Here is a 50,521-nt window from a genome sequence, read left to right as displayed (position 1 = left end):
CAGGCGACATGGCATGATGACGAGGACAAGTCCGCCACATGAACTAGATGCCCGTAATCGCTATCACCACGAGCAGCGCGCCGCAGAAAATCGCGATGCGCGAGAAATTCAATGGCGACCCTTCATCGAAGCGCGATTTCGATGAACCTTTGCAAGTTTTTCCCGACCCATGGTGAACAGGTTAACAAGGCCTCCGTGGCTGAAAATTAGCCACCGTGGGCTCGACGAGGCTTGGCTCGGCAGGCGCCGTGTGCCGCTGAGTGATCCTCCGGATGTTTACGTATGCCGTTTGCCAGGGGCTGCGAAATTCATCCATACGAGGTCGCAGCTCCTCCCTTAACTTGGGCCGATTTGTTATCGGATGATGGATTAACGTCGATGTTCCGTTATCTGTTTGCCCTCGCGCTGATGGCATGGACCGGCGCCGTGCTCGCGCACGATCACAATCGACCCGATCTATCGGAGTGGTTTGAAAGGCTTCGTGACCGAAGGGGAGATCGGTGCTGTGACGGTAGCGAAGCGATGCATTTGTCCGAGGTAGATTGGGAGATTACCGGCAGCCACTACCGTGTCCGCGTGCCAACAACGCCTTGGGGCTTCAGGCTCGCGATGGCCGGCGCGACGAACGTGGAAACCGAGTGGGTTTACGTTCCCGACGCGGCCGTCATCGACGAGCCGAACAGAGCTAACGTAACTCTCGTCTGGCCTCTGTACGGCCCCACGGGTGTAAGCGTTCGCTGCTTCATACCGGGGACGATGACGTGAAGCACCGCAGTGTGTATTGGATCGCGTGATCCTATTTCGACGCCAAGCTGTGGTCCGCTTCGAGTCCACAAGCGGTAATGCTCTGATCGATCAAAACAATTCCGCATTGACCCAGGAAGCAGACCTAGCTCGCCGAACGCTCCAACACGTTGAATGCCTCCTGCGGCCGCGCCCATCCTTCATATTTTCGCGCCCGCTCCTCGGCGCGCTGGCGCACATCCGGGCCATGGCGACGGTCGATCTTGCCCTGCTCAAGATCGTCGAGCAGTTCCAGTTTACCGACCATCCACCGGCCCGCGAACTTGATGCCAAGCGGGCGGCTCGTTTCGGCACTCAGCTCGCAGTGCTTGCGGAGTTTTTCATCAGAGCACTCGGCAACATCGGCTGCCTGATCCAGGTTCAGCAGCTCACCGCGTAGGATACGGGCTATCACGCTGCCTTCGTTTTCGCGTTGCCGCACCCGATCAGCGAGGCGCCGCGCGCCGTCGGCAATGCGCTCAAGCTCGGTGGCGAGCGTGTTCTGATCATCAGTCATGGCAAGTTCTCGCTTGTCGACGTTCGTCACTGCCTCGCCCACGTGTGTCGGAAATGGGCCTGTTCGACCTCTTCCAGCGCCTCCCAGCATTCGTCCCGCAGAACCAACTCGACCTCGGCACGGGAGCGCATCTCACAGACGGCCGCGAGCTTGCCAGGGATCGACAAGACGCGCTCGCGGAACGTCGCGAAGATGATCTCTACCTGTCGCTGGACGGCCGATAGCGGCGCATATTCACGACGCGTGACGGCGTTCTTCATCCGCAGTGCAGCCGTCTGCTCGCGTGCCAGCGCCGCACGGGCCTGGGATAAGGCGAGCTTGGACGCATAATCACCGTGACCGCCCTTGATGGCCTGACCATCCTTGATCAGCGCGCGAGCGACCTCCTGAATGTCATAGCGGCCGCGCGGCTTCACCGTCACGACGCCCCGATTAAGCGCGCGGTAGAACGTCGGCCGACTGATGCCGCACCATCTACAGACCTCGGAGATCGTGGACACTGCTGTGTAACCCCCTTAGAAAATGCTGGCCCTAGTTACCCCTAGCGCGCGGGTGCGACCCGCATTGCCGGGTGGTCAGGAAGGACCCAGATGGGCGGGAACTGATCGCGCCGCGCTACCATGGCTACGATCTGCTACCCATCTGGGCTCCTCATTTCAGATTTGTCGTCCTACCCCCCTCTGACAGTTTCTGATCTCAGCGCGCAGGACCGTAGCGAATGGTAGCCATGGTAGCCTCGCTCATTTGCGACCCACCTCCTCAAGCCACCACTGGGCGGCGTGCCCCTTGGTCTTCTCGTTGACGAAGCGCATGCCTTCAACGACACGCCCCTTCCGCCCGCGGAGCCACACGCCGAGACCGGCGGCATCGACATCCTGGCCGGACCTCTTGCCCGAAGCGGTCACCAGCGCATCGCGCAACTCGGGGTTCTCAAAGCTGCCGGACTGCGAGTAGTCGGCCAGCGTGATCACCTGGGCCAGCGTGCGACGAACGCCAAATCCAATCGCTTCCTTCCAAGCGAGCATCATGGTCAGGAGCAAGACACGATCCGGGTCTTCGGCCCGTGCTGTTTCGAATGACTCGACGGGATCTGCTTGGCCCAACCATATCAGCGGCGAGCGCACCGTATCCGACCACCCTTCGAAGGAAGCCAACGGAGGCGCCTTGTTCGGCGAGCCAGCCGCCTTATACGCGCGACAGATGATCAGGCACGCAGCGACGTACTTGCCGCGATCCGCAAGTACCATTTCGACCGGGTTCTTGCTGAAGCGCCGGGTCTCAGGACGTTCCATTTCCGAATCAAGACAGGTAATGAGAGTACGGCGCGTCAGGTCACCATAGATCGCAACGTTGTTGCCAGTGCCGAAGATCGTGAGGCCGCGCGTCTCGACGCTGACACGTTCGCTCTTGCCGAGAATTCGCACATCGACGATCTGTCGCTCGATCAACTGGCAAAGGAGATCGGAACGCAGATCGCCGGAGACGTTGTCGATGGACAACAACGGTTGTCCAGCAAGCGCCGCTGCCACTAGCCGCTTTTCCAGCTCTTCTTCAGTCTGCGCCGCTGACATCACCGGCATCGGCTTGCCAATGGAGATTGCCGCTGAATTATCCCACAGAAAGCTCTTGCCGGTTCCTGCCACAGGAGCAAGGGCGACGTGCATAGGCGCGACAGGGAAGGCGCCCCGGACGACCGGCGTTATCAGGCCGCTAAGGGCAACCGAGCGGTCAACGTTACCCACGAACGGGAACTCAGAGCTTAAGTCCAACAACAGCTCCAGCGCGGCGATGGCGTCGTCGCGGGTGGGATGCTCAGGGATCGGCGGCATCGGCGGCGGCGCCATCAGCAGAAGACGTGTCGCCTCGTCGTAGCCAGGGGTCAGCAGCAGCGAGCCATCAGGGCGCATAGTCGGAGTGGTGATCACACCAGCAATACTCAGAAACGTCCAGTGGCCGAGCTGGCTCAAAATAACATGCGCGATATCAGCTGGAGCACCAGTCCGCACATTCTTCTTCGAGCGCGCATCGTACTTCACCCACACAGCGACCTTGTCGAGTTCGTTGCGCAGATAGATGGGCTTGATTTCAATGAGGCGCGCGACCTTGGTCCGACGACCACGTGACGCATCCGCTTCCTCGATGATCGGACGAACCAGCGTGCCGCCGCGCTGATACAACGGGACATCGCTGTTCAGCAGAATTTCCTCCGCCGTCTGAGCGATGGCCGGCTTCGCGTGCGGCGTCAAGAAGATGACTGGCTTGTCGCCGCCGTCGCGCTCTTCTCCGATGTGCGCGGCATCGGCGCCCACACCAGGGCCATCATCGCGCACATCGTTGTAGTCGAGCCATTCGGAAATTCTTTCCGCGATCTTCTCACCGAACAGCTCCTTCAACGCGGGATAACCGCGCGCGCGTTGGCCCTTCTGATGAGCAATCGCAGCATCTTGCGCGGCACGAACGCGATCACGCCATTCTTCGTCGTTAGCCGCGCGCGCAATCCACTCCGCGTACAGCTTGATGTGCGGCGAGTCGAAGCCGCACCGGGCCAGTACGCCGCCGATGGTCAGGGCCGCGTCGTGACGGCCGCCGCTCGACGGCCAATGGCGAGCGAGCAAGCTGAGCGCGGCCAGCAGTTTGCCGCGCCGCAACAGGTCGTCGTCTTCAGCCTGCGCGGGCTCGCCCTCCTGCTCCCACTTGATCAGCTCACCACTCTCGTGAACTGAACCGGGGAACACAGTTTGCGCGCCCATGTCGCCGCCGCCGATACGGATCTCCAGCAGCATGCCCTTGCTGATCGGATCCTTGAATTGCAATGCAGCTTGGTCGAGCTTCGACGCGAGCGAGGTGTTGTACAAGTAATGGCTGTCGCGCTTCGAGGAGCGACCGAAGCGCGCGGGTGTCTTCGGCAACAGCGCGGGCGCAATCGTGATGGCCTCCTGGCAATCGAGATCGACATCAGTCAAGCCGCCCGACTTCCGGCCGAGCTGCACACCGATGTTCTGCGACTTGTCGCCGAAGAAGCGCTCGACCTTGCTGCCGGTGATGACGCGGTGCTGCCACTCGCTCTCGGTGGGCGCCTTCTGCCGGAACGGGATCGGGACGGTGTTCCAGTCGCGCATCGCGTAACCGAGCGCGATAGCAGCGGGCGTGCCCGGCGACGGGCGCCATTCGTCCGGCTCATAAACGTTGGAGCCAGCGTAAGTGGCGAGGAATTCTGCGTACTGCTCGAAGGGACATTTTGCGTTGATATCGGTATCTGTGCTATTGATCATGTGTGTACCTTTCCAGAGGTCACAAGCATCCGCTCCCCTAGCGGCCTGTAGCGAGGCCCTAGGGGTTTTGCTTGGGTTGAGATATGGTTGATCGCGGCTACGTGTATCAGCCGTTTGCCGCCGCGCTTTGATGCGACGGTTTTTTCATTCTGAGGCTGAGTCGCGCCAAAGCACAGGAAAAGCGGCGGCCAGTTTTTTGTCCGCCGTTTAGCGTTTGATTTTAGGTGCGCTGGCGCTGCCTTCTAAGTCTCTGGCAATTGCGTTGATACCAGCATCGGTAAGCCGGAACTTCTTTTGGATCCCAATCCAGTCGAAGAGCGCATCAAATATCCGTTTGCGCGGGCGCTGCTTACGACTGGTAGTGATCCCGCGCTCGGCCATTAGTCGCAGAAACGGTTCTACCACAAGTTTTCGCACGACGCGCTTCCTGTAATGGTCGCCACTGATCTTGAGCCAGTGGTCGATATCCAATCCGTGCGCCGTTAACACAGCAACCTCATGGTCCCGCTCGCGACCGTGTTCCGCCATCAGCGCGTGCAGCGTGCTGTCATCCGCATCGGGGTTGCGCCGGGACCAACCTGCCTTTTCAATTTCGTGACGAAAGAAGTCAGGCCCGATTGCTGCATGACGTTCCAGCAACTTCTTGATAGCAGTCCGATAGCGGTGCACCTGCTTGCGATCTGGTTGTCGACCCGACACTGCGACCGCGCGCGCGTAGTCGTTTTTAATCGGTTCAAGATCCAGTGCCAATGTATAGCGACTTAATGGTTCATCCTCGCTGATACCCATAGCGGCTAGCAGCTTCTCGAATTGCTGCTGCTCACGCCCTTCTGTCTTGTTCGGGGACGGCCTGTGCTTGGTCATGCGGGCTGGCGGCACATTGAAACGCTATTCGGCAGCACGAAAGAGCGCCACCGGTTTTCCTTCACAGGGTAGCGATGCTGCGTCAATTTGCAGCCAAGAGCAAGGCGGCACAGAACTTACCATAACCCGCTTGTGCAGCCGCCTGCCGCAGTTGCCTGAGACCTCCGGTGAAGCACAAGCAAGATCAGCCTCAGCCGTTGACGCCAGAGCGCCTGTTGCGGGCGCCAGCCGCGGTTACGTCTGACGAGGCCAAGAATCCTATAATACCATCGTGTCAGCCCGACGAGGCCGTTCTTCGCTATGTGCGGGAGCTTGCCAAACGGCTCGCGCGTGAGGATCATGAGGCTGAGATCGCGGCCCGCCAAGCAGCCCAAGTTGCGAGGAGCGAAGACACATGATCCGCGCTGCCATTTACGCCCGCTTCTCATCCGACCGCCAGAAGGATCGCTCTATCGACGATCAGATTGCACTCTGTCGCGATCTTTGCGCACGCGAGGGCATGGCCGTGATCTCGACGTTCGAGGACCGCGCGATATCCGGCTCGGCCGCCGTCAACCGCCCCGGCTTTCAAGCCCTGATGCAGGCGGCCGAGAACAGTTTGTTTGATGTAGTTGTTGCTGAGGATATGGATCGCATTTTCCGCGATCAAGCCGACTATCATAACGCCCGCAAGCGGCTCGACTTTCTCGGCATTACCCTGCACACCGCGAGCGGCAAGGTCGGTACGATTGACGGTGCCTTGCGCGCGCTCATGAGCGAGCAGTTCATTGAAAACCTGCGAGTGCATACCCGGCGCGGTCTTGAAGGTGTCTTGCGCGACCGGCGGCACGCTGGAGGGCGCGCGTACGGCTACCGCGCTGTTAAGGACAAGCCCGGTGAGTTGGAGATCGTAGAGGAAGAGGCCGAGATCGTTCGCCAAATTTTCGCGGATTACATCGCCGGTAAAACGCCGCGCCAAATCGCGCACGACCTCAACAAGCGCAGTGTGCGCCCGCCTCGCGGCAGGCTCTGGAATGGCTCGACCATCAACGGCCACGTCGCGCGCGGCGGCGGCATGCTCCTCAACGATCTCTATGCCGGTCGCATCGTCTGGAACAAGGTCAGGATGGTGAAGGACCCGACGACCGGCAAGCGCCTGTCGCGGCCCAATCCGAGAGAGCAGTACAAGATTGTCGAGGTGCCGCACTTGCGCATTGTCGACGACGACACGTTCAAGACCGCGCAACTCATCAAGATCGAGCGCCGCCGCGATGCGACGCCAGCAACAGCGCAGAAGGCGCGCGCGCCGAAGCGGGTGTTCTCCGGATTGATCCGCTGCGGCTCGTGCGGCGGGGGGATGTGTTCCGTCGGCAGTGACCGCAAGGGCTTGCGATTACAATGTTCGGCGTACCGGGAGAGCGGATCGTGCGACAACGGCCGACGCATCTATCTCAACGACATCGAGGCGCTGGCGATCAAGGGACTGCGTCAACACCTCGCCCATCCCGCCGTGATCACCGAATTTGTCGATGCCTACAACGCCGAGCGCAAGCGGCTCAAGAAAGAGGCGACTACCGAACGCGCCCGGCTGGAACGGCGGCTCGGCGAGATCGGGCGCGAGATGAAGCGGATTGTTGACTGCATTGTCATCACGGGCATGCCGCCAGAGCAGTTCGTCGGCCGGATGCAGGAGCTTGAGGCCGAAAAGGCCAAGGTCACGGCCGGGCTCGACAGCGCCAAGGAAAGCGACAACGTCATCGCCCTGCACCCCAAGGCGCTCGACCGCTACAAGCGCGCCGTTGTGGAATTATCCGATCACTTGAAGCGCGGTACACCGATGGAGTTCGCAACAATCCGCGAACTGGTGACGGCGATTATCGTGCACGCCAGCCCGAGCCGACCGGGCGGGGCCGGAACCAAGGCAAATACCGAAGATGATCGGACTGTCCGGATCGACATCAAGGGCCGCCTTGCTGCGCTATGCGGCAATCCGGCCCTGTTTCCGAACATGGCTATGTCGGGGGGATCGTTGGTAGCGGGGGAGGGACTCGAACCCCCGACCCCAGGATTATGATTCCCGGGCTCAGACCAGTGCTCCCACCTTTTCCAGCTCCGACCGGAAAGTAATCGAATCCTTGGCTTCACAGAAAGAGCGGCCGGCTTATTGCGCAAGGGTATCGGTTGCGCATCTGCGTGACCCACGCGTGACCCGGGCAAGATCGTGGGCTCAAACGTTGGAAGCCGCTTCGTAAACTATTGAAGTCTTGTGGTGGGCGCACCAGGGCTCGAACCTGGGACCCGCTGATTAAGAGTCTGCGGGTCTACCGGAAATCAGCTCCTCGCCGAAGGATTAGTGGGAAGCTAAGCTCTCAAGAATGTTTCCGATATCTCAAGGAATTAACCCTGAATCGCGCGGCCGCTGAACACCGGCGGGCCTTCGTTGACTCGTTGGCGCCATTTCGCGACTTTGCCCCCGGATCGCCCCCAATTTCCGGCGGGGGCGAGGGGGTAGCAGTGGCCGACATCATCACGCAAAAGACCATAACGAAGGCGTTCTCAGACCAGAATAAGGGCATCAGCCGCGACATCACCGACGGCCGTGTCGCCGGCCTCGAGCTGCGGGTCAGGCCGCGCAGCGTGAGATGGTCGATGAGGACGGCGCTACACGGCAAGCGGACGCGATACGACCTCGGGCCCGCGGTCGAGGGATCCGACGACGTGGGGGGCCTTTCCGTCGACGGCGCGCGCTCCCTCGCCAACCAGGTCGCCACCATGTGCCGCAAGGGGCACAACCCGGCGACATTCCTCTCCGCTCTGGCCTCCGGCGTCTCGATGGAGACCCAGCTTCGCGTCGAGGCGGCCCGGCCAAAGGTCAGCTGGTCGTGGGAGAAGGCGAAGCTGGAATTCCTGGCCGACGTGAAGCGGGCCCGTCGACCCGACACCCACCGGGACTACAAGGGCAAGCTGCAGGCCGCGGAGCTTGACCTGTTCGCCGGTCGCTTCGTCAATACGATCACGCGCAACGAGATGGCCGCCGCAATCGCCGCGGTCCACAGGCGGCAGAAGGAGGTGATGGCCGAGGGCATGGTGAGGGTGATCCGTCGAATGTGGAATTGGCTCGCCGAGGCCGCCCGCCAGGATCAAACCTCCGTGGCAGAGGGCGTCATGACCGGCCTGAAGGCGCCGGACCGGACGCGAAAGGAGAAGGGAGAGCCGACCAAGGTTCCGCAGCCGGCGACGAAGCTCGCCCCAGACGATCCGGCGGCGTGGATCGGTGATGCTCCGCCGGCGATCGAGATCGGTCGCGTGCTCGCCGTCGCCCGCCTGGGGTGCCTCCCTCCCCGCATCGGACTGGGACTTGAGCTGCTGATCGGCACCGCGCAGCGTCGGCGCACCATCGTCGGCATCAACAGCGAGAATTTCCACGATCAGTCCGACGGAGAGGTGCTCTGGAGCATCCCGCCCTATTTCAGGAAGAGCGGGACGGCCCGGGGAGAGCGCTGCCATGCCGTGCCTTGCGTAGGCTTCGCGGCCACCGCCGCCAAGCGCCTCGAGCAGCTTGCGAACGCCGACGACACGAACTGGCTGTTCCCCGCCGGCACGTCGTCTCGCACCGACGTCGGACACGCCGAATCCGGCCTGTTCAACGATTGGCTCGCCGCGATCCCTGGCGTGACGTGGTCGCCGCACGACGTCAGGTACGCCTTCGCGACCTATGGCGAGCGCGATCTTGGCTTCAAGCCTGGCGAGGCCGGCGTCATTCTCGACCACCTGGAAGGGACCGAGCCCGACAACGTCACCAGCCAATTCTACAGCAGCGACCCGCAGATGCGGCGCAAGCGGGAGATGTCGTACGCGTGGACGGCATGGTGCGTGAGATGGACAAAGGAAGCCATCAAGCGCGACAAGAGCCTTCGCGACGCCGAGCCGATGTACCGCGCGATAAGGAACGAGCGCTACAAGTTCAAGAAGAAGAAAGCCGCCTGATATTACAAACTCGGGGCAAGAACGCGATCGTGCCCCAAGTTTGTAACATGTCGGCCCGCAGGCCCAAACGAAAGCCCCCAGACTCGCGTCCAGGGGCCATTCTTGGATAAGCAAGCATTCGGTCTACCCGCCTGTCGGCGGAGGGTCTTTGAATTCGACGACGACGATGCCGCTGTCGTCGCGCAGCCACTTGGTCGGGTACCGCTTGACGTGCGTCCATTGCGTACCGGGGCCAGCCCAATGATACGGGCGGAAGTTCAGAACGGCCCCCTGCTCGTCCTCGACGGTAATGACAATCTGCTTCGGGTTGGTGCTGACCACCTTCGCCGTGCGCGTCGCGCCGTCGCGCTCGCGCAACGCGGCTCCGCTCCCGATCGCCGGATACTTATGATAGGACATCGTCACTTCTCCAGTCCTGCTATCATCTTGCCGGCCAACAGGCCGAGTTTCTCCGACGCCGTGATGAGCCGCTCCGAATCGCCGAACAGCGAGTCGGCGATTTTGCGATAGACTTCATCCGACACCGTGCGTTCGCCGCGCACGATGAACGACAGTAGTTGCTGCGAGATGCCGGACGCCTCCGCGAGCTGCGAGATGCCCCGCTTGCCGTAGGCCGCCTCGGCGGCGGCTTTGATCTTGCTGGCGCGGCGCGAGAGCCTAGCCATCGGTGATCGCCTGCCATTTCTCGGACGCGGCGCTCCACTGGTGCGTCTGCTTCCAGCCGTCATAGCGGGCCTGCTGCGCTGCGATCTCGTCGCGTACTCCGGCGATCTTGCGGTCGCGGTAGTGCAGGTCGCCGGCCTTCAGCTTGTCGAAGTCGACGAGGCCCAGGCTATGCTCGGCGTTGACGGCGTCGAATGTCTCGCGGGTGACGTTGACCGACTTGCGCGCCTTGTGCTCGGACGGCGCGGTATCGTCCCTGTATGTCACGGTCACCGGGATCCGCTCGGCCTCAATCTCGCCCCGGACAAAGGCGGCGTCCGCCTCCCAATCCTTCAGGCGGGTGATTATGGCGCCGAGCACGGCACGGGAGACCTCGAACGGCAGTTTCTTGGCGCCGTCGCAGCTCGCGGTCTGCCAGCCGTCGCCGGGGCGCGTGTAGCCATGATGCGCCATAGTGCCGAGGTTGGCCAGGAAGCGTCTGCCGCAGCACTGGCAGGTCATCTGCGCCGCCTCGCGCGCGATCTGCTCCGCGGTTTTGCGCTCCGGCGGGTGGCCGGCCTCACCCTTCTTTTTCACCATCGGCTTCGCGGCGTGCAGCAGGGCGTGCAGCGGCAGCAGCGCGGTCTCGATGAAAGCGGCATAGGCGTTGATGCCGTGTTCGCGTGCGCGGCGCAGGGCGACCGGGATCTCATGGGCGCCGTGGATGAATGCCTCGGCGGCGTAGACGTAGCCCCACCAGTCCGACCGGCCGCGACCCAGGTGGTGCGGGCCGGTGTCCAGGAAGGAGGCGGCGGCCTCCTCGACGGCGCGGTTGATGATCTCCTTGGCCTGGACGTAATCGCGGTTGCGGACGACGCCGGCGGCGATCGCCGGCTCGAGCATGCAGACGGCGGCGGCGAGCGCCTCGCGCCGGCGCGACATCTCGGGGGCGAGGTGCTTGTTGATGGCGGAAAGATCCACGGCGTCCTCCTCAGGCGGTCGGCGCCGCGAGCGCGGCCTTGGCGGCTTCGACCTCATCGGCGGTCTTCGGCTTCATGATGCCCTCGATGTCGAGGCTGGCGCGGATGCCGGCCAGGATCTTCTCGGCCTCCGTCGCGCGGACCTTGCCGCCGTAGGTACCGAGCAGGCCGACGCGGTGCTCCCGGAGGTCGTACCTAGGCACCGAGACGAACAGCAGCAGCTCGGGGCCGTATAACGAGCTGTGCATGCGGAGTTCTACATATTCGTGCGCCTGCTCGGCGCGGGCGACGAAGTCGGACAGCGCGATCTTGCGGACAGACTTCTCCGTAAACCAGTGCGGGGCACTTTTGCTGGCGGTCATTTTTGTCTCATTGATCAGGACGAATATCCGTGGTCGGCCTCGCGGTTGACGATCATCGACGCGTGCCGCCACGCGGCGATCTACGCGCGGCGGATCGTGGAGCGTGGCGACGTCACCGGCGAACCAGCTTTACGCGTGGGCGTTATGCCCTGCCTGAATGTCGGCCCACACCTGGCGTTCGACAATGGCGAAGTCACCATCCGGACCAGTCACCATCAGCTCATCAGCATCCCACGACCAGACTTCGTTCGTGTCGTTCGGCTTTTCGCCGCCGAACGTCGGCAGGGCCGACATCGACACGTAGTCGTCGAGATCGCCGAGGTCTTGCTGCCCCAGGAAGTCATAGGCATCCACAACCGCGCTGCGCAATTCGCGAAGCGAGGTGGCAAACTCGATGTTGCTGATGTAGTCGCGAAGTTCAGGCATCTTGGTCTCCTTGTTGACTTGTTGGGCCTCGTCAGCGCCGGCATCCACCGACAGACCATTGGCAGCCCGCAAGCCGCCTAGGTTTCGGCCTCAGGCGAGAGCGGCAAGCGCCGCGTCGTCCTCTGCTGAAAGGACAGGAGGGGCTTCGACGCGTTTCGGCTCCTCGAACAACGCGGTGGCGACAGGCTTCCACGTCGGCTGCCTAGGCAAGGCCAAGCCCGCATCGGCCAAGACTTTGTGCGCGCGCGCCCGCGCGGCCCATGCCGAGCGCGACCAACGCGCGCGCGGCTCTTCGGTGTTGGAGCTACAGACCACCCACCGCGTATTGTCAGACCACGTTCGGCCGGAGCACGGCCTCATGCGGCTGCCCTTGACCACGGCGCCGACGTAGTCGTAGGCGGCCTTAGTGTCGATCCCGAGGGCGGCACGATACGCGGCGACGTCGTCCCGCTTGCCGCGGCCTAAAGCAATTTCGGAACACACAAATGACCGCCAAACGATATATCCGGCTACGTCACTGAGCGCGATCCGATAGTTACCGTCAGGCTCCGCGGGCCAGGCCGCGATGACGGCGGCAATCGCCGCAGGGCTATTCTCGCGCGACACACGTCCCAAGCCAGCCAGCACCAGGCGGTCGGTGCCATGCGCCGTAAGGCCTGCGACAAGAGCCGCTTTGAATTCTCGACTTACAGAGAAGATGACCATCGCGCTCAGCCTTAACGTGAGTAAGACTGGGCGAACTTCGCCGCGGACCGTCGCTCAAGATGGTCCTGCAGGCGGGCGCGACAACATCCGCGAACGCCCGCGGCATGGCCAGGCCGACGCGGCGCGTTTAAGAGACTGATGTTGAAATGCATAGAGCTCTCCGTAGTTGGCTTGAAGCAAGGGTGATCGAGCCGCCGTGAGAAGGTCACGGCAGCGCCTGCCACTCGGGCAATAGTGCCCAAGCTCGGGGCCGCTAAAGAGCGGAGAAATGGCAGACCCGCGAGAGCGCGGAAAAAGACCACCGCCAAGAGACGGAGCCACGCCGGAAAACAATCCAGCTGCACATGAATGTGTGCGCCTCCCGCCCGGAAATCAAGCCCAAACGCGGGTATGGTTAACGTAAGCAGGAGCGCAATACGGCACATGTCGCCAGCGTTAACGCGGGAGACAGATTGCAGTGCGACGGCCCGCATTGTGCGAGACTTAGCGCGGCGCAGATATGTTCAGCGGTGATGTGGAAACCTAGCTGGATCCGTTCCCAGGGGTTGGCGTTGCCAACATTAGAGCTTCCGCGCTGAATTGGTTATGCACTCTGAGATGATCTATACGACCACCCGTCGAGGCTGATGCCGCTGAAAAGCCAGATCAGTGGATCTGGTCATTCGGCCAATTGACACATTCCGGTCCAGCTGCAGGTTATGTCCTCTGCAAGCGCATTCCCCTCAGAAACCAAGGACCCAGATTTCCTAGAAAGATGCGTCGCACACGGCGCAAAACCTTTGCTTGTTTACGGTTTGCGGGGCTAAACTGAGCGTCGGCTGGGGGGAATAATGGTCGCGGAAGTTGCGCATCTTTTGGCGCGAGACGCGGCGCCTGAAAGAATTCGGGCGCTCATTCGAACCACCATTTCCGAAATCGAGACGGCGTTCGCCCCGATTGATCATCTGCAAGCGCGTACCCGTCTTGCCCTCACTCTATCGCTGTTGGAAGGCAGTCCTCAGGAGCCGTCCCTTCGATATAGCAGAGTGACTGCAGCGCTTCGCGCCGAGATGAACAAGCTCGATGTGGACGACCGTCACTACTGGATTAGCACCTTCTACACCTTGCTCATGAGCACGTCCTCCAGGCGTGAAAAAGCCACCTATTTCACACCGCCGGCCATCGTTCGCCACCTCATCAGCCAAGCCGAGAAAGCCGACTTGGATCTTACGACTGCGCGGGTCGTCGATCCGGCTGCGGGAGGCGCTGCGTTCGTATCGAGCCTGGCTGGCCGCATGACGGAACTCGGCTGCGTTGCGGGCGACATTAAGACCAGAATTTCGGGCATCGAAATCGATCCCCATCTTGCCCTTTTGGGCGAGGCTCTGGTGAAAGACCGGCTCGGATCTCAGCGCAGCAAAAGCAGACTAATTCGCACCGGGGACTCCCTGATCGTTGGCGAGATCGCAAAATACGATGGGGTCTTCGTGAATCCGCCCTACGGCCGGATTCTTGGTCTAGGCAACGAGATTCCTGTCGAATGGCGCGACTTCTGCGCACCCGGCCACGTCAATCGCTATGCGCTATTCATTGACCTGGCTTTCCGGATGGCGAAGCCGGGCGGCCTTGTCGCAACCGTGACGCCGTCGAGCTTTATTTCAGGCCCGTTGTTCGAGAAGCTGCGTAAGAACATCCGTACGCGTGCAGACGTGCTGCGCGTCGACGTACTCGAACGCAAAGATGTCTTCCACGACGTCCAGCAGGACGCATGTGTTTCGATCTTCCGGATCAAGGGGAATTCGCGCGCGGCGACCAAGCCGTTTGCCCCGAACGTCGGGCGAATTGACCGGAATTGGAAGTTCGCGGAAGACGGAGTCGTGACGACGAACGACGCGGCTCTGACGGCTCCATGGATCCTGCCGGGAGCAGACACCGGCTTCGAGGCCTGCCTCGGTCGCCTCAAGGACTACGGTGTCACACCGAAAGCCGGATCCTTCGTTTGGAATCGCGAGACCGAGCGTCTACAGCGCGGGAAGAAGGTAGGGAAAGCGTTCCCGCTGTTCTGGGGCACGAACATAAAACCCGGAAAGGCTTGTCTGCCACGCAGCAAAGACGATGAAGGCACAGATTTTGTCGTCTGCGAAAAGGAGAACTCCGGAATAATTCGCAAACCGTCCGTCCTGCTGCAGCGCACGACAAACAGTCGACAGCCGCGTCGACTTGTGGCCGCCGCCGTTCCCCGCAAGGTTCTAAAGAAGCACAAGGGGTTCGTTTGCGAAAACCACACCATTGCGTTGGTTCCGGATGGCCGCGCCAACCTCTCGCTGCTGGTCAGGCTGCTGAACACCGATGCAGTCGACAAGCGTTTCCGAAGGGTGGGCGGCACGTCGAGCGTTTCCATCGCTGCGCTGCGCAATCTGCCGCTGCCGAGCCCCAAACATCTGCGAAGCGCCATCAAGAAGACGAACGACTTCGAGACCGCGGTCGAGCTCGCCTACTCGATGACCCAGAGCCCTGCATCAAGTCGTAGGGCGGCATGAAAGCCAGAAACCACAACGACAGGTTCGGGCGCTCCAACCGGGACCTCAACCCGCTCGCCAGGCAGGAACAGGCGCGCGCACAAGCCGAGCGCGCCCGCGTTCTGCTGCAATCCGCTCGCGCACCCGCCCCGGCCACGCAGCTGCTGCGACCTGGCGTTTCTACAGCCACGCCCGTCAGGTACTCCACGACGGCCGACCCGACCAACTGGATGTCGATAGATGCCGGCAGACCGCTCATCGAGGCCGCTTTCGAGACTATTAAGGACGCGGCGGACAGAGCGATCATTGCATGGCCTTCGAGGCCCGGTGGCGGCTTCGTGCCGGCCTGCATTTTCCTCAGGGAGGCGCGCACATCGGGGCGCCTGGCCCATGCCACGGTAGGTTACTGGCCTTGGCGCGAGGGAGCCCTCCGTGCAGCGCGCTCGATACTGGTTTCCCCGGACGACATCGGCCGCGCATCGCTCGCCGCCTACAACGACCCGAAAAAGGGCGACTGGCAGGCTGGTACGCTTGCGCACCAGTCGCTCTGCTTGCTCGAGATGCGCCTCAAGGATCTGGTGAAGAGCCGCCCCAGCGCTGCTCGAGTTGCAAGCATCAAATCCATTGTAGTCCGGAGCCCGACGCTCCTGGAAACCACGTCAGTCTTCGCTCCTGACCGGAAAAAGGGCGCCAGCGCATATCAGGTGACTCCCGATCAAGTCCTACGTCGCGTGCGAAAGTACACGTCGATGGGCGAACCGAATGCAGGTTTGGTCGAGCACGTCGGCGCCATCGGAGACCCGACCCGCACGCCCTTCGCGCTGCTAGGTCTGCCTCCGGTGCAGGCAGCGGAGGGATTGACGCGCTATCTCGGGTCTGAACGCATCCGCCGGCATGGACTGGACCTGATCGTCGCCGACCTGACGCGCATCGGACGGTCGGAAATCGAGGACGATTGGGAACGGAGACTCGACGCCCTATTGACCGCCCTTGACGGCGTCGAAGGCAGGAGGCCCGGGGTCCTCGTCCTGGCGGAGGAGTCGTTCATCCATCGGCGGGCCTTCCGGCTGCTAAAGAGTCATGCGGAGATGCGACGGCCGAAGGTGAAGGCCCTGCAGATGGGACTGTACCTGGAAAGCCCGACGTTGCTCGGGGAAGCGCCCGATATGCCGACCGAGCTGCCTCCGATCTCGTTCCAGGCCGACATCAAGGATGCCTCTCTCGCGCCTCTGCGGAAGGAACTTGTCGCTCTCGGACGCCGGATGCGGGACGAAGGAGCGCCGCGTGCCGCCGAGTCAGTTTCTCGCGTGCTCGCCTTCGTCAGGCGCTGCGCTTCCCTTCCGCTCGGGTTGACGGACGCCAGGGACATCGCCGACATCATCTACGACGAAGACGGCGAGTTCGATGCGGCGCTGCGGGCTCTGTTCCGCCCCAAGATGGTCCTTTCGGACCTGATCGCCGCCGGCGATCTGCATCCGGTCTTCGCCGGCGACATCAAGAAAGCCGTCCAGAAGATCGAGGCTAAGGTAGCGGATTGGGAGAAGGACACTCCTGTGGCTGCCAAGTTGGCGGAATTGCTCGCCAACCCCGAGATGGACTCGCCGAGAACGACAGTATCGCTCGCCGACCGTCGCGTCGCCGAGGTGTTCATGGCGTCCGACCGCGCCGTCGGCTACCGCTGTACGGTCGTCGATCACCGAAGCCTGGCAACCCACTTGGCGGTGGTCTCTCCGGAGCGCCTGATCGTGGTAGGGCCGACGTCGGAAGCTGTGCAAGCGCTTCTTACGACAAAGAGCTGGCTGAAGACTTGCTACCTTATCGGCGACGCCGCCGGCAGCGCGCTGCTCTCGGCGGAGTTGTCGTCGATCGAGTCCATATCCGCCTTCCAGTCCTTCGCGGCTCGAGCAAAGCTGCTCGTCTCCGCCTTGAAGCGGGGCGGATCCGACGAGTCGCTGGATCATGCCGAAGCCGAGTTCAGCGTGGCGAGCGTGATCAAGGAGCGCGAAGTCGATCTCACCCAGGCCGATGAGGCCTATCGCGGCGAGGTGATCCAGCTCACCATGCAGAGCGGTCTGCGTCTGGACTATCGTCCCGGCGGCGAAATTCTGCTTCTCTCGCCGGGTGAGCTCCGTCCCTTCGAGCGGATACAGGCTCGAGAAGTGCAACCCGGCCAGCGAATCCTGGTGCTGGACGCCTCCATCCGCGAGCCGTTGCGTCTGGCGATCGCCGGTTCGAGGAAGAGCCAACAGCAGCTCGCGGCGTATCACAGCCATATCGCGGACATCTATGCGAAGACGCCGGGCGATTCTACGACCAGCAAGGCGCGCAACGTGCTTGCCAAGATGCACGCCATTGACCCGTCGACCGGAGACGAGATCAACAACATCAAGCGCTGGCTGAAGGCGGATGTCGCCCGGACGACAGTGGAGGGCAGCCGTGCACCGGGGGCCGCACGCGATTGGCCTAGGTTTCGCCTTTTCATGGAGGCCGTCGGCGTCGAGGAGAGCCTGTCGTCGCTCTATTGGAGATTCGCCGTGCTTCCCGCCCGTTCGTATCGGGCTCAGGAAGGCCATCTGTTCAATCAGCGCGTCGTTCAGTTCGTGCTGGATCCGGAATCCGCAGGCATCTGGAAGTCGATGCAAGGGCTGTGGCAGCAGGTCATGGAGGCGGTCGACGTGGTCGAGGACGTCAACAAGGTAGTGTGCGAGGGCGACAATGGCTGAACCGACCGCTGTGGCCGGCATGTCTGCCGACGACCGACAAGAGCTGAAGGAGGCGGTCTGCGACGCGGTGTTGGAGCGCACGCGTCAAGCCGTCAGCGGCGACGGCGAATTCGGCAGGATCGTCGTAGGCGACCGCCCCGCGCGAAAGCTTTCGAGTGGTTTTATTCTGCCCCGACTCGACGAGAACGGCGACGACGAATCCAGCGACATCCGGATCGCTACGCACGGGCTCGACTTCCGGATTCTACCAGGCACCACCGGCGCTCTCGTCATCCACCCGGTTTTTAGCTGCTATGTGCGCGCGTTGCCAACGACCAACGAACTCTTCGCGCGAAACGGATGGCTCATACCGCCGCCCGGCTTCAATCAGGCCGCCAAGACGCAGATCAGGGATCAAATCCGCCAAAGGGCGCAGGCCGAGATTCCCCAAGGCGCCTCTTCCAGCGAGCGCTTTCGCATTCGATCGCAGATATCTCGCGAGGTCCATTTGGCGTTGGGCGTCGCGCTGCCTCGCGAGGCTCCCCCTCCCCCAATCGGCGACAATCCGGAGATCGACGACGCACAGCCTGATACCGGGGTCACCGACCCTCTCGCTCCGACGGGCGCGGAACGACTTCGGATTCCGAGCGCAGTGTCACAGCGCTATGACGTGCCGCAGAAGTGGATCAGATTGGCGGTACCACTGGAACCACTGATGCTCCCGCTGCCGTGCGACCCGCCGGCCTGGACCACCGCTTCGTTGGCGTACAAGCAGGTGCTCGAGACCGCGATCAAGGCTTCCTATCGAAGCTGGCTGGCAACGGAGGAAGGCAAGGCAAACGCCTGGCGGAAATTGAATCCTCCATCCGAGGCGTTCTGGTCGCAGGAGAACTGGGAGCGCTTCCTTTCCGATGCGCGCGCGCGACCTACGTCCGAGGCCGACCTCTTACCGGATTTCGATATCCAGGTACTCGCTCAGGCTCTGCCAGACCCGCTGGTCGATGGAGCTTTCTCCGTGCGGATCGCGCTGGAGAACCTGCAGGAGAACGACTCCGCGCAGGAGTCCGGGCTTTTCGGCGTTGCTCTCGCGGTCGACATTCCGGTCGACGCCTTGGGTCCGATGCGCCTAGAGCGCGTCCGCCGCAGTTATCATCTGGCCGGCTTCATGACGATGCCGGCGATCGGCGTCAATGGAGGTGTCGAAGATCGCGGCACCTTCGATGGACACCGTAGGCTTCGTACCACCTGGATGCCGCGCTTCGTGTTGCCGCGCACCAAGGCGACCGAGATTTCGAACGTTGTCACTCAATACGAGGCCCTCTCCTCCGCCGACACCGAAATCGGTTCGCTCGAGGCGCTCTCAGCCGAGATGGATCGTTGGATCGATCGGGTGGCAAGAACCACTGCCATCACTCAACCGGGCGAGCAGGGGACGGAAGCGGACGAGGCTGCGCAACGGACGAGGTTCGAAGACGACCTGCAGGCCTGGCGCCGCGAGGCGGATCGGATCAGAAAAGGGATCCGCCTCGTCGCTCGATCGCAGCAGGCCTGGCGCAGCGACGCAGGGTCTCCAGCTGCGATCCCGTACCGAGCTTGGCTACTCCTCAACCGGACCTTCGCGAGAGCAAACCCGGCGTCGCGGGATCAGAGGCCCGGCTGGCGTCTATTCCAGCTCGCATTCGTGCTCGCCCACGTGCCGACCTTCGCCTCGCGCGTTCCTGCATACGCGGACGAGTTCGATGCTGCCTTCGATGAAGATGCCGCGAGCCTTCTCTACATGGCCACCGGCGGCGGCAAGACCGAGGCTTTCTTCGGCGTGCTCGTCTTCGCGCTCTTCATCGATCGCCTGCGCGGAAAGACGCGCGGCGTCACGGCCATGATGCACTATCCGCTACGCCTTTTGACCGTGCAGCAGGCTCAGCGCCTCGCCCGGCTGCTGGCGAAGGCGGAGACGGTTCGGCGTCGCGAAGGAGTGGGCGGCGCACCGTTCGAAGTTGGCTTCTGGGTAGGCAGCGGAAATACGCCGAATGCGACCGAAACGAGATCGGGCACCTTGTCGGACGAGATGAGGTGCATTCCCGTCGTCGACAGTCCGCGCGCCCGAGACGAACAGGCGATCCTCGACGGACAGGAAAAGGCGGACCGGGAATACGTCACAGCAAACGCGGCCTGGAACAAGCTGCCCCGCTGTCCATTCTGCAACTCGGCGCGCGACACAGGCTTGCGGCTCTACCCAGAGCGGCACAATCGACTGGGCATCGTCTGCTTCAACACCCGGTGCGAATGGAATGTGGAGACAACGGACCGGCAGGGCCAAGCCGAGCCGCTCCCGTTCCTGATGATCGACACGGACATCTACCGGGCCGCACCATCCGTGCTGCTCGGCACGATCGACAAGCTGGCCCTCCTCGGCCAGAACGTCAGCACCATCGATAAAGTTGCCGGCATGTTCGGCATGGCCCGGCACGTGCAGGGTGGCCCCTTGGGGCTGCTGCACATGATTGGCAGTCCCCAACCGAACGAGACGCCGTCGGACTACAGACGAGTGGCACCTTCGTTTCGGTCCGGTGAAGAAGTTTTCTTCGATCCGTTTCCGAGCCTGATCGTCCAGGACGAGATGCACCTTCTCGAGGAGAGCCTCGGCACGTTCGGCGGCATCTTCGAGACGGCACTCTTTCAATGGTTGACGCGCTTGGCGCCCTTGTTGGGAAATCGCGTGGTGGAGGTGCCATCCGCGCCGGGCCGGCCCCGCCTTCCTCACGTCGTCGGCGCGACGGCCACGGCGGCCGACGTCGCCAAGCACACGCGCGCACTTTACCAGCGCAGGGTCGTCCAGTTTCCGCATCCCGGTCCGGCCCTTCACGAAGGCTTCTACACCCGAATGGCGGCTTTCGAGCCTGAGGGCGACGCAGCAGGAGCGAGGGCTGCTTCTGGGATCACACCTCGCGGCTTGGAGCTCGCTGCACCTTGGGGCCGCATCTATGCGAGCCTCATGACCAACGGTCGGCTTCACACCGTCACGACATTGTCCGTTCTGGCGGCGCATGCGGCGACGATAACGAGATGGCAGCGCGACCTGAGCGCGACCGACCCGGCGCGGCAAATCAGGGCGGCGGAAGAGATGATATCCAGCGTCTCGACAGCGCCGTGGTCGGAGCGGCGGGTTGCGGCTCTCCGGTCGGCCGCGCAGGACGGCCGATACGACCGGCTGGCGCAACTGGTCGATCTGCACCGCATCGAGCTCACGTATGTAACCAACAAGAAAGGTGGCGATCAGATCCTCTCGGCGCTGGAAACCGAGGTGCGAGAAGTCCATGCCGCCATGGGCGAGCAGTACGCCCTCACCGACTTCTCCATGGAGCTGATCTCGGGCGGCGTGGACATCGCCGACATTCAGGGCGTCATCCGCAAAGCGGAGTCGAGGTTCGATCCAATGGCCGACGATATCTCCACGGCGCTGCGTGGAATTGTGGCCACATCGGCGATCTCGCACGGCGTGGACGTGGAATTCTTTAACGCGATGGCCTTCGCCGGCATGCCGTCGGACATCGCCGAGTACATCCAGGCATCGTCCCGCGTCGGGCGCACGCACGTCGGCTTTTCGTTGCTGATTCCCATTCCGCAGACCCGGCGAGACCGGTTCATCGTGGAGGTCCATGAATCTTTCCATCGACTTCTTGAGCGGATGATTTCTCCGCCCGCAGTCGAACGATGGGCTGATCGCGCCATCAAGCGGACCATCCCTTCGATGGTGCAGACCTGGCTCGCCGGCGTGAGGCACAACGAACGCTTCCTTCCCGCGCCCGACGATCAGAAGGGCCCGGTGGCGCTTCCCTCCACGGTGGAGGCCGCGGCCAGGCTGCTGCGTTCCCGTCAGGAGTTCGACGATTGCGTCCGCTTCGTCGGCGCCGCCATCGGCATCGGAGCTCCGATCGGATCGCCCACCAATCCAGAATATTACGGCAATCTCGCCCGTTCCGAGGTTGAGCGCATTCGGCAGGTGCTCGACAGCAAGAACTACACCGGCAGCCTCAACGATTTCTGGAAGGCCACCAACACCGACCTTATGCGACCGATGACTAGCCTCCGGGACGTGGACGTTCAGGGACGGATCGAGGGCAGCCGCCGTTCGCAGACCAACAAAGCGATCACGGAAGAACAGTTGACCGACGCCATCTCGATGATCCGCAACCGCGGCGTCGCGCTCGGAAGGCGTGGCGCCTACAGCGAACTCGACAGCGGTGCAGACACGGGACAAAACTCATGAGCAAGCCCGATACGATGCAGAGGTCGCGTGGACAGCTTGCGACCGCCTATGCGCCGCATAGCCTCTTTACGTTCGAGGGCGGATCCGGAGCATGCTTTGCGCTGCCGAGCCCCGGCAATAGGACGGCTGGAGACGAGCTGCGCCCCAACACCCAGCGCATGATCTCCGAGCAGATTCAGGAATATTTCGAGGCTTGGGCAACGAGGGCCAGGCGAGGCACGAACCTCCGGCATGCCGTCCCGTTGAACCTGGCGGTGGACGGACGCGTCATTAGCGACGACGCTGTTCGAGTACGCTTCGGGGATCTCGCGTTCCAGGTGCCGGATAGGGTTGGCTACGTCCCCTTCCCTCTATCGTTCGTCTGCACTCGTTGCAAACTGCACCGGCACAGCGACCGGGTCGAGCGGCTCGCCGATGAAGCTGCCCGGTTCAGGAATGCATGCCCCTCCGGCGCCGACAGTTGCGCCAACGACTGGCAACAGCTGGATGTCGTCTACGCGCACTGGTCCGGAAACGTGGAGCCGATCACGCCGAACTATCGGTCGTGGTATGAAGGTGAGGTGCGCGACCTGGACCGCTGCACGTCGTGCGGCTCCGATCGCTTCTTGCTTCACCGCCCTCCGGGGCGGCTCGGCAACTGGGAATTCCAGTGCGTAAACTGCAAGCTGCCCAGGCCCATGCAGCAGAGAGACCTGACGACTCTCGAGGAGCTCGGCCCTCTGCTTGCCCAAAATCAAGCGCTGCCAGCCGAGATCAATATGGAGCCCGTCTCCTACCGGGCCTCGGCCGCCTACTACGTCCACGGCGACAGGCTCCTCGTGTTCGATCAGGAGCGGTACATCCAACTGCTGGGATCGGCGCAAACGACGCTCCTGAGTGCATTTCTGTCGACCGAGTACGGCTATCCCCCGACCAACCTCGACGACACCGAAAAGGAAGCGCTGCTACAGGCGGCCGGACAGTCCGCCCAATGGGACACGTATCGGCGCGTGAGAAATCTCATAGCGACCCTCGAGCGAATGCCCCAGATCGAGCCTGCGGCCATCGCCGCGCAAAGGGAAATGATCGCTCGACAGGAAGCCGAGTGGAACGAGACGGTCTTCGCCGGACAGTTCGAGGCCGTGGAAGGCATCGACACAGCCTGCCGCGAACGGGGCGACTATGTGCGGCGGTTCGATCCAGTCCGCATGGCTCTCGAACACAAGACCCTTACCGAGGAGCGTCTCCAAGGGCGCCAAATGCCTGACGGCAAGAGCGCCTCGGTCGACGTGACGATCCTCGACGACTTCCTGTTTCCGGACGATCTGGATGCTGACGCACGCGCACGACTGCTGGATCAGGTGCGCCTCCGTAGAGACCTGCTGGGCATCGAGGAAATGCGGCTCGTCCGCGACGTGCGGGTCTGCGAATACACTTTCGGCTACACACGGACCAGCTCGTCCCCCGTCGTCATGAGAGACAAGGCCGGATCGGCCGAAATGCCCGTGCGACTGCGCTTGTTCGACAAGGTCCCGGTCGGGGATCGAGCTCTTCATCCCGTGCTCTGCCTCATCCAATCCAATGAGGGCTTGTACGTCCGCCTGAACGAGGCCTGCCTGCTCGATTGGCTCGAAGCGAATCAGATCCAGTTGCCGGCAGCCGATGCCGGCGTGCGTCTGGGAGGTCGCCTCATCGAGCAGTTTGCACGGATGGCCAACGACCAGGACGTTCGCTTTTCGCGTTTCCTCGACGAGTATCGCCGAGAACGCAGCGTTCCCAGGCTGGCATACCCCTATGTCTACACGCTGCTACACACGATGGCCCACCATCTGCTGGGAATTTCTGCGTCGATGTCCGGATTGGACTTAGGATCGTTCGGGGAGCACATCTTTGTCCCAGACCTTGCCTTCCTAGTCTATCGTCGCGGCATGACGATGGACCTGGGCAACCTGTCATCGATGTGGCGCGATCGGGGTGACCCCGCGTACGGCAACGAGGTGCTGGACCGGATGGTCGATCCCGCTAGTCTACGCTGCGGATCTGAAAGCGTGTGCAATCACCGAGGCGGAGCCTGCCCCGATTGCCTGCTCATCCCGGAGACCGCCTGCCTCACCCGAAACGAACTGCTTTCCCGCTCCGTGCTCATCGGCCGCGGTTTCCCACGCTGGGACGCCGAAGGACGCGAGCTCACGGGCTACTATGAAGTGGCGCGGCGGCGAACGCGGGCGGACGCCACGCCATGAACGCGACGATCGGAAGCTCGCTGTCGAGATCGCTGGTCAGCGAACTGGGCGACGACTGCGCGGCAGCCGCCCAGTTGGCCGCAGCCATCGCCGATCGTCCGGCCGGCACCATAGATAACGCCAGCTTGGGATTTATGCCGAGATCCACGCTGTCTCGCGTCGCTGCCGACTTCGTCAGACGCGGTTGGCTGACGCCATCCGATTCCGGATGGAGGACCGGACCGGCCCCTCTACCGCGTGCCGTCGTCTCCTTCTTGGAAGGAGCGGCCGCGATGCGATCCCACGATGCCTTCCGTGAAACGGCCACCGCCATCGTGACCATGCCGCCGCCCCCGAGCGCCATCGCCGCGGCCCTTGGGCAGACAGGAATGGCCTACGCTTCACTCGTTTCTACCAACGAAGCACTGCAAACGATCGCAGGCAAGGCCATCGACACCTTTACGATCATGACGCCGTTTCTGAACCAGGAAGGACTTGAGTTCGCGCAGCAGCTTTTCGCCATGACTAGAGCGCCGACGAGAAGGCTCATCGTCCGCACACCTGGTGACGCGACGCGCGTAGTCCTCAACAACGCGGCGACCCTGGCAAGGCTCGGCATCGAAGCGTTTGACTACACAATCGAAGCCGCAGAAGGCTATGAAACCTTCCACGCAAAGGTTGCGCTGGCGGACAATGAACTTGCCTACGCCGGTAGCGCGAACATAACCGTCTTCGCTAGACATTCAATGGATCTTGGATTTTTGGTTGAAGGCCGGTCAGCAAGAGTGGTCGCAAACGTAGTGCGTGCCGTCATCAAAATCGCTTCGCGCGTACCGCTCGGCTGACTTAAGGCGGCTTCCTGCGCCGCTTCAGAAACTCCTTCGCGGCCTGCTCCATTGCGTCCTAGGCAGCCCTGCGGCAAGGCGACATGCTCGAGCTCCATCTGGAATCCACACGCTGTCGAGACCGACGGCCGGTGCCCTTCAAGTTCAGTCAGATCGAGGAAAGTTAGTCCCTGGGACGGCGCTCTCTCGCCGGAGGCCGACGCTTACGTCTAGAGTAGTAGCCATCGGCCTGGCGGAAGCGCGCAACGCGACGAGCTACGAGCTCTGCGCGAGTCCATCATGACGGGCGGGGCAAACGACCCGCTGCGAGGCTCATGCCATGCGCCTCATGCCGGTCCAGGTTATTGCGCGACGACCAGCACACCGGCGATTTCGACCGAGGAAATCATCGACCAGTGCGACTCTCCTTTCGCCTGATTCAGCATGCTCAGATGTTCATCGTCAACGACTGGCGCGGCCCGATCTCGACGACGAGCGTCGGATCGAAATCGGGGTTCTCGCGCATGCCGTTCGCTAAGGCATATCCGCGCGGATTGCAGACCACGCGTGTACAACCTCCGATTGAGTAGTCAAGCGACTTGTGAACGTGGCCGTGCAACCAAAAGCTCGGCGCGTTCGGGCCCATCATCAAGGTTTCGATATCCTTGGAGCCATACAACCACGCGTGCATTCCAGGCTCGATCGACGATGCTGGGCCCATGTGCGATACGCAGACCGTCTCGCCGTCGTATGGTGTTTCAAGCACACGCGAGAAAAAGCGAAAAGATTCATCGTGCAGCTTGAGCCACTGCGACGGCGTGAAGCGATGGTCGCTGTTGCCGGCGCCCATGCGGATCTCCATAAAGTCGTTATGCTTGTCCCTGAGTGACCAGCGGTCGTCGCGCAGGCGCCCGTTCTGCGAAAAGTACATCGCCATCTTCCGCGACCAGCCGGGCGGCAGCAAGCTGAAGTCGGACCAAAACGTCGCGCCGGCGATGCGGATGCCCATATCATCCAGATGCAGCACATCGTTCTGCAGGAGATCGATGCCGACGGTCCCCGCGATCTCGCGTCCGCGCTCCATCTGATCTTCGTAAAATGTGTTCTCCTCGCCAGAGCCCGGCGGACCACGGTAAAAGCAATGATTGCCCGGCACGTAGACGCAGCGCCGCACACGATCGCAGAGGTTTTCCGCAATCCAGCGCAGCGAGCGCGTCATCGCATTCGTTGTGTCGCCGATCACGACCAACACGTCGGCCTCGATCGGCGGCGGCTTCAGATAGCCGTTGCACTCTTGGTCGATGTGCAGGTCTGACTGGACCGCGAGCAGCGTCAACCGAACCTCCACTTCGGTCCAGAGTCGCCCTCGGCACAATCGGGCAGGTCCTCGCCCGGGGAAAGTACCTTCGAAAAAAGCAGCAACCACTGCTGCAGCGGCTGCACGGAGCGGACACCGTCGATGCGGCCTCCGGAGACGACGCCGGCGATTAGCTTGATAATCGCCGCCGAGCTCGCCCGCAACAGGTGGCCCAGCTCGTCGACGTTGAGACCCGCGAGTGAGTTCATGATGCCCATGGACATGCGCGGCGCGCCGGGGCTCGCTACCTGACGACGCGCCCAGACGCCGACCTGCCGCGCTCTCCGGCGCTCGTCGAGATCGAGAGCACGCTGACGCTCGCGGGGACCCAGCGGGTTGTCTGTGTCGGCTGTCCCGACGCTCACGGCTTCACTCCATCGTTCTCGAAGTCGTTGCCGCCCTCGGGATCGAGCAGCGGCGGCAGCTGCGCCAGGCGTTGCTTGATCTGGTTGAGCCTCACTGGCGCCAAGCCCATCACGTCGACGCCGATGTCCATGCTCTGGCTGTTGCCGGGCAGGCGGCCGTGGTGGTGACCATAGAGCATCCAGGCGCCCCGGCGGATGCCGGGCCAGCTACGCAGCGCGTAATGGCACAAGACCACGCGCTGGCTGTCGATCGACAAGAAGGCCATCTGGTTGATCGTCTTCCACGGCAACGCGAGCGTGTCAGGGCCGTCATGGTTGCCCACGATGAGGTGCTTCTCGCCGGGCAACGAATCGAACAGCCGCTTCAGCTCCTTCGGATCATCCGCGCGGTGCGCAAAGTCGCCGACCACGATTACCTCGTCATTCGGCTTGACGACCTTGCGCCAGGCCGACGCCATGGCGTCATTCATCTCGGAAATGTTCGCGTAGGGACGCGTATCCGGGCAGAACTTCAACATGGCGCCGTGGAAGAAATGGCAATCGGCAGTCAAGAACGTGCTCACTGCACCCTCCGCTTGACCTCAAACCACATCGCCTTAGCCCCCGCGAAGTCGGCGGGGTTGACGTGCGTGTCGGTGTCGTCGTCGCCCTCCCCGGGTTCGTAGATCAGCTCCGCGAGCCCTCCACTCGACCTTGGCGACGTCGGTCTTCGAAGCGTCCTCGACGCCTTCGATCTCGGCCTTCGCCTTGGCCTCACCCTCGGCGAAGTGCTGCTCCACGTACTGGAGCGCCGAGCGCAACGCGCTCTTCGCGTCGACGAGCCAGTGGCTGGCGGTCTCGATAATGTGCAGGTCGATGCGCGCCTCGATCTCGTAGGCCATCGCGGTGATGTGGGAAACGTGCAGCGCGCCGTCGGTCGCCGACAGATCGATGCCGCCGGACATCGCGCCGGCGGCAAGGTTCTCGTCAGTCATGGTTGCTCTCCCGTCTGGTAAATCGACCGATCGTTAAAGAATTGGACCGGCGATTAACGAATCCTAAGATGAATGTGACATAATGTCTACTAACGTCGGACAAATCTTGTCCCGGCGCGACAATCGTAAGGAGCCCTCGGTGAGCCACACGAACTTCAACCCCAGCACCTTCACCGCCGGCGCCGTCGGCGGATCCTTGACCCTCGCTGGCGCGTTCGTCGGTGCGGTGCAGTCCGCCGCCGAGCGCAACACCGCGAACCAGTGGGCGCGCTACAACCGCGATCAGGTCGAGAAGTTCTTGAACGTCTCGGAGCTGCTGCGCGAGCACGCGGTGCGCCGCGCCGAGCGCGCCGAGGCCGAGCTCGACGCGCTCAATCGCCTCGCGCTCAAGCGGGCCGGCGTGCTGGTTCGCAGGTAGCGTCGACGGCGAAGACCGGAGCCGGCTCGCGATGGGCCGGCGACCACTCCTTCACCGGCGCCAGTGTCTGCACCTTCCGCACGCCGGGCAGCCCGCACAGGCCGCGCGCATGCGCCTGAATAACTTGTTTTTCTGCAGAAACAATGGTTTCCGCCTCCTTCGCCGTTAGGCCCGGCAGCCACGACTTCACCGGCCGAGGCAGCCAGGCCGGCACCGCGACGGGGCCGTCGGCGATGAGGGACTCTACGCACCAGTGCCAGATTGCCCGCGCGATCTTCGCGTAGTTGTCCTGCTCCTCGGCGTCGGCAGCGGCGAGTTTGACGGCGAGATCCTGGACCTCCGGCAGGTCCTCGGCCGGAGGCGCAGCGCCGCTACCGAGCAGCGCGCCGACGACGCGGCCGGGGATCGAGATGGCGGCGCGAATGAGCGCGACTGCGGCGCGCAGGGCGGCGCCGATCGCGAAAACGATGTTCTTCAGCATGTGATGACCTCCTCTTCTTACCGCCCATCGTTGCACGGTCGGCTGCAAGGCGGAAACGCACCGGCCACCTGATAGGATTCGAAACCGGACTTGACACCCACCAGCGTCGGACGCATTATGTTCGACGAGTGCCTAACTATGGCACATAGAAATGCAAGAAATCGAGTGTGAAGGAAGCCCCGCAAACCCTGGCCGAGCGCATCGACCTCGTCGCGACGCCGCTCTACGGCGCGTCCGGGCGCATGACCAGACTGGCCGCCGGATTGGGCATCAGCCGCTCGCGCCTGTTCGATTACCGGCGCGGCGCCCGTACTGCCCGCGACATCGACGGCATGCTTATCGACCTGATCGACCGCGAGCGCGACGCCGCCGCCCGCGTCACGGCGTTGACGGCGCTGCGCAACCAAATGCTGGTCCTCATCGGACGCGCTCGCCGCCAGGAGAAGCGCGATGCAGCTTGATCTCCTCGCCTGGCCCGCGCCGTTCGTCGAGCCACCGAACTCGACAATGCGGTGGACGGTCGCCGAGGAAGACCGGCTCACGGAACTCTACGTCGAGACCGGCGGGATATCCGCGCCATCGCCGCGATGATGGGCCGCAGCGCCACGGCGATCTGGACCAAAGCGAGCTACTGGGCCTCGCGGTGACCGGCAACCACGTCAAGCTGCGCAAGTGCCTCGGTGACGGCTGCGCCAAGAAGTTCCTGAGCCCCGACAAGGGCGTCAGGATCTGCGGCCACTGCAAGATGAACAAACACCTACAATGGGGAGCCTTCTGATGTCCGTGATCAACATCTCCGACCACCGCAAGCCTGAGCCTTGCGTCGTCCACGTCGACCGCACGCTCGTCGTGTTCGGCCGCGAGTACACGGTTCGCCGCAGTACCTGGGGCAACAACAAGAACGGCGGCTGGTTCGGAGTCCGAGACAGCGACGGCCGGATGCTGTTCGTTCGCGGCGGCGACCTGCCAGATAAGGTCATCGCGGACCTCATCGGCTGCTGGGTCGATGGCTATGGCGTCGGCTGCACGGAAGCCGCGCGCGCCGCCGTCCGTGCCACGGGAGACATCGCATGAGCCAGCAGCACACCGAATTCTACCTCTGGTTCGTGGCCGCGCTGCGTGTGATCGACCGCCAGCGCTGGCGTCGCCGCGGCGAGAAGCTGCTGAACGTGGATCCCGGCGATCTTGACCTCGTCGATAACCCCGAGCTTGCCGAGAGCGACCTCTGCTACATCGAGGATCTCGTCTCGAAAGCTATGCGGGACAAGGTCGCCGAGCTCCGCGCCAAGGCAGACGAGATCGAGTGCGCCGCCCGCGTCTTCGAGGGCAAGGCCGCCGGCCGCCGCTTCGCGGTCAAGACCGCGGCGCTGACGGAATGGAACGATATCGTCGACGCGTTCGCGCGCGAAGTGCTCGCTAACATGAACGTGCAGCAGGAGGCGGCCTAATGGTCGGAGGATTTCCCAAGCGCGCGTCGGCGCCGAAGCCCGTCGAGATCGAGGCTCCTGAGGTGGAGTTCGACGAAGACGGACGCCGCGTGATCACCGATCCGGTCGTGCCGGCCCCGCGTCCGCCGCCGACATATGCGCGGTCGCTGCCGCCGATGCCCGGTCCGCGGCCCGGAGCGCTGCCGCCCCCGCCGCCGGCGAAGCCCGGTCCTCGCGTGGGCGCACTGCCGCCGCCGCCGAAGGCCGCGACGCCGGCGCCGGCCGCCGCCAAGCGCCCCTCCCCGGCGGCACCGTACGTGCGCCGGCCGCCGACGACGCGTCTCGATCCGAACGACGTTCCGCTCGGCAGTTATTCCGACCACTGGGGCAAATGATGCAGGCAGAGCTCGACTTCGGCGTCTACGCCACGGCGCAGAGCAACTGGGCGCGTCGGAAGAACGCGCCGCCGCAGCCGGACGCCGACGGCCTGTTCGACGCCAACGGCGTCGACGTCATCTGCGGGCGGCGCCAGTGCTACTTCGAGGGCGGCAGCGACCTGTTCGGAACGGTGCAGTTCAAGGAGACGCGCGTCCCGCTGACCGCGATCGCGCCGGGCAAGTGGGATCCGGTCGCCGTGCTGGCGGCATGCACCAGGGCCCACGGCAGTCGGACTTACGAAGTCGACTACGCCACGGCGAAGCCGGAGAACCCCGGCGGGCTCGATGAGATCAAGATCGCGCGCGTCGTCGGCGCCGATGGGACCCGGCCGTACCTGTCGAAACCGGGCCGGTATTTCGAGGCTGCCTATGGAGTGTGGGCGCCGGTTTATCGGCCTCTGGAGATCGAGCAAGGATTTCGCGAGACATTCCGCGCTCGCGTGGGAAGGCCGACGTGGGCCTTCCGCAAGCTGTTCGAAGGGTTCCCTCTCTGCGAAGACGAGCACCACCGCTTCACCGGCGACCACCGCGTCCGGCGCGCGCTGCGCGCCCTCGAAGACGCCGGCCTCGTCAGGATTGAGCTCGGCCCGCGCGGCGGTATGACGCCGGCCCGCTGCGCCTGGACGGCGCGCGCCTATCTGGCGCCGGCCCAGCTCGCTCCCGCCGACGAGGAAGCCTTGGAGATGCTGGCATGAAGCGGACCGACGAGAAGATCCTGCAGGCGCTCGCCGCCGGCTGTACGCTCCACGACGTGTATGAGGCCGGCTACAAATACCGCCGCGCGTTTTACTGGCAATATGTGCAGAACCCCGATGGATCTAACAAGAAGACCGTCTCAAAGTGTGCAGTCCATCGGCTGGAATCGGCCGGAATGATCGAGGCCTCCGAGCCCCGCGGCCCATGGGGCGTCAACCACAAGATCACGCTGTCACTCACCGTCGCCGGCGCCGAGCGCGCAGCGGCGCTCCCGTGTCTCGATCTCGATAAGCATTTCGCCGAGAAGCCGGTCTACCTGAAGCCCGCCGTTCGCGCGCTGCTCGAAAGGATCCGCACCGGCGTCGACGCCAGCGCAGACGGCTGGTTCGACCTCATCGCCGACGGAAGCAAGGAGTCCATCTACACGTTCACGCTATGGAGGATGCGCGATCTCGGGTTCGTCGCAGAGCGTCCGGGGCGGAAATTCTACGGGTCGTCCTATTTCTGGACGATAACCGACGCCGGCCGTGCGTACCTTGACGCAAAGCTCAAGGTCGCCAAGTTCGCCTGACGCCAGCACCCCTGCACCTCCTCGCCGCGATGTCGCGCGGCTCCGTGCTCACAGAAGTCCAGGGCTGGTACCTGCTGGAGCGTCCGGGGCAAGAAGGCTGCGAGCGAGTGCACGCGCGCGGCGCCAACACGCTGCGCCGTCTCGGCCTCATCGAACGCGAGGGCGAATTCAAGTGGGCCGTTTCCGGCGCCGGCAGCGCCTGGTTGGCCCGAACTGGAATTGCGGCGAAATCTGACAAACTTTCGAGGCAGACGCGTCCGGAGTCAGGTAGTAACGGGGGGTGTCGAGGCGGATGGCTTTAAAATAGCGCCTGTCACGTGTAACGCTCCTCGGCATCGAACGGTGCGCGCACGGCATGGTACCGTGAGATAATGGGAAGCTAACTGGCTTAACTTCCCACGGCAGCAGGGTCGGCGGACTAGGCGTTATGTAAGAACGGAGGGGCAAAATCTCGATTATGCCCCTCCCTTCTTACCTCGCGAGCGCGTCCGACCGCAGAAAACGCGATCGCGGCGCAGAAAACGGATTAGATCGGGGTGCCACGGCAGAAAACGGATTTGCCATAGCCGTCGGCGCCTTCGAGCAGGCGCTGGATTCTAGCGACAATTAAGTTTTGGCTAGACAATTAAGCCTTGGCAAAACGGACTCGGCTTTCGGCGCGTTTTTGTGGGCGCTGAAAGGGCTGCTGGTAGTCCCTTCGAGATCAGCGCACGGCTGATGGCGGTTCGAGACCTGCGAGCCGTATCGCTACCGCGAGGGCATCCCTGGCGAACGCGAGGTCAGCGAATCGGACGTACTCGCACCGCTCCGCCGCATTCGCGACCACTCGAACACTCTTCGATCGATTACCGTGTCCCACCCTCGGGCGCGGGCCTGCGAGCCTCGCGCGGCAACCTCGTTCGCGGGGTCATATGGGCGGTGACGCGAGCTCGGAAGCAGGCCGCGTCCTTGAGAAGCATCGGCAATTTTCCTTGGGGACAAATTCCTGAATGACGCGTCTTGAGAGCTTAGCTTCCCACTGCGATTTGCCCGCCACTTTTGATCCGGCCATGCTGATGTGTCGGCCGCCGACCAGATAAACCGGGCGGTCCCGAAGCCGGATGTGCTCGCGGGCAAAGTGCTCGGTGAAGGAAGAGGAAGCTATGATCGAGCGTGAGGAATGGCCGGAGCGATCAGTCTTCAACAGGATCAAAGCGATCTTGATCGATCCCCAGATGAAGTCGGTCGCCAGAATCGACATCAGCAAGAATGCGCGGCTGGCCCACTATTTTGGCGCGAAACCGCGAGCGGCCATGAAATTTCCGAAGGGCGACGTCTTGTTTGCAGGAATCGAAGAGCGCGAGGAGGCGTTTACGGTTGGAGGATCTCGGCCGATCCCGGGACCTGCTCTGATCGTGGGCCGGCGCAGCGGACCCGGAGAGCGCGGTCCGGTACACGTTCGCCTTGCCGAGGTGGTCACGATGGTCCGTTGGACAACCGTAGACGTGCCTCCCAAGCCGCCGGCCACCGTGCGAGCAATCGTGATCGATCCGGAGCAGGGTCTCATCGATGAAGTGGTGATCGCAGCAAACAGGCTTGCGCTAGTGGGCGTATTGGGTGGCCAGGTCGATTCGTACATGCGCGTTCCCGGGAACGACCACGTTGTGTCGCCCGCGATCGGCCCGGAGACGCCTTGGTCCTGGCGAAAGGACGATCTGACGTTCGCCTCTCGATGCGTGCTAGTCGGTCACGATTCAGAGACCGGCTATCTAGCCGACGCTGTGACGTGCGTAGAGAACCTGCGGAACAGCGTTGCGTTTCGGGGGCCTGACGGAAGTTGCTGGACCAGCTACGCGGATCGTAAGGCGCAGGCGGAACGGTCGCCGGTGGAGTAGGCCGCCGGGCTCGATGCACTCGCGAGACTCGGTCTGTTTCGAGGCGCTTGGCGCTTATTCGACCTGATCCCGGGCAGGGGGTTGGGGGCGCTAATTTCCCGTCTTTTGCCAAGACCGGCCCGCGCTGACGCGCCAAACGGCGTTGCCGGTATCGTCGGCGACTAGCAGCGCGCCGGTGCGGTCCAGGGCTACGCCGACGGGCCGGCCCCGCACCGTCTCGTTGTCGCTGCCGAGGAATCCGGTAACGACCGGGACGGGTTTGCCCTCCGGCCGACCGTTCACCAGCGGCACGAAGATCACCTGATATCCGTTGACCGGGCTGCGGTCCCAACTGCCGTGCTCACCGACGAAGAAGCCGTTATCGAATTGTGGCGACAGCGTCTGGCCTTTGCTGAAGGCGAGGCCGAGTGCGGCGACGTGAGAGCTCAGGCCGTAATCGGGCTTGACTGCTTTGGCGACCAAGTCGGGTCTTTGCGGATGGACCCGGACGTCCACGTGCTGACCCCAGTAGCTGTAAGGCCAGCCGTAAAAGGCGCCCTCCTGCACCATGGTGAGGTAGTCCGGAACGAGGTCGGGACCGATCTCGTCCCGCTCGTTCACGACCGCGAACAGCCCGCCTGTGTCGGGATCGACGGCCAGATTGGTCGGATTGCGTGTGCCCGACGCAAAGATGCGCTTCGCGCCGGTCAAGCGGTCGATCTGGTAGATAGCCGCGCGCCCCTCTTCCGCGTCGAGGCCGTTCTCGGTGATGTTGCTGTTGGAGCCGACGCCGACATAGAGCTTGGATCCATCGGGACTGGCGGCCATCGCTTTGGTCCAATGGTGGTCGATCGGTCCGGCCGGCAGATCCGCGAGCTTCACGCCGGGCTCCGTGATCTTGGTCTGACCGAGCGCGTACTTAAACGCCATGATCGCGTCCGTGTTGGCCACATAGAGCGTGCCGTCCACGTAGGACACGCCGTAGGGCGAATGAAGTTGGTCGACGAGGACCGTCTGCTGCTCGGGCTTTCCGTCGCCGTCGGCGTCGCGAAGTAGGGTGATGCGGTTGCCGCCCTTGCCGGCCGTTCCGGCCCTCGCCTTCACCTTGCCCTGGATGAAGTCCTTGGGTCGGAAAGGCGTGGTGCCGGGACTGTTGCCCTCGACGACAAGCACGTCGCCATTCGGCAAAGGATAGACGATGCGAGGGTGCATCAGCCCCGTCGCCATTGCCTGAACCCTCAATCCTTCGGTGACGGCTGGCGTCTCCCCCGGTTTCCAGCCCACTTCCTTGGGAACGCTCATGGGCGGCAACAGATAGTTCTGAGGCTCCGGAAGGTAGGGATCCGCCCCGTACTGTCGCAGGGGATCGCCCCCTTGGTCGCAGGCGGTCAAGGCGATAACCGCGCATAAGGCCGGCAAGGCTCGAAGCATTGCATGAGTCACAGGCGCTCTCCGGTCGCAGTGGTACGAACCGTGGTCACCCTCCAACCGGTGGCGGCGGCCGACAGGAGCAAAATCGTCACGACCGCGGAGAGCAAAATTCCTTGCGGCACGACGGAGGTCCAGGCGTCGCGGCTGTGAACAAAAACATTGAGGAGCGACAGGAGGGCCGCCACCGCCACGAGCAGGAAGGGTATCCAATCGACCCGTCCGGCTCGGCCGGTGAGAAAATCGATGATCAAGACGATCGTGGCGACGAGAGCCAATACGAGGCCTGCCGCAATTAACCACGCCGACGAGTTCGCCCACTGCCAATTCGATGTATTCCAGTACATGATATCGGTCGCCAAGCCAGCGATTAGCAGGGTTGATCCGGCGCCGATGAAGCCGGGATGGAGCAGTGATTTGGGACCGACTCCGGGCGCCAATCTGGCCATGTGTTCTCCGAAACATTGCGGCCGCCGCCGCAAGTCGGCGTCCAGCGACTAATTCTGCCTCCAGATGTTTCGTTCCTTTTACCCTCACGCTCGCCAAAAAATGTGTGGATTTAGCCCTGTGAAGCGCGAGGCGCGATCTGGATCAGGTTCCCGTTTCGATTTCGTTGCGGACCTGCCCGTGCGCCACGACAGCGAACAAGCCGGTCCCGCCGATGAGATTGCCGAGGAGAGCCGGAAGTATAAAGCCGCAGGTTGCGGCGATCGTGGCCTGCCCGGTTAGCATCAGCAACCAGGCTTCTGCCGAACCCGCTACGACGTGACTAAACCCTCCCAGCGCTATCGCGTAAGTAACGATCAGGATGACCCAGAACTCGCTGCCGCGTGCGTTCGGCAGTGTCCAGGCGATCGATGCGATGAGAAAGCCCGCCGGTGTGGCGAGTAGCAGCGTCGTTAGCCAATCGTGGGCCATGATCGGTGTTGAAACTTCGATGGCTGCGACAAGCTGATCGGGCCTGACGACGATGCATCGCGCGATCAAGAAGGCGACGAACATGGTGCCAGCCATGTTCGCCACGAATACCGCAATCCACAGCCGGAGCAGGCGTCGCAGATTGCGAAAAGTAGGATGGGTTGCGAGCGGCAGGACCGCCGTCACCGTGCTTTCCGTGAACAACTGAAGTTTGCCCAGAATGACGATGATGAAGCCAACCGGATAGCCGAGGAAGACAACTAGGTCGGCCCACTCGGCTTTCGGCAGATGCATGTGAAGCGACGCCTCGACCAGAAGCGACGCGGAGATCGCCACGCCAGCCGCAAAGCCGGAAAGTATCAGCGATTGAAGAGGTCGGCTGAGTTCTTCGTCTCCCTGCAGCCGTACTACCTCGTGGACGACCTTCGCGGACCCGGAACTCATCTCGCCCACCGATCTCTTGTCGTCGTCGGACATGGTGATCGACGGTTGTTGCTCGCTCTCTGGGGGTCTTCTCTTGTCGGACATATTTTATTTCCGGTTCTTATCGATGATAGCCGTGCCGCCAGCCGTGTGCCGGGGCGGCCCCGCGCCGCGCCAAGCAACCGGGACTGAAGTTCGATCCTGGGTCGAGTAGCTGTGATCGGTGGCGAAGTGTGCTTACTCGTGCGAGAGCCTAAAGATTTCGCCCGGCTTGAGCTCGACTTCTTCGAACATCCTTTGCTGCTTTTCGGAAAGCACGGCTGGAAGTATTTGCGCTGCCCAGCCCTCCGGAACTGCCGCGAGGACCAGCGTCACAGCCTGATTTGGCTTAGCCAGGGCAAGCCAAATCTCGTTTGTGGACCCCGTATCAGAGGTCGCTTCTATGAGAGTGAACTCCTGACCGAACGATTCTGCATGAGGGTCAACGCCCCCTTGGAGCAACAGTTGCTGGGTTCAGTGGCCTCAACCGGGCGGCTTTAATCCAGGCGACTTCAGCCACTCGCTCATATGCGAGCCAGTCTCACATTGCCGGGCCTTCCGGATGACTTGCTCGCGTGCGGGCCCGTGTGGAAGCAATCTGGCTTGTTCGCGCAGGCGTTTTGCCTCTCCGGCAAGCCGCTCTTCCAACGATTTCGTCTGCTTGAAACGACGCCGCTTCAGCATGGCGCTGCTCCCTTGCTCGAGAGGGCGAGAGCGCTATCGGCGTTCTCATCACAGCCAGTAGCCAGAACCGGGCTGTGATGTGCACAACCGTGCGCCCATGCCAGTAGCCGCGCAATGCCTATGTTTCGCACCCGTTCCGGAGCTCTTCAGGAACGGCTCAGGGCGTAAGCGGCTAAGTCCGATGATTAAGTCCAAAAGTATCTCCACCGAGTTCAATGAGCTTCTATGCTCACGACCGGCGCAGGCGCTGGCGTGGAGTGTGTTGAACGTCGGCCGTCGTGTTGCAGGCCCCGAGGGGGGACAGGGCGGCCGCCGCACGCCTAAAGCGCGCGACGGCCGTGACGTCACCGAAGCAGCATAATCAGGATGATGAGTGGGATCGGAATGCCGACGAGCCAAAGCAAAATGGGCATAGTTCTAACTCCTCAGTTTATTGCCAGTGATGATTGAGCGGTCGCGGAGCGTTTCTTCCCCCATGTCCCGTCGCGAAGTCCGCCGCCTTCCGTGGCGGCAAGAGTCGCGGAAAATGCACCGATGAACAGCGACAGTGTCAGCCAGATGGCCGTTTGCATCGCGGCCTTGCGAGCGGCATCGAGGTCGGCCTTGGCTTGGGTCACGACGTCGTTCACGCGCTTCTCGGCATCGGCCTGGCTGAGGCCGGTGCGCGCGGCCACTACTTTGGCGATGTAGGCCCTGTCGTTCGCGTTCACATCGCTTCCGGTACGGAAGTCGGTAGTCAGCAGGCGCACCATCTCTGGCCGCGGATCAGATTGTCCCTGTGGCTGTGCGGACGGATCGTTGGGACGGAGCAGCGTGTCGACGTAACCGGCCATCGGTCCGGAGTTCGCGGCGCTCGCCGCGCCCTGAGCGGCGCCGTCGAGAGCGTTGCCGAGAAGCGTAGTGGCGGGTGAGGCCAACAGCATCGCTCCGAGGACGGATGCGACCGCCCAGGCCAGGAAGCCGTGGGCCGTGTCCCTGAACAGGACCTCGGTCGTGTGGACGCCGACCCACTTCGTCCGGAGACGCCCGGCGAGATAGCCGCCGATCGAGGAGGACAATATCGCCATCACGATGAAATAGAGGCCGGTGCCGATCTTGAACGTCGTCGCCGATACGCCGGAATTGCCCCACGGCGACACGACCGCGAAGCCCATGCCCAAGCCGAAGGACAGCAGGACGAGGGTTATGGCGAGCGAAGCCGCGGCACCCGCCAATACGGCTGCCCATGACACGCCGGCAACCGACGGTTCGACGATCTCCTTTGCCGCCGTCTGTGCGAATCCTTCTGCCATGGAGCTTCCTTCCTTGAGACATTGATGCCCAAGAAATGCGCAGCTTGGCGGTAAGTTCCTCCGATGAAACTTGCGAGACCACGACTTGAGCCATCCCCGGCGATTTCGATGCCAGTGGCGTCGCGAGCGGCGGCCCATTGAGATTGGAGGTCGCCACTCCGGGCGGACGAAGGATGAGCCGACGAGATCGCCCATCAGGTTGGCGACGGCCGTGACGTCGTCGCCGAAAGAGCGTCGGATCAGTCCGTTGGCCTCCCGCGTCCGCTGGGGGCGCCCCGGGCCGGCTGCGCCTTGGCACCGACCGTTGCAAGTGCACGCCAGGCGCATGCGACAACGAGAATTCTGCTCACGAAAATTTCTGAACTTTATCGCTATTCACGTCATCGCAGCGACGTCTACCAGCTCTACCGGGACGCGCTCTTCTGAAGGGACTTGGCTGTCTCCAAATGCTTTTGCAGCACCGGAATCGTCTGCTTGGCGAAATCGGCGACGGGTGACTGCGATTTTGCTTCCCTCTGAAACTTGCGCACGTCTTCCTCGTGGTCCTTCACCATGCTACGCGCGAAGGCGGCATCGAATTGCGCGCCGGACAGCCCATTCAGCTTGTCGTAGATCGCCTTCTGCTTGTTGCTCGGCTCGCTCGGCGCCTCGACGCCCTGCGCGTCGGCGAGCTGCTGCGCCTGCTTCAGATTGTCCGAGTGGTCCTGCTCGAGCATCTTCCCGAACTGCTTGGCCTGGTCGCTCTGCGCCTTCTGCTGGGCGAGCTGGCCGACCTTCACTTCGGAGAGGTCGCCCTGGATGGCTTCGACCAGGAAATGCTGATCGTGCTTGCTGGCCTTGCCTTGCGGCGCGGCGGATGCGCCTGCAATCGTCATGAGACAGACACCGGCGACGGCGACGACGCCCTTCGAGATCTGATTTCGGACTTTGGTTTGCATGGTGCGCCTTCCTGATTGTTGCTTCGGGGATAGCGTCCGGGCGCGAGGTCGCGAAAGCCGACAGGGCGCGCGGGCTGTTCGTATCAACAAACCGGTCCCGCGCGGCGCGTTCCTATATCGGCGTGCAGAGCTAACCTTTGTTAGCGGTCACGCACCGTTCGCCGCACGAAGGCTTGCTTCGAACCGCGCCCTTGCGCCGTACTCGCGGCGAGCATCCCGGCAACGAGCGCAACACACCCTCCGATCAGCACCGGCGCAATCCGCGCGACCCCGCCGCTCGTCACCACCGCGTGATCACCCGCTTCCTTGCCGAACCGTCCGCGGGTCCGATGCAGTGAGGCGACCGGCGTCATCAGATTGTCGGCGCGATCGGATCCGACCGGCTGCGCCGTTTCCTGCCCCTTGAAGGCCACCTTGGCCAGATAGCGGTCCAGGAAGGCCGGCAGCAGCATGTTGCCGAGGATTACCTTTAGCGTACTGGTGCCGATCCAGACTTCGCGGCGCGGCTGGCGCACCGCCTCGAACACGGCCCGCGCGATCACCTCGGGCTGGAAGACCGGCGCGACCGGGCGCGGCTGCCGCGGCATCCGCGTTCGCGCCCAGTCGAATTGAGGCGTGTTGACCGCGGGCAATTCCATGATCGTCAGCCGGATCGCGCTGCCCTCGTGCAGCAATTCGGTCCGCACCGCATCGGTGAAGCCCCGGATCGCATGCTTCGCGCCGCAGTAAGCCGATTGCAGCGGAATCCCGCGATAGGCCAGCGCCGACCCGATCTGGATGATGTGGCCGCGGTCATGCGGCCGCATGTGGCGCAGCGCGGCCATGGTGCCGTGAACCTGGCCGAGATAGGTGACCTCGGTGATCCGGCGAAACTCTTCCGGCGTCATCTGCCAGACCGGCGCAAACATCGTCACCATGGCATCGTTGACCCAGACGTCGATGCCGCCGAAGGCGTGGGCGATCGCCTCGGCCGCGCCGAACAGGGCTTCGGGGTCCGCAACGTCGGCGGCCGCGACCACGGCGGACCCGCCGAGCTCGCTAACCTCGCGCGCGACCGCCTCCAGGGCGCCGACATCGCGGGCGATCAGTCCGATGCGCCAGCCCTCCCGCGCGAACCGGTGCGCAATGGCGCGGCCGACGCCGGCGGACGCGCCGGTGATCACCACGACTTTGAGCGTGCGCTGGCCGTGCCCCTCACCGGGCAGCTTGTGCTGCATAGCTTGCTCTCCTTGCAGGTTGATCCAGCTCGCCCCGGCGCGCGAGCTGGCGGATGCGATCGGCGGTCCGGCAGGCAATGGCCTGGATCGTCAGGGACGGGTTGGCGCCACCCACGGTCGGGAACACCGAACCATCGCAGATCCAGAGATTGGGGATGTCCCAGCTCCGGCAATCCGCATTGACGACGCTGCTGGCGGGATCGCTGCCCATCCGCGCGGTTCCGTTGAGATGGCAGGTGTCGTCGTCCTGGGTCCAGATGTCCCGCGCGTCGGCGGCCTGCAGCGCCTGCGTCATGAACTTCAGTGCATGCGCGATCAGGCGCTTGTCGTTGTCGCACCAGGAATAGGTGACCCTCGGGATCTTCAGCCCGTACTGGTCGACCTCGTCGGCGAGCGTGACCTTGTTGCTCTCCTGCGGCAGCATTTCGCCGACGATCTTCAGCCCCGCGACGTGGTTGTAGTCCTGCATGTCGGACATCAGACGCGCGCCCCAGAGGCCGCGCGCGGCCATCTGCGTATTGGCCCAGAGCTGGGGCAGCGGGCCCTGGCTCATGTAGCTGTAGCCGCCGAAGAAGTCCTTGCCCTTGTCCTCGTAGTTCCAGTGCTCGGTGATCGCGAGCGAGGGCGGCCCCTTGTACGATCGGATCTCCTGGTCCATCAGGCCCCAGACGGCCTGGTTAGACTGCGCCATCAGATTCTTGCCGACCAGGCCGGAGCTGTTGGCGAGACCGTCGGGGAATTGCCCGTTGGCCGAATTCAGCAGCAGCCGCGGCGTCTCGATCGCGTAGCCGGCGACGACGACGTGCCGCGCCCGCTGGAAATGCCAACGGCCATCGCGGTGGAAGCGCACGCCAGTCGCGCGTCCGGCCGCATCGACCTCGACCCGGCCGACCATCGCGAGATCGCGGATCTCGGCGCCGGCCGCCAGCGCACGCGGGATCCATGTCACAAGCGCGCTCTGCTTGGCATTGGTCGAACAGCCGGCGACGCAGAAGCCGCGATAGACGCAAGGATGGGCCAGCCCGCGCGGCGCCGACAGCGTCGCGAGCGGCGTTTCCGTCCAGCCGATGCCCAGCGCCTCGCAGCCTTTGGCGAGCACGCGCGCCGCGGCGTTGAGCGGATGCGCACGATAGGGATAGCGCGGCCGCGGCGGGCCCCAGGGATAGTTGACGGGGCCGGCGATCTTCAGGGCCTGCTCGACCTCGCGGTAATAATCCCACATCTCGCGCCAGTCGAGCGGCCAGTCCGCGCCATAGCCGAGCAGGCTGCGCGACTTGAACCATTCGGGGCGAAAGCGCAGCGACACCATCGCGAAATGGACAGTGGAGCCGCCGACGGCCTTGCCGCTGTTGTTGCTGCCGAGCTGGAGCGGATTGACGCCGTCGACGATGCGGTCGTCGGTCCAGTACAGCTTGGTCTGCTCGGATTCGTCGGACGCGAAATCCTCCAGCGGGCGGAAATACGGGCCGGCGTCGAACGCGACGACGGAGAAGCCGTACTCCGCCAGCTTGCAGGCGAGCGTACCGCCGCCCGCTCCGGTCCCGACGATGGCAAAATCAACCGTGTCGTCGTCCCGGTACTCGCGCATCGGCACCCAGCCGCCGGGCCGGAACACGTCCGGTGCCCGTCCGCGCCGCGCCCGCGGGGTGTGCTGGGGATCATCGAACATGGCGATTGATCCGGCGCACCTCGGCGGCGTCGCCGCGCTCGGCTTCCGCCGCTTCCCAGGGATCGCGCTCGTCGAAGTCGAGGCGCACATAACCGCGCGGGCTCGCCGGGCCGCCCCATCCGATCTCGCTCCAGGCGGCCGGATGGGCGTAATAGGCGAGCACGATGTCGTGCGCCATACGCCGCTTGAAGAAGTCTGCCGGCGACATGCGGCCCCAGGCCGGCGAACTCATGTCGCCGCCCTGCATGCGGCCGAGGAGACTGTCCTGCCGCGCTGCATCGATGGCGTGGAACGGCGCGCCATAGGCGGCCTGCGCCTCCGCATCGAGCGCCTGCAACCCCTGCCGCCACGCTTCCCGCTCACGCGGCATGCCCTCGGGCCGATAACCGTCCGAGGCGCCGCGGAACAGCTTCGCGTCGACCAGCGCCGCGACCGGAACAAGCGGGCGCCCGTCCGCTTGCGGAACGATCCTCGCCGCCACCGCCGTGACGGTGCGAAATTCGTCTGGCGTGAAGAAGCTCGGTTCGGCGGGCACGGCGAGGCGCTGCGACACGACGCGGCGGGTCTGCTCGTTCCAGGACAATCCCTGGCGCTTGGTCAGCACATCGTAGCCGGGGTAACGAGGCTGGGGGCGGCCGCGATCATGCATCGGGATGGTCCTCCATGAGTCCGAGCGCCGCAAGGCCGGCGAGCGCGAGGCCGGCGAAGCTCGGCGGCGCCGGAAGCGGCGGCCCATTGAGGATGTTCTGGCTCCAGTTGCGCCAGCCGCCCATGTTGCGCGACACGCCATAGGCATGAAACCCGACGCCGGCAAATCCCATCGCCGCGAGCACGCGCATCCACCCGCGCGTCGCGCGATGCTGCTGCCCTGGACCCGCCAGCGCCGCCCGGCCGAGCAGCGCGGCACCCAGCGGCGGCAGCGTCACCGGCAGCAGCATGAAGGGGTTGTGAAAGGCGCCGCGGAAATGCAGCAGGCCCGCCTCGCCGCTGGTGCCGAGCAGGCCGGCGCCGATCACCGCCGCCAGGGTTCGTCCGGCTGGCAATCGGAAGATTTCGGGCCGCGTTCCCTTTCTGCTCTCGCGCACGCGCTCCGAGCAGAAGCCGAGCAGGCCCGACAGCAGGATCGCCAGGGGTGCGCCGATCGGCGCGCCGTAAAAGACGTTCTGCCAGCTGAAGCCGCCCACCTTCTTGCCGACGTTGTAGATGTGGAAGCCGGTCCCGATCAGGCCGGTCAGCGCGGCCGTCAAGTAGGTCGCATCCCTAAACCAGTGGGCAGCCGGCCGCGCGTCGGCGGTGCCGTGCAGACTGGTGGCGAGGGTCGATGCCGAGACGATCAGTGGCGTGTACATCGCCTTGTTCTTGAACGATCCCCGGTAGTGCTCGACGCTGCTGTCGGCGAGGACCGAAGCGGCGAGAACGCCGGCCGCGCGGTTCAAGCGCCGCGCGGCGACGACGGTCGGGCGTTTCCGCGAGGTGCGCCGCAGAGGCAGCGCCGCGGCGCCGCCTTTCCGATGTCCGTCTACAGGCGCGCGATCGGCCGCGAGCAGTAACACCGAGCCGGCCAACAGACCCGCGATGGCAAGGCCCGCGTTGACGGATCCGCGATCGGCATCGAACTCGGTCATGCCGCCTCCGACACGGCATAGCGCGCCGCATCCTTGTGCTTGAAGGTCAGCCCGTTTCCGGGCCGCGACGGATCGGGGCGGATGCGGCCGGCGGCCGGCACCGGTGCGCCGTCGAACAGCATGTGTTCGATTCGGACGTGATCGTGAAACCATTCGAGATGGCGCAGGCGCGCCGCGGCGCAGGCGACGTGGAGATGCAGCGCCGGCGCGCAGTGTCCCGACAGGTCGACCTGAAACGCCTCGCACAGCGCCGCGATCCGCAGGAACGCGGTGATGCCGCCGCAGCGGGTCACGTCGGCCTGCTGCACATCGACGGCCCGGGCCTGCAACATGCCCCGCACATCGTCGATCGTGTAGGAATACTCGCCGGCCGCAATGTCCATTCCGACCGGCGCGCGTTGGCGAACGTCATGAAGCCCGGCGAGGTCGTCGGAGGAGACCGGTTCCTCGAACCAGGCAACCTCGTGTTCGGCGAACAGAGACGCTTGCTGCAGCGCCTGCCGTGGACCATAGGCGCCGTTGGCATCGACGAACAGGGCCGCACGTTGACCGATGGCCGCGCGGGCGAGACGGACGCGTTCCGGGTCGTCCGCAGGGTTCGATCCGACCTTCATCTTGACGAAGGCGCAGCCGTCGCGGTCGACCCATCCGGCGAGCTGCTCGCAGAGCTCGTCGTTGGAATAGGAGGTGAAGCCGCCGCTTCCATAGATGGGCACCGAATCACGCAGGCCACCCAGCATCACGAACAACGGCAGATCGAGCAGCCGGGCCTTCAGATCGTGGATCGCGCTGTCGAGTGCCGAGATCGCCGTCGCCGCGAGCCCGCGCTGGCCGAGATTGCGGACCGCGCTCAGCATCGCCGCGTAGGCGGCGGGCGGATGCAGCGCGTCGAGGCCGGTCACAACGGAGGCGAGCTTGCCTTTGATCAGACCGACCAGCGATGCGCTCGCATAGGTGTAGCCCAGGCCGGTCCGGCCGCCGCCGGACACCTCGACGGCGACGAGCGTCGTCGAATCCCAGCTGATGGTCCCGTCCGCTTCCGGCCTGTCGGTCGGAATCCTGAAGGCCGTGGCACGGACATCGTCGATGCGAGCGCCGGACAACACGATCATTCCTTTCCGGGCAGGACGTTAGCCAGCAGCTCCTTGGCGCTGTTCTTGAGGACGCTCCCGAGCTCGGGCTCGGAGGGAATCATGCTGACGAAATTCTTGGCGTCCTTGAGCGTGATGTGCGGCGGCAATGGCGGCACGTTGGGATCGGTAAAGGCCTCCAGGATCACCGGCCGGTCCGCCGCCAGCGCCTCGTCCCACGCCGCGCCGACGCGATCCGGGTGATCGACGAAGATGCCCTTCAGCCCGATCAGCTCGGCGTAGCGGTGGTAGGGAAAGTCGGGAATGCTCTGGGTGGACTCGGTCTTGCCGGCGCCGAGCTGGACCCGCTCCTCCCAGGTGACCTGGTTGAGGTCGCGGTTGTTGAGCACGAGCACGATCAGGCGCGGGTTCGACCATTTCCGCCAGTATTTGGAGATCGTGATCATCACGTTGAGGCCGTTCATCTGCATGGCGCCGTCGCCCATGCAGGCGATCACGGTGCGGTCCGGGTAAGCCATCTTGCCGGCAACGGCATACGGCGTACCCGCACCGAGCGAGGCCAGGCCGCCCGACAGCGAGGCCTTCATGCCGCGGCGCATCTTCAGGTCGCGCGCGTACCAGTTCGCGACGGATCCCGAATCCGCCGTGATGATCGCGTTGTCGGGCAGCCGCGGCGACAGCTCCCAGAACACGCGCTGCGGATTGAGCGGCTCCGCCGAGGTCATGGCGCGCGCCTCCAGCGTCTGCCACCAGTCCTTCAGGCCGCTTGCGATGCCGCGCCGCCACGCAGACTCCGTCTTCTGGCTGAGCAGCGGCAGCAAGGCCCGCAACGTGGTCGCGCTGTCGCCGACCATGTTGATCTCCATCGGGTAGCGCAGGCTCAGCCGGCTGCCGTCGATGTCGATCTGCACGCCGCGCGCGTCCCCGGGCTTCGGCAGGAACTCGCTGTAGGGAAACGAGGAGCCGACCATCAGGAACGTGTCGCAGTTCTTCATCAGGTCCCAGCTCGGCTTGGTGCCGAGCAGGCCGATCGAACCGGTCACGAAAGGCAGGTCGTCGGGCAGCGCGGCCTTGCCGAGCAGCGCCTTGGCGACGCCGGCCTGCAGGCGCTCGGCGACCGCCACGACCTCGTCGGTGGCATCGAGTGCGCCGGCGCCGACCAGCATGGCGACCTTCTCGCCGCTATTGAGCACGTCGGCCGCGGCGCGAAGCAGGCTCTCGTCCGGCAGCTTCGCGGGTCCGGCGTAGCCGATGCCGGTATGCGTCGCGCCATGCGCCACCGGCGGGTCCTTGTAGTCGAGCTCCTGCAGATCGTTCGGCAGGATCACGCAGGTGACGGCGCGCTTGACATGCGCGATGCGCACCGCGCGATCGATCAGATGGCGCACCTGCTCCGGAACGCTCGCCAGCGCCACATATTCGGTGACATCGGTGAACAGCGACTGCAGGTCGACTTCCTGCTGATAGCTGGCGCCGAGCCCGCTGCGGGCCTGCTGGCCGACCAGCGCCACCACGGGGACGTGATCCATCTTGGCATCGTAGAGCCCGTTCAGGAGATGGATCGCGCCGGGGCCCGAGGTCGCGTAGCAGAGGCCGACCTGTCCGGTGAACTTGGCATGCGCCGAGGCCATGAACGCCGCCATCTCCTCGTGCCTGACCTGGACATAGTCCATCTTGTCGCCGGCCCGCTCAAGCGCGACATCGAGCCCGCCGACGCCGTCACCGGGATAACCGTAGACGCGGTTCAAGCCCCATTCCGACAGGCGATGCCACACGAATTCGCTGACATTCATGACATGTGCTCCAGATCAGCCGACCTACGCGCTTCCAACGTCGCGTCAGGTTGAATGTTGCAACGTGAACGCGTTTTAAGCTGCAGCGCAGCTACATGCGCTCCTTGACGCCGGTCGCGATGAGCCACCAGTTGACGGGATAGCTCGTGGCAAATCCCGCGAGCATCGCGATCTGCATCATGAACCAGAACTCGGGCATGACGGGCTCGAGCTTCACGCCGAACGCGTGCCGGAAGATTGCGAACTGCGCGACGGCCATGACGCCGTACATGCCGACCTGCCAGGCCGTGAGGGACAGCGTGTCGGCCTTCACCGCCTGGACGATTCCTTCGCCCGGCGAGAGGCCTCGCATCGGCTTGATCGTGAAGTACTGGAAGGCGACGCCGATCACGAAGGCGAACACGAAATCCACCACCCAGATCGCGTAGATCTTCTCCGTGAACAGGCTCTTCCATCCCGCCCAGATCGCAATCACCGGAAATACCAGCGCAAGGCCTTCCGCAATGAGATCTCCCAATGTGCAGCCGGCCCCGCAATGCATGGCGCCCTTGGCGACCATGACGGGAAACGGCGTCTTTCGTCCTTTGTCGCCGCGCATCCTATCGTCTACGACGCGCGATGCGAGCCGTCCGAAGCGATAGTACAACCACAACGTCAGTACGGTACCGAACAGAGCGTTCACCGGCCAGACCACGTTCATGATCCACATGCGCTGGGGATGGCGCGCGAGGTCGACCGCGATGACGATCGCGCAGGCGATCCCGGCGAGCAGGCAGACCTGCGTCACGACGTGAAGCCAGTCGGGGATCATGGTCGTCCTTCTTGTTCGGAGGGAGCGCTGGCCGCGGTCCTTTCAGCGTCCGCCGGTTCAGCTTCCATCCGGGTGTCGGACGCCGGAGGGTACGATCAATCGGCCGATTTGCCGGTCGTATTCGCGCTGGATCAGTCCGGAGCACGAACACGCGACATGCTGAAGGCCGCTGCGGTTGGTCAGGCGGATCGCGGCGCGGGCGTTGCGGATGATCCCGGCCTGCTCGAAGCTCTCGAGACACTCGCTGACGCTGGCCCGGCGTATCCCAAGGAGCTGCGCCAGCACCGCATGCGTGATCGGCAGATCGTCCGAGTCCATCGCCGCCGCCGCGACGAGGAGCCAGCGGCAGAGCCGCTGCTTCACCGAATGCAGCGCGTTGCAGGCGCCGATCTGCGAGGTCTGGAACAGGACGAGGTTGACGTAGCGCAGGATCACGCTGCGGAGCACGGTGAGGTCGTCGAGCGCCGCAACGAATGTCTGCGCCGGAATGCGCAGCGCCGTTCCGGCGACCTGCACGATGCGCCGGTGCGGCGGCGTCGGATCCTCCGGCGCCAAAACGCAGGGCGCGCCGATCATGCCTTCGGAGCCGACCAGCCAGGCTTCGACGAACCGATTGGCTTCGACCTTCGCGGACACGGATATCAAGCCTCGCTCCACGAAGTAGACGTGGTCCATCGGCAATCGCCAGTGATGCAGGACCTGACGCGGCTTCAGCTCAACCTCGGTCGCGATCGAACGAAGCAATGTCAATTCGCCATCCGGGATGCACCTCAGCAGCCGGTTCTGGGCGGCACGCGGCCTGACTTCCAGGGCCTCGGTCGACCCTGAAAGCAAACTTGCCGCCTGACCGTCCTGCATCGTCGCTGCTCCCCGGTCCCCGCGACGGTTCGCCACGAGGGACTAAGGAGAGTACGCAGCCACCTGGGGCGGGTTCCCTCGGGCTGCCAAGGCGGCCCTCACAACGCCGCGACATGCGCCCGGCGCGCCGGCTCTATTTCGAAGCCGTACCGCTGCTCGAGGTATTGCCGTTGTTCGAGGTGCTGGAGCCGGTCGTGCTGTGGGTATTCGCGGAGCCTGACCCCGTCGTGGTCGTGTTCATCGCTTCGAACACAGACATGCCGTGAGGGCCGATGGTCATGACCATGGGATTGCCGTCCTTGGTCTTGGCTTGCACGACAAAGGACTCGGCGACGACTTTGATGTCGGTGAAGCCGGCCTTCTTCAAGTCGTCCTGGATCTTCTCGATCGCCTGGTTCTGGTTCGAACTCGCGGTGGATTGCGAAACATTCGTCGAGTTGGTGGACGTTTGAGCAAGCACCGGGCTGGATACGGCTGCGGCGAGCAGGAAGGTCGCCAGAAGCGTCGTTTTCATCGCTGTCTCCTTGTTGTGGATGGGATGCCAGCAATAGCGCCGATGCGCCTCGGTCGTTCCCCTTGCGAGATCGGTCGAGCCGCGAAGTCGGTACGAGACCGAACGAATGGTGTTCAGCGGGCAAGCCGTTCGAGCTCGGCCTTAGGCTCCGTTGCTTCGAACTTCAAGCGGCCGGCGTGGCTGAATATCTCGTAGCCATCGTCGCGCGCGATCCCGATCAAGGTGAGGCCGGCGCGCTCGGCGGTCTCGATCGCCAGCGACGTCGGTGCCGATACCGCAACGAGAAGAGGCACACCAATGCGCGCGGCCTTCTGCACCAGTTCGACGGAGACCCGGCTGGTCATCAGGACGGCACCGCGCGAGGTCGTCAGCCCGGCTCGTGCGATCGCGCCGGCGAGCTTGTCCAGCGCGTTGTGACGCCCGACATCTTCTCTCACCATACGGATTGCGTTGCCGTCCCAAAACGCCGCGGCATGCATCGCACCCGTCGCCTGGTGATGCCGCTGCAGCGGCCGCAACGCGCCCATTGCCCTCAGAATATCACCGGGACGGAATTTGGCGGGGGCTGCAACGCGCGCCGGCGGCGGGCAGGCCTGCTCGAGACTTTCGATCCCGCACAGGCCGCAACCGACCGGCCCCGCCATCGCGCGCCGCCTTTTGGCGAGACGTTCGGCATGGGCCTCCGCGAGCCAGATCCGCACCTCGCAACCGAGCGCGAGGTCGACGGTTTCGATGCTGAGGATGTCGCGCGCCGTCTCCACCAGGCCTTCGTTCAGGCAGAAGCCGATGCCGAAATCCAGGAGATCGGCGGGCGAGGCCATCATCACCGCGTAAGTCGATCCGTTGAACGTGAGGGCGACCGGCCGCTCCTCGGCGACGCTGCGCGACGACGCCACAGGCTCGCGCCCGCGCCACACCAGCTCGGGCTTGTCGAGGCTACAGCGATCGTCCATGGCGCGCTCCAACACTGGCGTCTCGGTGCGCCGGCCCATTTCCGTGTCAGGCAAAGCTCATCTGTATCGAGCAGCCGCTCACGTCGTTTGACAGCGACGCGCTGACACGCATGAAGAACGTTGCCGCGCGGCACAGGTTCCGTGCGGTTCCCCTGCTCGCGCCATCTGAACGAATGATCGGCGCAGCCCGCCGGCTGCAGGCGCGTATCAACGTACGGCAGCGCGCAAACTTTCGTTCCGGCACGCCGACGAATTTCCCTTGATCCGAACGATCTCTATGACCGCATTGAGGATTTTGTCCTCGCGCGGCCTCGCCAGCGAAAGTTCATGCCGAGGAACCGCAGCCATCAACATACGTTGGCGAAGCGGCTGACGAGTTCCCGACGAGAAGCATGACCATGGTGCAATCCAACGAAGCTTGTAACGACGCAACGGAAACGGTCGAATATGACGGCCCGGCTGGCGGCTGGGGGTCTCTCAAGGGAATCGCGCGGATCTTCGGGAAGGAATGGGATTCGCCGACCGCGCTGGATACGCTTCGCCGGCAGAACAAGCCGAAGGGCTTCATGTGCGTGTCCTGCTCCTGGGCCAAGCCGGCGGACTATCACGCATTCGAATTCTGCGAGAATGGCGCCAAGGCGACGCTCTGGGAATTGACCTCGCGCCGCTGCACGCCGGAC

Annotated in this window: 49 protein-coding genes and 1 tRNA gene (1 of these 50 cut by a window edge); 18 read left to right on the top strand and 32 right to left on the bottom strand. The window is 63.7% G+C overall.

From position 1 onward, the window contains the following. The first annotated feature begins 378 nt into the window (after positions 1 to 378). The gene (locus XH80_RS36470; RefSeq protein ID WP_271602781.1) at positions 379 to 765 is read left to right on the top strand and encodes a hypothetical protein; all 387 of its coding nucleotides are present in this window, start codon (positions 379 to 381) and stop codon (positions 763 to 765) included. 124 nt (positions 766 to 889) lie between these two features. Here XH80_RS36470 and XH80_RS36465 read toward each other — a convergent pair whose 3' ends face one another. From XH80_RS36465 to XH80_RS36450, 4 genes are all read right to left on the bottom strand, one after another. Continuing rightward, positions 890 to 1,330: a hypothetical protein gene (locus tag XH80_RS36465; RefSeq protein WP_271602780.1), complete on the bottom strand. Its 441-nt coding sequence runs from the start codon at positions 1,328 to 1,330 to the stop codon at positions 890 to 892. Continuing rightward, positions 1,327 to 1,800: a hypothetical protein gene (locus XH80_RS36460; RefSeq protein ID WP_271602779.1), complete on the bottom strand. Its 474-nt coding sequence runs from the start codon at positions 1,798 to 1,800 to the stop codon at positions 1,327 to 1,329. Before XH80_RS36460 ends, XH80_RS36465 begins: the two co-directional genes overlap by 4 nt. Before the next feature lie 240 nt (positions 1,801 to 2,040). After that, a complete protein-coding gene (locus tag XH80_RS36455) occupies positions 2,041 to 4,572 on the bottom strand; it encodes a bifunctional DNA primase/polymerase (RefSeq protein WP_271602778.1) in 2,532 nt (843 codons plus the stop codon). A gap of 207 nt (positions 4,573 to 4,779) precedes the next feature. Continuing rightward, entirely contained in the window at positions 4,780 to 5,436 is a 657-nt protein-coding gene (locus XH80_RS36450; protein WP_271602777.1) for a hypothetical protein, read from the bottom strand. Positions 5,437 to 5,830: 394 nt separating this feature from the next. Between XH80_RS36450 and XH80_RS36445 the strand changes: the two genes are divergently transcribed. Continuing rightward, the gene (locus XH80_RS36445) at positions 5,831 to 7,489 is read left to right on the top strand and encodes a recombinase family protein (RefSeq protein ID WP_271602798.1); all 1,659 of its coding nucleotides are present in this window, start codon (positions 5,831 to 5,833) and stop codon (positions 7,487 to 7,489) included. On the opposite strand, the gene XH80_RS36440 is transcribed toward XH80_RS36445, so the two are convergent. Further along, positions 7,446 to 7,517: transfer RNA gene (locus XH80_RS36440), tRNA-Met, on the bottom strand. The genes XH80_RS36445 and XH80_RS36440 overlap by 44 nt on opposite strands. Before the next feature lie 412 nt (positions 7,518 to 7,929). Between XH80_RS36440 and XH80_RS36435 the strand changes: the two genes are divergently transcribed. Continuing rightward, a complete protein-coding gene (locus tag XH80_RS36435; RefSeq protein ID WP_271602776.1) occupies positions 7,930 to 9,402 on the top strand; it encodes an integrase arm-type DNA-binding domain-containing protein in 1,473 nt (490 codons plus the stop codon). A 123-nt stretch (positions 9,403 to 9,525) separates the two neighbouring features. Here the strand turns inward: XH80_RS36435 and XH80_RS36430 are convergent, their stop codons facing one another. The 6 genes from XH80_RS36430 to XH80_RS36405 form a co-directional block, all read right to left on the bottom strand. Continuing rightward, positions 9,526 to 9,801 carry a hypothetical protein gene (locus XH80_RS36430; RefSeq protein ID WP_271602775.1) on the bottom strand — a complete coding sequence of 92 codons (276 nt, stop codon included), beginning with the start codon at positions 9,799 to 9,801 and terminating at the stop codon, positions 9,526 to 9,528. A gap of 2 nt (positions 9,802 to 9,803) precedes the next feature. Continuing rightward, positions 9,804 to 10,067 (bottom strand): helix-turn-helix domain-containing protein, encoded by a 264-nt coding sequence (locus XH80_RS36425; RefSeq protein WP_271602774.1) that lies wholly within the window; start codon positions 10,065 to 10,067, stop codon positions 9,804 to 9,806. Further along, positions 10,060 to 11,025 carry a hypothetical protein gene (locus tag XH80_RS36420; RefSeq protein ID WP_271602773.1) on the bottom strand — a complete coding sequence of 322 codons (966 nt, stop codon included), beginning with the start codon at positions 11,023 to 11,025 and terminating at the stop codon, positions 10,060 to 10,062. The genes XH80_RS36425 and XH80_RS36420 overlap by 8 nt, the downstream gene beginning before the upstream one ends. Positions 11,026 to 11,035: 10 nt before the next feature. After that, entirely contained in the window at positions 11,036 to 11,386 is a 351-nt protein-coding gene (locus XH80_RS36415; protein WP_271602772.1) for a hypothetical protein, read from the bottom strand. A gap of 129 nt (positions 11,387 to 11,515) precedes the next feature. Then, positions 11,516 to 11,812 carry a hypothetical protein gene (locus tag XH80_RS36410; protein WP_271602771.1) on the bottom strand — a complete coding sequence of 99 codons (297 nt, stop codon included), beginning with the start codon at positions 11,810 to 11,812 and terminating at the stop codon, positions 11,516 to 11,518. A gap of 90 nt (positions 11,813 to 11,902) precedes the next feature. Further along, entirely contained in the window at positions 11,903 to 12,517 is a 615-nt protein-coding gene (locus XH80_RS36405) for a hypothetical protein (RefSeq protein WP_271602770.1), read from the bottom strand. A gap of 830 nt (positions 12,518 to 13,347) precedes the next feature. Here XH80_RS36405 and XH80_RS36400 point away from each other — a divergent pair. From XH80_RS36400 to XH80_RS36380, 5 genes are read left to right on the top strand one after another with little or no spacing between them, the layout of a single operon-like run. After that, positions 13,348 to 15,036 carry an Eco57I restriction-modification methylase domain-containing protein gene (locus XH80_RS36400; RefSeq protein ID WP_271602769.1) on the top strand — a complete coding sequence of 563 codons (1,689 nt, stop codon included), beginning with the start codon at positions 13,348 to 13,350 and terminating at the stop codon, positions 15,034 to 15,036. Further along, positions 15,033 to 17,738 (top strand): hypothetical protein, encoded by a 2,706-nt coding sequence (locus XH80_RS36395; RefSeq protein WP_271602768.1) that lies wholly within the window; start codon positions 15,033 to 15,035, stop codon positions 17,736 to 17,738. The genes XH80_RS36400 and XH80_RS36395 overlap by 4 nt, the downstream gene beginning before the upstream one ends. Beyond that, complete coding sequence (locus tag XH80_RS36390; RefSeq protein WP_271602767.1) at positions 17,731 to 21,984, top strand: DEAD/DEAH box helicase family protein; 4,254 nt, start codon at positions 17,731 to 17,733, stop codon at positions 21,982 to 21,984. The genes XH80_RS36395 and XH80_RS36390 overlap by 8 nt, the downstream gene beginning before the upstream one ends. After that, entirely contained in the window at positions 21,981 to 24,206 is a 2,226-nt protein-coding gene (locus XH80_RS36385; protein ID WP_271602766.1) for a hypothetical protein, read from the top strand. Before XH80_RS36390 ends, XH80_RS36385 begins: the two co-directional genes overlap by 4 nt. Continuing rightward, complete coding sequence (locus XH80_RS36380; RefSeq protein WP_271602765.1) at positions 24,203 to 25,030, top strand: phospholipase D-like domain-containing protein; 828 nt, start codon at positions 24,203 to 24,205, stop codon at positions 25,028 to 25,030. The genes XH80_RS36385 and XH80_RS36380 overlap by 4 nt, the downstream gene beginning before the upstream one ends. A gap of 427 nt (positions 25,031 to 25,457) precedes the next feature. Here XH80_RS36380 and XH80_RS36375 read toward each other — a convergent pair whose 3' ends face one another. From XH80_RS36375 to XH80_RS36360, 4 genes are read right to left on the bottom strand one after another with little or no spacing between them, the layout of a single operon-like run. Then, positions 25,458 to 26,345 (bottom strand): metallophosphoesterase, encoded by an 888-nt coding sequence (locus tag XH80_RS36375; RefSeq protein WP_271602764.1) that lies wholly within the window; start codon positions 26,343 to 26,345, stop codon positions 25,458 to 25,460. Next, the gene (locus XH80_RS36370) at positions 26,342 to 26,731 is read right to left on the bottom strand and encodes a hypothetical protein (protein WP_271602763.1); all 390 of its coding nucleotides are present in this window, start codon (positions 26,729 to 26,731) and stop codon (positions 26,342 to 26,344) included. The genes XH80_RS36375 and XH80_RS36370 overlap by 4 nt, the downstream gene beginning before the upstream one ends. Further along, positions 26,728 to 27,294, bottom strand: a complete 567-nt coding sequence (locus XH80_RS36365; protein ID WP_271602762.1) for a metallophosphoesterase — start codon at positions 27,292 to 27,294, stop codon at positions 26,728 to 26,730. Before XH80_RS36365 ends, XH80_RS36370 begins: the two co-directional genes overlap by 4 nt. Before the next feature lie 33 nt (positions 27,295 to 27,327). Further along, a complete protein-coding gene (locus XH80_RS36360) occupies positions 27,328 to 27,705 on the bottom strand; it encodes a hypothetical protein (protein WP_271602761.1) in 378 nt (125 codons plus the stop codon). Positions 27,706 to 27,844: 139 nt separating this feature from the next. Between XH80_RS36360 and XH80_RS36355 the strand changes: the two genes are divergently transcribed. After that, complete coding sequence (locus XH80_RS36355) at positions 27,845 to 28,123, top strand: hypothetical protein (RefSeq protein ID WP_271602760.1); 279 nt, start codon at positions 27,845 to 27,847, stop codon at positions 28,121 to 28,123. Here the strand turns inward: XH80_RS36355 and XH80_RS36350 are convergent. Then, positions 28,092 to 28,604, bottom strand: a complete 513-nt coding sequence (locus XH80_RS36350; protein ID WP_271602759.1) for a hypothetical protein — start codon at positions 28,602 to 28,604, stop codon at positions 28,092 to 28,094. The two genes, XH80_RS36355 and XH80_RS36350, sit on opposite strands and share 32 nt — an antisense overlap. Before the next feature lie 167 nt (positions 28,605 to 28,771). On the opposite strand from XH80_RS36350, the gene XH80_RS36345 reads away from it, so the two are divergent. The 8 genes from XH80_RS36345 to XH80_RS36310 all read left to right on the top strand — a co-directional run bounded on the left by XH80_RS36345 (position 28,772) and on the right by XH80_RS36310 (position 33,609). Then, on the top strand, positions 28,772 to 29,065 hold the full coding sequence (locus XH80_RS36345; protein WP_271602758.1) for a hypothetical protein: 294 nt from the start codon (positions 28,772 to 28,774) through the stop codon (positions 29,063 to 29,065). Continuing rightward, positions 29,055 to 29,195, top strand: coding sequence for a hypothetical protein (locus XH80_RS36340; protein ID WP_271602757.1), 141 nt, complete (start codon positions 29,055 to 29,057; stop codon positions 29,193 to 29,195). Before XH80_RS36345 ends, XH80_RS36340 begins: the two co-directional genes overlap by 11 nt. A gap of 186 nt (positions 29,196 to 29,381) precedes the next feature. Further along, a complete protein-coding gene (locus XH80_RS36335; RefSeq protein WP_271602756.1) occupies positions 29,382 to 29,678 on the top strand; it encodes a hypothetical protein in 297 nt (98 codons plus the stop codon). Then, positions 29,675 to 30,052 carry a hypothetical protein gene (locus XH80_RS36330; protein ID WP_271602755.1) on the top strand — a complete coding sequence of 126 codons (378 nt, stop codon included), beginning with the start codon at positions 29,675 to 29,677 and terminating at the stop codon, positions 30,050 to 30,052. Before XH80_RS36335 ends, XH80_RS36330 begins: the two co-directional genes overlap by 4 nt. Then, a complete protein-coding gene (locus XH80_RS36325) occupies positions 30,052 to 30,426 on the top strand; it encodes a hypothetical protein (RefSeq protein ID WP_271602754.1) in 375 nt (124 codons plus the stop codon). The genes XH80_RS36330 and XH80_RS36325 overlap by 1 nt, the downstream gene beginning before the upstream one ends. Further along, positions 30,426 to 31,163 (top strand): hypothetical protein, encoded by a 738-nt coding sequence (locus XH80_RS36320; RefSeq protein WP_271602753.1) that lies wholly within the window; start codon positions 30,426 to 30,428, stop codon positions 31,161 to 31,163. Before XH80_RS36325 ends, XH80_RS36320 begins: the two co-directional genes overlap by 1 nt. Beyond that, positions 31,160 to 31,735 (top strand): hypothetical protein, encoded by a 576-nt coding sequence (locus XH80_RS36315; RefSeq protein ID WP_271602752.1) that lies wholly within the window; start codon positions 31,160 to 31,162, stop codon positions 31,733 to 31,735. Before XH80_RS36320 ends, XH80_RS36315 begins: the two co-directional genes overlap by 4 nt. A 1,142-nt stretch (positions 31,736 to 32,877) precedes the next feature. Next, entirely contained in the window at positions 32,878 to 33,609 is a 732-nt protein-coding gene (locus tag XH80_RS36310) for a hypothetical protein (RefSeq protein ID WP_271602751.1), read from the top strand. Between the two features lie 90 nt (positions 33,610 to 33,699). On the opposite strand, the gene XH80_RS36305 is transcribed toward XH80_RS36310, so the two are convergent. From XH80_RS36305 to fdhD, 16 genes are all read right to left on the bottom strand, one after another. Next, the gene (locus tag XH80_RS36305; protein WP_271602750.1) at positions 33,700 to 35,019 is read right to left on the bottom strand and encodes a PQQ-dependent sugar dehydrogenase; all 1,320 of its coding nucleotides are present in this window, start codon (positions 35,017 to 35,019) and stop codon (positions 33,700 to 33,702) included. An 8-nt stretch (positions 35,020 to 35,027) separates the two neighbouring features. Then, entirely contained in the window at positions 35,028 to 35,465 is a 438-nt protein-coding gene (locus XH80_RS36300; RefSeq protein ID WP_271602749.1) for a DUF2231 domain-containing protein, read from the bottom strand. Between the two features lie 142 nt (positions 35,466 to 35,607). Next, positions 35,608 to 36,462: a formate/nitrite transporter family protein gene (locus XH80_RS36295; protein WP_237873093.1), complete on the bottom strand. Its 855-nt coding sequence runs from the start codon at positions 36,460 to 36,462 to the stop codon at positions 35,608 to 35,610. A gap of 417 nt (positions 36,463 to 36,879) precedes the next feature. Next, a complete protein-coding gene (locus XH80_RS36290; protein WP_271602748.1) occupies positions 36,880 to 37,080 on the bottom strand; it encodes a hypothetical protein in 201 nt (66 codons plus the stop codon). A gap of 425 nt (positions 37,081 to 37,505) precedes the next feature. Further along, positions 37,506 to 38,372, bottom strand: a complete 867-nt coding sequence (locus tag XH80_RS36285) for a hypothetical protein (RefSeq protein WP_237864859.1) — start codon at positions 38,370 to 38,372, stop codon at positions 37,506 to 37,508. Positions 38,373 to 38,776: 404 nt separating this feature from the next. Then, entirely contained in the window at positions 38,777 to 39,310 is a 534-nt protein-coding gene (locus XH80_RS36280) for a DUF4142 domain-containing protein (RefSeq protein WP_271602747.1), read from the bottom strand. Positions 39,311 to 39,450: 140 nt separating this feature from the next. Beyond that, positions 39,451 to 40,527 carry an SDR family oxidoreductase gene (locus tag XH80_RS36275; protein WP_271602746.1) on the bottom strand — a complete coding sequence of 359 codons (1,077 nt, stop codon included), beginning with the start codon at positions 40,525 to 40,527 and terminating at the stop codon, positions 39,451 to 39,453. Next, entirely contained in the window at positions 40,505 to 42,196 is a 1,692-nt protein-coding gene (locus tag XH80_RS36270; protein WP_271602745.1) for a GMC family oxidoreductase, read from the bottom strand. The genes XH80_RS36275 and XH80_RS36270 overlap by 23 nt, the downstream gene beginning before the upstream one ends. Continuing rightward, positions 42,186 to 42,845, bottom strand: a complete 660-nt coding sequence (locus XH80_RS36265; RefSeq protein WP_271602744.1) for a gluconate 2-dehydrogenase subunit 3 family protein — start codon at positions 42,843 to 42,845, stop codon at positions 42,186 to 42,188. The genes XH80_RS36270 and XH80_RS36265 overlap by 11 nt, the downstream gene beginning before the upstream one ends. Then, positions 42,838 to 43,821 (bottom strand): hypothetical protein, encoded by a 984-nt coding sequence (locus tag XH80_RS36260; protein WP_271602743.1) that lies wholly within the window; start codon positions 43,819 to 43,821, stop codon positions 42,838 to 42,840. Before XH80_RS36260 ends, XH80_RS36265 begins: the two co-directional genes overlap by 8 nt. Further along, positions 43,818 to 44,927 carry an enolase C-terminal domain-like protein gene (locus tag XH80_RS36255; protein WP_271602742.1) on the bottom strand — a complete coding sequence of 370 codons (1,110 nt, stop codon included), beginning with the start codon at positions 44,925 to 44,927 and terminating at the stop codon, positions 43,818 to 43,820. Before XH80_RS36255 ends, XH80_RS36260 begins: the two co-directional genes overlap by 4 nt. A 2-nt stretch (positions 44,928 to 44,929) precedes the next feature. After that, positions 44,930 to 46,705: a thiamine pyrophosphate-requiring protein gene (locus tag XH80_RS36250; protein WP_271602741.1), complete on the bottom strand. Its 1,776-nt coding sequence runs from the start codon at positions 46,703 to 46,705 to the stop codon at positions 44,930 to 44,932. A gap of 91 nt (positions 46,706 to 46,796) precedes the next feature. Continuing rightward, on the bottom strand, positions 46,797 to 47,516 hold the full coding sequence (locus tag XH80_RS36245; protein WP_271602740.1) for a DUF4396 domain-containing protein: 720 nt from the start codon (positions 47,514 to 47,516) through the stop codon (positions 46,797 to 46,799). A 57-nt stretch (positions 47,517 to 47,573) separates the two neighbouring features. After that, on the bottom strand, positions 47,574 to 48,374 hold the full coding sequence (locus tag XH80_RS36240; RefSeq protein ID WP_237873101.1) for a Crp/Fnr family transcriptional regulator: 801 nt from the start codon (positions 48,372 to 48,374) through the stop codon (positions 47,574 to 47,576). 133 nt (positions 48,375 to 48,507) lie between these two features. Continuing rightward, entirely contained in the window at positions 48,508 to 48,888 is a 381-nt protein-coding gene (locus tag XH80_RS36235) for a hypothetical protein (RefSeq protein ID WP_271602739.1), read from the bottom strand. A gap of 113 nt (positions 48,889 to 49,001) precedes the next feature. Next, the gene (gene fdhD / locus XH80_RS36230) at positions 49,002 to 49,841 is read right to left on the bottom strand and encodes a formate dehydrogenase accessory sulfurtransferase FdhD (RefSeq protein ID WP_271602738.1); all 840 of its coding nucleotides are present in this window, start codon (positions 49,839 to 49,841) and stop codon (positions 49,002 to 49,004) included. Positions 49,842 to 50,239: 398 nt separating this feature from the next. Between fdhD and XH80_RS36225 the strand changes: the two genes are divergently transcribed. After that, on the top strand, positions 50,240 to 50,521 hold the beginning of the coding sequence (locus XH80_RS36225) for an FdhF/YdeP family oxidoreductase (protein WP_271602737.1). Its footprint extends 2,013 nt past the window's final position; 282 of the gene's 2,295 nt are visible here — the first part of the coding sequence; its start codon is at positions 50,240 to 50,242; its stop codon lies beyond the right edge, outside the window.

It is taken from the genome of Bradyrhizobium sp. CCBAU 45384, assembly GCF_028128665.1.
Taxonomy (GTDB): Bacteria; Pseudomonadota; Alphaproteobacteria; order Rhizobiales; family Xanthobacteraceae; genus Bradyrhizobium; species Bradyrhizobium manausense.
The sequence above is the reverse complement of the archived record's forward strand: the minus strand, read 5'-3'. Positions and strand labels throughout refer to the sequence as shown.

What these genes read in the sequence shown, in the direction of transcription:
- XH80_RS36325 (WP_271602754.1), top strand. Translation starts at nt 30,052, where the DNA reads ATGGTCGGAGGATTTCCCAAGCGCGCGTCGGCGCCGAAGCCCGTCGAG.
- XH80_RS36415 (WP_271602772.1), bottom strand. Translation starts at nt 11,386, where the DNA reads ATGACCGCCAGCAAAAGTGCCCCGCACTGGTTTACGGAGAAGTCTGTC.
- XH80_RS36285 (WP_237864859.1), bottom strand. Translation starts at nt 38,372, where the DNA reads ATGGCAGAAGGATTCGCACAGACGGCGGCAAAGGAGATCGTCGAACCG.
- XH80_RS36410 (WP_271602771.1), bottom strand. Translation starts at nt 11,812, where the DNA reads ATGCCTGAACTTCGCGACTACATCAGCAACATCGAGTTTGCCACCTCG.
- XH80_RS36275 (WP_271602746.1), bottom strand. Translation starts at nt 40,527, where the DNA reads ATGCAGCACAAGCTGCCCGGTGAGGGGCACGGCCAGCGCACGCTCAAA.
- XH80_RS36235 (WP_271602739.1), bottom strand. Translation starts at nt 48,888, where the DNA reads ATGAAAACGACGCTTCTGGCGACCTTCCTGCTCGCCGCAGCCGTATCC.
- XH80_RS36270 (WP_271602745.1), bottom strand. Translation starts at nt 42,196, where the DNA reads ATGTTCGATGATCCCCAGCACACCCCGCGGGCGCGGCGCGGACGGGCA.
- XH80_RS36390 (WP_271602767.1), top strand. Translation starts at nt 17,731, where the DNA reads ATGGCTGAACCGACCGCTGTGGCCGGCATGTCTGCCGACGACCGACAA.
- XH80_RS36290 (WP_271602748.1), bottom strand. Translation starts at nt 37,080, where the DNA reads ATGCTGAAGCGGCGTCGTTTCAAGCAGACGAAATCGTTGGAAGAGCGG.
- XH80_RS36280 (WP_271602747.1), bottom strand. Translation starts at nt 39,310, where the DNA reads ATGCAAACCAAAGTCCGAAATCAGATCTCGAAGGGCGTCGTCGCCGTC.
- XH80_RS36360 (WP_271602761.1), bottom strand. Translation starts at nt 27,705, where the DNA reads ATGACTGACGAGAACCTTGCCGCCGGCGCGATGTCCGGCGGCATCGAT.
- XH80_RS36450 (WP_271602777.1), bottom strand. Translation starts at nt 5,436, where the DNA reads ATGACCAAGCACAGGCCGTCCCCGAACAAGACAGAAGGGCGTGAGCAG.
- fdhD (WP_271602738.1), bottom strand. Translation starts at nt 49,841, where the DNA reads ATGGACGATCGCTGTAGCCTCGACAAGCCCGAGCTGGTGTGGCGCGGG.
- XH80_RS36335 (WP_271602756.1), top strand. Translation starts at nt 29,382, where the DNA reads ATGTCCGTGATCAACATCTCCGACCACCGCAAGCCTGAGCCTTGCGTC.
- XH80_RS36430 (WP_271602775.1), bottom strand. Translation starts at nt 9,801, where the DNA reads ATGTCCTATCATAAGTATCCGGCGATCGGGAGCGGAGCCGCGTTGCGC.
- XH80_RS36380 (WP_271602765.1), top strand. Translation starts at nt 24,203, where the DNA reads ATGAACGCGACGATCGGAAGCTCGCTGTCGAGATCGCTGGTCAGCGAA.
- XH80_RS36300 (WP_271602749.1), bottom strand. Translation starts at nt 35,465, where the DNA reads ATGGCCAGATTGGCGCCCGGAGTCGGTCCCAAATCACTGCTCCATCCC.
- XH80_RS36455 (WP_271602778.1), bottom strand. Translation starts at nt 4,572, where the DNA reads ATGATCAATAGCACAGATACCGATATCAACGCAAAATGTCCCTTCGAG.
- XH80_RS36425 (WP_271602774.1), bottom strand. Translation starts at nt 10,067, where the DNA reads ATGGCTAGGCTCTCGCGCCGCGCCAGCAAGATCAAAGCCGCCGCCGAG.
- XH80_RS36245 (WP_271602740.1), bottom strand. Translation starts at nt 47,516, where the DNA reads ATGATCCCCGACTGGCTTCACGTCGTGACGCAGGTCTGCCTGCTCGCC.
- XH80_RS36250 (WP_271602741.1), bottom strand. Translation starts at nt 46,705, where the DNA reads ATGAATGTCAGCGAATTCGTGTGGCATCGCCTGTCGGAATGGGGCTTG.
- XH80_RS36240 (WP_237873101.1), bottom strand. Translation starts at nt 48,374, where the DNA reads ATGCAGGACGGTCAGGCGGCAAGTTTGCTTTCAGGGTCGACCGAGGCC.
- XH80_RS36305 (WP_271602750.1), bottom strand. Translation starts at nt 35,019, where the DNA reads ATGCTTCGAGCCTTGCCGGCCTTATGCGCGGTTATCGCCTTGACCGCC.
- XH80_RS36395 (WP_271602768.1), top strand. Translation starts at nt 15,033, where the DNA reads ATGAAAGCCAGAAACCACAACGACAGGTTCGGGCGCTCCAACCGGGAC.
- XH80_RS36315 (WP_271602752.1), top strand. Translation starts at nt 31,160, where the DNA reads ATGAAGCGGACCGACGAGAAGATCCTGCAGGCGCTCGCCGCCGGCTGT.
- XH80_RS36295 (WP_237873093.1), bottom strand. Translation starts at nt 36,462, where the DNA reads ATGTCCGACAAGAGAAGACCCCCAGAGAGCGAGCAACAACCGTCGATC.
- XH80_RS36330 (WP_271602755.1), top strand. Translation starts at nt 29,675, where the DNA reads ATGAGCCAGCAGCACACCGAATTCTACCTCTGGTTCGTGGCCGCGCTG.
- XH80_RS36265 (WP_271602744.1), bottom strand. Translation starts at nt 42,845, where the DNA reads ATGCATGATCGCGGCCGCCCCCAGCCTCGTTACCCCGGCTACGATGTG.
- XH80_RS36340 (WP_271602757.1), top strand. Translation starts at nt 29,055, where the DNA reads ATGCAGCTTGATCTCCTCGCCTGGCCCGCGCCGTTCGTCGAGCCACCG.
- XH80_RS36310 (WP_271602751.1), top strand. Translation starts at nt 32,878, where the DNA reads ATGATCGAGCGTGAGGAATGGCCGGAGCGATCAGTCTTCAACAGGATC.
- XH80_RS36260 (WP_271602743.1), bottom strand. Translation starts at nt 43,821, where the DNA reads ATGACCGAGTTCGATGCCGATCGCGGATCCGTCAACGCGGGCCTTGCC.
- XH80_RS36385 (WP_271602766.1), top strand. Translation starts at nt 21,981, where the DNA reads ATGAGCAAGCCCGATACGATGCAGAGGTCGCGTGGACAGCTTGCGACC.
- XH80_RS36400 (WP_271602769.1), top strand. Translation starts at nt 13,348, where the DNA reads ATGGTCGCGGAAGTTGCGCATCTTTTGGCGCGAGACGCGGCGCCTGAA.
- XH80_RS36320 (WP_271602753.1), top strand. Translation starts at nt 30,426, where the DNA reads ATGCAGGCAGAGCTCGACTTCGGCGTCTACGCCACGGCGCAGAGCAAC.
- XH80_RS36350 (WP_271602759.1), bottom strand. Translation starts at nt 28,604, where the DNA reads ATGCTGAAGAACATCGTTTTCGCGATCGGCGCCGCCCTGCGCGCCGCA.
- XH80_RS36405 (WP_271602770.1), bottom strand. Translation starts at nt 12,517, where the DNA reads ATGGTCATCTTCTCTGTAAGTCGAGAATTCAAAGCGGCTCTTGTCGCA.
- XH80_RS36470 (WP_271602781.1), top strand. Translation starts at nt 379, where the DNA reads ATGTTCCGTTATCTGTTTGCCCTCGCGCTGATGGCATGGACCGGCGCC.
- XH80_RS36445 (WP_271602798.1), top strand. Translation starts at nt 5,831, where the DNA reads ATGATCCGCGCTGCCATTTACGCCCGCTTCTCATCCGACCGCCAGAAG.